The sequence below is a fragment of the Algiphilus sp. genome (assembly GCF_023145115.1).
Lineage (GTDB): Bacteria > Pseudomonadota > Gammaproteobacteria > Nevskiales > Nevskiaceae > Algiphilus.
Window position 1 is genome coordinate 1 of the sequence record NZ_JAGLEJ010000051.1, and the last position, 56292, is coordinate 56292.

General features: G+C 71.4%; 55 protein-coding genes. 26 read left to right on the forward strand and 29 right to left on the reverse strand.

What is annotated here, in order from left to right:
- Positions 1-631 precede the first annotated feature (631 nt).
- Positions 632-937, reverse strand: coding sequence for a hypothetical protein (locus KAH28_RS16255; RefSeq protein ID WP_290578438.1), 306 nt, complete (start codon positions 935-937; stop codon positions 632-634).
- A gap of 456 nt (positions 938-1393) precedes the next feature.
- Here KAH28_RS16255 and KAH28_RS16260 point away from each other — a divergent pair, with 456 nt between their 5' ends.
- Positions 1394-2329, forward strand: a complete 936-nt coding sequence (locus KAH28_RS16260) for an ROK family protein (RefSeq protein ID WP_290578440.1) — start codon at positions 1394-1396, stop codon at positions 2327-2329.
- Complete coding sequence (locus KAH28_RS16265; protein WP_290578442.1) at positions 2326-2853, forward strand: AAA family ATPase; 528 nt, start codon at positions 2326-2328, stop codon at positions 2851-2853. Before KAH28_RS16260 ends, KAH28_RS16265 begins: the two co-directional genes overlap by 4 nt.
- A 13-nt stretch (positions 2854-2866) precedes the next feature.
- On the opposite strand, the gene KAH28_RS16270 is transcribed toward KAH28_RS16265, so the two are convergent.
- The 4 genes from KAH28_RS16270 to KAH28_RS16285 form a co-directional block, all read right to left on the reverse strand.
- A complete protein-coding gene (locus KAH28_RS16270; RefSeq protein ID WP_290578443.1) occupies positions 2867-3346 on the reverse strand; it encodes a hypothetical protein in 480 nt (159 codons plus the stop codon).
- A 13-nt stretch (positions 3347-3359) separates the two neighbouring features.
- Positions 3360-3737, reverse strand: a complete 378-nt coding sequence (locus KAH28_RS16275; protein WP_290578444.1) for a hypothetical protein — start codon at positions 3735-3737, stop codon at positions 3360-3362.
- A gap of 65 nt (positions 3738-3802) precedes the next feature.
- Positions 3803-4333, reverse strand: a complete 531-nt coding sequence (ppa, locus tag KAH28_RS16280; protein WP_290578445.1) for an inorganic diphosphatase — start codon at positions 4331-4333, stop codon at positions 3803-3805.
- A 71-nt stretch (positions 4334-4404) separates the two neighbouring features.
- On the reverse strand, positions 4405-5673 hold the full coding sequence (locus tag KAH28_RS16285; protein ID WP_290578446.1) for a 6-phosphofructokinase: 1269 nt from the start codon (positions 5671-5673) through the stop codon (positions 4405-4407).
- 331 nt (positions 5674-6004) lie between these two features.
- On the opposite strand from KAH28_RS16285, the gene KAH28_RS16290 reads away from it, so the two are divergent.
- Complete coding sequence (locus tag KAH28_RS16290; RefSeq protein WP_290578447.1) at positions 6005-6562, forward strand: adenylate kinase; 558 nt, start codon at positions 6005-6007, stop codon at positions 6560-6562.
- 42 nt (positions 6563-6604) lie between these two features.
- Here KAH28_RS16290 and rnd read toward each other — a convergent pair whose 3' ends face one another.
- Entirely contained in the window at positions 6605-7705 is a 1101-nt protein-coding gene (gene rnd, locus KAH28_RS16295; RefSeq protein ID WP_290578449.1) for a ribonuclease D, read from the reverse strand.
- A 157-nt stretch (positions 7706-7862) separates the two neighbouring features.
- On the opposite strand from rnd, the gene KAH28_RS16300 reads away from it, so the two are divergent.
- The 3 genes from KAH28_RS16300 (at position 7863) to pmbA (ending at position 11295) form a co-directional block, all read left to right on the forward strand.
- Positions 7863-8402: a hypothetical protein gene (locus KAH28_RS16300; RefSeq protein ID WP_290578450.1), complete on the forward strand. Its 540-nt coding sequence runs from the start codon at positions 7863-7865 to the stop codon at positions 8400-8402.
- 11 nt (positions 8403-8413) lie between these two features.
- Positions 8414-9751: a UDP-N-acetylmuramate:L-alanyl-gamma-D-glutamyl-meso-diaminopimelate ligase gene (gene mpl / locus KAH28_RS16305; RefSeq protein ID WP_290578451.1), complete on the forward strand. Its 1338-nt coding sequence runs from the start codon at positions 8414-8416 to the stop codon at positions 9749-9751.
- 176 nt (positions 9752-9927) lie between these two features.
- Positions 9928-11295: a metalloprotease PmbA gene (gene pmbA / locus KAH28_RS16310; RefSeq protein WP_290578453.1), complete on the forward strand. Its 1368-nt coding sequence runs from the start codon at positions 9928-9930 to the stop codon at positions 11293-11295.
- 28 nt (positions 11296-11323) lie between these two features.
- On the opposite strand, the gene KAH28_RS16315 is transcribed toward pmbA, so the two are convergent.
- Positions 11324-11998: a cyclic nucleotide-binding domain-containing protein gene (locus KAH28_RS16315; protein WP_290578455.1), complete on the reverse strand. Its 675-nt coding sequence runs from the start codon at positions 11996-11998 to the stop codon at positions 11324-11326.
- Between the two features lie 84 nt (positions 11999-12082).
- A complete protein-coding gene (locus KAH28_RS16320) occupies positions 12083-12766 on the reverse strand; it encodes a hypothetical protein (protein WP_290578457.1) in 684 nt (227 codons plus the stop codon).
- 176 nt (positions 12767-12942) lie between these two features.
- Here KAH28_RS16320 and KAH28_RS16325 point away from each other — a divergent pair, with 176 nt between their 5' ends.
- Positions 12943-14106, forward strand: a complete 1164-nt coding sequence (locus KAH28_RS16325; RefSeq protein WP_290578459.1) for a hypothetical protein — start codon at positions 12943-12945, stop codon at positions 14104-14106.
- 58 nt (positions 14107-14164) lie between these two features.
- Here the strand turns inward: KAH28_RS16325 and KAH28_RS16330 are convergent, their stop codons facing one another.
- Complete coding sequence (locus tag KAH28_RS16330; protein ID WP_290578461.1) at positions 14165-15352, reverse strand: acetyl-CoA C-acyltransferase; 1188 nt, start codon at positions 15350-15352, stop codon at positions 14165-14167.
- A 109-nt stretch (positions 15353-15461) separates the two neighbouring features.
- Between KAH28_RS16330 and KAH28_RS16335 the strand changes: the two genes are divergently transcribed.
- Positions 15462-16517 (forward strand): Glu/Leu/Phe/Val dehydrogenase dimerization domain-containing protein, encoded by a 1056-nt coding sequence (locus KAH28_RS16335; protein ID WP_290578463.1) that lies wholly within the window; start codon positions 15462-15464, stop codon positions 16515-16517.
- A gap of 25 nt (positions 16518-16542) precedes the next feature.
- Positions 16543-18549 carry a DUF389 domain-containing protein gene (locus tag KAH28_RS16340; protein ID WP_290578465.1) on the forward strand — a complete coding sequence of 669 codons (2007 nt, stop codon included), beginning with the start codon at positions 16543-16545 and terminating at the stop codon, positions 18547-18549.
- 134 nt (positions 18550-18683) lie between these two features.
- Here KAH28_RS16340 and KAH28_RS16345 read toward each other — a convergent pair whose 3' ends face one another.
- The 16 genes from KAH28_RS16345 to gshA all read right to left on the reverse strand — a co-directional run bounded on the left by KAH28_RS16345 (position 18684) and on the right by gshA (position 33071).
- On the reverse strand, positions 18684-19244 hold the full coding sequence (locus tag KAH28_RS16345) for an ACP phosphodiesterase (protein ID WP_290578467.1): 561 nt from the start codon (positions 19242-19244) through the stop codon (positions 18684-18686).
- Between the two features lie 10 nt (positions 19245-19254).
- Positions 19255-19872: a fumarylacetoacetate hydrolase family protein gene (locus KAH28_RS16350; protein ID WP_290578469.1), complete on the reverse strand. Its 618-nt coding sequence runs from the start codon at positions 19870-19872 to the stop codon at positions 19255-19257.
- On the reverse strand, positions 19869-20492 hold the full coding sequence (locus KAH28_RS16355) for a DUF502 domain-containing protein (protein ID WP_290578471.1): 624 nt from the start codon (positions 20490-20492) through the stop codon (positions 19869-19871). The genes KAH28_RS16350 and KAH28_RS16355 overlap by 4 nt, the downstream gene beginning before the upstream one ends.
- Before the next feature lie 124 nt (positions 20493-20616).
- Positions 20617-22266 carry a phosphoenolpyruvate carboxykinase (ATP) gene (locus KAH28_RS16360; RefSeq protein WP_290578473.1) on the reverse strand — a complete coding sequence of 550 codons (1650 nt, stop codon included), beginning with the start codon at positions 22264-22266 and terminating at the stop codon, positions 20617-20619.
- 143 nt (positions 22267-22409) lie between these two features.
- Complete coding sequence (locus KAH28_RS16365) at positions 22410-24410, reverse strand: methyl-accepting chemotaxis protein (RefSeq protein WP_290578475.1); 2001 nt, start codon at positions 24408-24410, stop codon at positions 22410-22412.
- A 9-nt stretch (positions 24411-24419) separates the two neighbouring features.
- Entirely contained in the window at positions 24420-24785 is a 366-nt protein-coding gene (locus KAH28_RS16370; protein WP_290578477.1) for a response regulator, read from the reverse strand.
- 37 nt (positions 24786-24822) lie between these two features.
- Positions 24823-26127: a dihydroorotase gene (locus KAH28_RS16375; protein WP_290578479.1), complete on the reverse strand. Its 1305-nt coding sequence runs from the start codon at positions 26125-26127 to the stop codon at positions 24823-24825.
- A complete protein-coding gene (locus KAH28_RS16380; RefSeq protein WP_290578481.1) occupies positions 26124-27089 on the reverse strand; it encodes an aspartate carbamoyltransferase catalytic subunit in 966 nt (321 codons plus the stop codon). Before KAH28_RS16380 ends, KAH28_RS16375 begins: the two co-directional genes overlap by 4 nt.
- Positions 27086-27607: a bifunctional pyr operon transcriptional regulator/uracil phosphoribosyltransferase PyrR gene (pyrR, locus tag KAH28_RS16385; protein WP_290578483.1), complete on the reverse strand. Its 522-nt coding sequence runs from the start codon at positions 27605-27607 to the stop codon at positions 27086-27088. Before pyrR ends, KAH28_RS16380 begins: the two co-directional genes overlap by 4 nt.
- The gene (gene ruvX / locus KAH28_RS16390; protein ID WP_290578485.1) at positions 27556-27978 is read right to left on the reverse strand and encodes a Holliday junction resolvase RuvX; all 423 of its coding nucleotides are present in this window, start codon (positions 27976-27978) and stop codon (positions 27556-27558) included. The genes pyrR and ruvX overlap by 52 nt, the downstream gene beginning before the upstream one ends.
- Positions 27979-28246: 268 nt before the next feature.
- Positions 28247-28831 carry a YqgE/AlgH family protein gene (locus KAH28_RS16395; protein ID WP_290578487.1) on the reverse strand — a complete coding sequence of 195 codons (585 nt, stop codon included), beginning with the start codon at positions 28829-28831 and terminating at the stop codon, positions 28247-28249.
- Between the two features lie 43 nt (positions 28832-28874).
- Positions 28875-29423, reverse strand: a complete 549-nt coding sequence (locus tag KAH28_RS16400; protein ID WP_290578489.1) for a Gx transporter family protein — start codon at positions 29421-29423, stop codon at positions 28875-28877.
- Positions 29407-29766, reverse strand: a complete 360-nt coding sequence (locus KAH28_RS16405) for a NusG domain II-containing protein (protein WP_290578491.1) — start codon at positions 29764-29766, stop codon at positions 29407-29409. The genes KAH28_RS16400 and KAH28_RS16405 overlap by 17 nt, the downstream gene beginning before the upstream one ends.
- Entirely contained in the window at positions 29763-30818 is a 1056-nt protein-coding gene (locus tag KAH28_RS16410; protein ID WP_290578493.1) for an FAD:protein FMN transferase, read from the reverse strand. The genes KAH28_RS16405 and KAH28_RS16410 overlap by 4 nt, the downstream gene beginning before the upstream one ends.
- Before the next feature lies 1 nt (position 30819).
- A complete protein-coding gene (gshB, locus tag KAH28_RS16415) occupies positions 30820-31779 on the reverse strand; it encodes a glutathione synthase (protein ID WP_290578494.1) in 960 nt (319 codons plus the stop codon).
- A complete protein-coding gene (gene gshA / locus KAH28_RS16420; RefSeq protein WP_290578495.1) occupies positions 31776-33071 on the reverse strand; it encodes a glutamate--cysteine ligase in 1296 nt (431 codons plus the stop codon). The genes gshB and gshA overlap by 4 nt, the downstream gene beginning before the upstream one ends.
- A 139-nt stretch (positions 33072-33210) precedes the next feature.
- Here gshA and KAH28_RS16425 point away from each other — a divergent pair, with 139 nt between their 5' ends.
- From KAH28_RS16425 to KAH28_RS16505, 17 genes are all read left to right on the forward strand, one after another.
- Positions 33211-33576, forward strand: coding sequence for a response regulator (locus tag KAH28_RS16425; RefSeq protein ID WP_290578554.1), 366 nt, complete (start codon positions 33211-33213; stop codon positions 33574-33576).
- Positions 33573-34118: a chemotaxis protein CheW gene (locus KAH28_RS16430; RefSeq protein WP_290578496.1), complete on the forward strand. Its 546-nt coding sequence runs from the start codon at positions 33573-33575 to the stop codon at positions 34116-34118. The genes KAH28_RS16425 and KAH28_RS16430 overlap by 4 nt, the downstream gene beginning before the upstream one ends.
- Before the next feature lie 2 nt (positions 34119-34120).
- Positions 34121-40543, forward strand: a complete 6423-nt coding sequence (locus KAH28_RS16435) for an Hpt domain-containing protein (protein WP_290578498.1) — start codon at positions 34121-34123, stop codon at positions 40541-40543.
- A complete protein-coding gene (locus tag KAH28_RS16440) occupies positions 40540-41025 on the forward strand; it encodes a chemotaxis protein CheW (RefSeq protein ID WP_290578500.1) in 486 nt (161 codons plus the stop codon). Before KAH28_RS16435 ends, KAH28_RS16440 begins: the two co-directional genes overlap by 4 nt.
- A gap of 10 nt (positions 41026-41035) precedes the next feature.
- Entirely contained in the window at positions 41036-41305 is a 270-nt protein-coding gene (locus KAH28_RS16445; RefSeq protein ID WP_290578502.1) for a DUF4404 family protein, read from the forward strand.
- Between the two features lie 54 nt (positions 41306-41359).
- Entirely contained in the window at positions 41360-41683 is a 324-nt protein-coding gene (locus KAH28_RS16450) for an antibiotic biosynthesis monooxygenase family protein (protein ID WP_290578504.1), read from the forward strand.
- 105 nt (positions 41684-41788) lie between these two features.
- Complete coding sequence (locus KAH28_RS16455) at positions 41789-42724, forward strand: glycosyltransferase family 2 protein (protein ID WP_290578506.1); 936 nt, start codon at positions 41789-41791, stop codon at positions 42722-42724.
- Positions 42725-42798: 74 nt separating this feature from the next.
- Positions 42799-43938: a hypothetical protein gene (locus tag KAH28_RS16460; RefSeq protein ID WP_290578508.1), complete on the forward strand. Its 1140-nt coding sequence runs from the start codon at positions 42799-42801 to the stop codon at positions 43936-43938.
- Between the two features lie 109 nt (positions 43939-44047).
- A complete protein-coding gene (locus tag KAH28_RS16465) occupies positions 44048-44749 on the forward strand; it encodes an ion transporter (protein WP_290578510.1) in 702 nt (233 codons plus the stop codon).
- 69 nt (positions 44750-44818) lie between these two features.
- The gene (locus KAH28_RS16470; RefSeq protein WP_290578512.1) at positions 44819-45025 is read left to right on the forward strand and encodes a DUF1289 domain-containing protein; all 207 of its coding nucleotides are present in this window, start codon (positions 44819-44821) and stop codon (positions 45023-45025) included.
- An 81-nt stretch (positions 45026-45106) separates the two neighbouring features.
- Positions 45107-46093: a DUF6492 family protein gene (locus KAH28_RS16475; RefSeq protein WP_290578514.1), complete on the forward strand. Its 987-nt coding sequence runs from the start codon at positions 45107-45109 to the stop codon at positions 46091-46093.
- A gap of 109 nt (positions 46094-46202) precedes the next feature.
- The gene (locus KAH28_RS16480; RefSeq protein ID WP_366918221.1) at positions 46203-47081 is read left to right on the forward strand and encodes a dienelactone hydrolase family protein; all 879 of its coding nucleotides are present in this window, start codon (positions 46203-46205) and stop codon (positions 47079-47081) included.
- A gap of 85 nt (positions 47082-47166) precedes the next feature.
- Positions 47167-47718 carry a macro domain-containing protein gene (locus KAH28_RS16485; RefSeq protein ID WP_290578518.1) on the forward strand — a complete coding sequence of 184 codons (552 nt, stop codon included), beginning with the start codon at positions 47167-47169 and terminating at the stop codon, positions 47716-47718.
- A 13-nt stretch (positions 47719-47731) separates the two neighbouring features.
- Complete coding sequence (locus tag KAH28_RS16490) at positions 47732-49162, forward strand: nicotinate phosphoribosyltransferase (protein WP_290578520.1); 1431 nt, start codon at positions 47732-47734, stop codon at positions 49160-49162.
- A complete protein-coding gene (locus tag KAH28_RS16495; RefSeq protein ID WP_290578522.1) occupies positions 49159-49728 on the forward strand; it encodes an isochorismatase family protein in 570 nt (189 codons plus the stop codon). The genes KAH28_RS16490 and KAH28_RS16495 overlap by 4 nt, the downstream gene beginning before the upstream one ends.
- 34 nt (positions 49729-49762) lie before the next feature.
- On the forward strand, positions 49763-50689 hold the full coding sequence (locus KAH28_RS16500) for a glycerophosphodiester phosphodiesterase family protein (protein ID WP_290578524.1): 927 nt from the start codon (positions 49763-49765) through the stop codon (positions 50687-50689).
- 109 nt (positions 50690-50798) lie between these two features.
- Positions 50799-51677 (forward strand): lysophospholipid acyltransferase family protein, encoded by an 879-nt coding sequence (locus tag KAH28_RS16505; RefSeq protein WP_290578526.1) that lies wholly within the window; start codon positions 50799-50801, stop codon positions 51675-51677.
- Here KAH28_RS16505 and KAH28_RS16510 read toward each other — a convergent pair.
- The 4 genes from KAH28_RS16510 to KAH28_RS16525 all read right to left on the reverse strand — a co-directional run bounded on the left by KAH28_RS16510 (position 51674) and on the right by KAH28_RS16525 (position 56233).
- Positions 51674-53272, reverse strand: coding sequence for a PepSY-associated TM helix domain-containing protein (locus KAH28_RS16510; protein ID WP_290578528.1), 1599 nt, complete (start codon positions 53270-53272; stop codon positions 51674-51676). The genes KAH28_RS16505 and KAH28_RS16510 overlap by 4 nt on opposite strands.
- Entirely contained in the window at positions 53269-53553 is a 285-nt protein-coding gene (locus tag KAH28_RS16515) for a hypothetical protein (protein WP_290578530.1), read from the reverse strand. The genes KAH28_RS16510 and KAH28_RS16515 overlap by 4 nt, the downstream gene beginning before the upstream one ends.
- On the reverse strand, positions 53550-53831 hold the full coding sequence (locus KAH28_RS16520; protein WP_290578532.1) for a hypothetical protein: 282 nt from the start codon (positions 53829-53831) through the stop codon (positions 53550-53552). Before KAH28_RS16520 ends, KAH28_RS16515 begins: the two co-directional genes overlap by 4 nt.
- 71 nt (positions 53832-53902) lie before the next feature.
- Positions 53903-56233 carry a TonB-dependent receptor gene (locus tag KAH28_RS16525; protein ID WP_290578533.1) on the reverse strand — a complete coding sequence of 777 codons (2331 nt, stop codon included), beginning with the start codon at positions 56231-56233 and terminating at the stop codon, positions 53903-53905.
- Between the last annotated feature and the right edge of the window lie 59 nt (positions 56234-56292).

The following is a 56292-nucleotide window of genomic DNA, read 5'->3' on the forward strand; positions in this document are numbered from 1 at the left end:
CCCGCGCACGCGGGGATGAACCGGAGACGTAGTCGACGCAGACCTAGCGTGCGGCGCGTTCCCCGCGCACGCGGGGATGAACCGGCACCACGGGGAGCAGCCGAGTTACACGTTCGGTGTTCCCCGCGTACGCGGGGATGAACCGGTGGTCATCACCGAGGGCGAGCTGGACGCCATGTGTTCCCCGCGCACGCGGGGATGAACCGGTCGAGGGGAATCCCTACGAACCGCTGTCCGAGTGTTCCCCGCGCACGCGGGGATGAACCGGTCTACGACTGGTATAAGTCCACCGATCTGGAGTGTTCCCCGCGCACGCGCGGATGAACCGTCCGGTGGCTTCATCCAGCACCCGATGCCCCTGTGTTCCCCGCGCACGCGCGGATGAACCGGACGCCCAGCAATCCGGTACGCCGCACGATCCGTGTTCCCCGCGCACGCGCGGATGAACCGGTCTATTACTACAACATCGAGGGCGTGACCCTGTGTTCCCCGCTCAAGCGAGGATGAGTCACCTGCGGGCGCAAAGCCGCCGTTGCAGGCGATCCGTGCCTGGTGCGCGCGCAGGGCCGAACCCAGCCTGGGTGGTGTTAATGCTGTACGACGGTTGAGTGGTCGCTGGGCCCTCATGCCATCAATGCCACCACTTCTCGTCCGGAGCGACGCCCGAAGCGCGTTCTTCGGCCTCTATTCGTTCGATGGTGTTGTCGACGGCATCGAAATCTTCCTGAAGCTGGCGCATCTCTGTCGATAGTGCCGGGTCAGAGAAAATTCCCGCGGCCACGCTTAGTGCCTCATCCGTAAACCGCTCGTTCTCGTGCTTGTCCGGCAACGTCCCAGTGATGCGCAGCTTGCCCGCTGAGCGAGGAACGTTCTTGCATTGCCAACTGAATCGCTTGGTCAGTCCAGTTACCGTTCGGATCAAGTAGCGGATCTGCATGCTCAGCGCCTGATCGATAGGGATCCATGGAAGGGCCAAAGCAACCGGCCACATGCGGTATGACCGTACGGAAGCAATGTTCGGTCGCCAGGCACTCGCAGAGCGGGGCGGCACCTGGACCGCCCCATGGGCGCTGCGCGATGGGCTCCCCTGACCACCGACGGAGCCTTTGGGCCCCAGGTCTGCCCTCAGCTATTGCCGGGAGGCTTTGCCGCAGCACCTTGCGATCAGCATAGCGCGACGGGCGTGTGCTCGCGAGGTTTTGGCAGGCTGCATGCATCCGGCTACGATGGCGTTTCGATGCCCGAGGGTCGCCGTAAAGAGCCTCCGACGGCTGCAGCGGTTTAGGCCGCGAGCGAAAGCAGGGGATACTGGAGGTCCCTGCCCGGGCATCGACCATTCCGGCCGGCGTTCTACGCGTTGTGCCTATCCTTGGGATTTCAGGGGGGCTGTTCGTTGCCAGGGGCAAGCTATCGCATCGGTGTCGATCTCGGCGGCACCAAGACGGAGGTCGCGCTGCTCGATGGCAGCGGTGCCTTCGTGGCGCGGCGCCGGGAGCCGACGCCGAAGGGTGACTACGAGGCGACGGTGGCGCAGGTGGTGGCGATGGTCGCGGCGGTCGAGCGCGAGAGCGGGCTGTCCGGTACGCCGGTCGGTGCGGGCACGCCGGGGGCGGTATCCAGCGCCAGCGGGGTGATGAAGAACTCGAACTCGCTGTGCCTCAACGACCGCAATCTGCTCGCGGACCTGGAGGCCGGGCTCGGGCCGCGCGTGCGGGTGGCCAACGACGCCGACTGCTTTGCGCTGTCGGAGGCCGTCGATGGCGCCGGTGCCGGCGCCGGCATCGTGTTCGGCGTCATCCTCGGGACCGGTGTCGGTGGCGGGGTGGTCGTCAACGGGCGGTTGCTCGACGGGCCCAATGCGATTGCCGGCGAGTGGGGGCACAACCCGCTGCCGTGGCCGCGGCCGGAGTGGGACGAGGTGCCGGGTCCGAAGGGATGGGACGGCCGTTACGGCTCGATCGAGACCTGGTGCTGCGGGCCGGGCATGGTGCTGGATCACGCCCGTCGCGGCGGCGGCGATGCGGCAAGCGCGCAGGCGATCTGCGACGCGGCCGAGGCCGGCGACCAGCAGGCGATGGCCACGCTGGCGCGCTGGGAGGACCGGCTGGCGCGCGCGCTGTCGACCATCATCAATGTCATCGACCCGCACGTCATCGTGCTCGGCGGTGGCCTGTCGAAGGTGGATCGTGTCTATCGGCACGTGCCGGCGCTGTGGGACGAGTGGGTGTTCTCGGACCGGGTCGACACCCGGCTGGTGCCGGCGCGCTACGGCGACAGCTCGGGCGTGCGCGGTGCCGCCTGGCTGTGGCCGCCGGACCGGACGCCGTGACCGCACGCCCGCCGCCCTTCGCGGTGGTGGCGCTGATGGGGCTGCCGGGCAGCGGCAAGTCGACGCTGGCGGCGCGGCTGAGCACGGCCAGCGGGCTGGCGATTCTGGACCGCGACGCCATCCGGGCGGGCATGTTTCCGCAGCACGTGGCCGGTGTCGACGAGAAGCCGGCGGCGACGGCGGCGCTGTGGCTGGCGCTGCGCGCCATGCTCGAGGCGGGGCAGGGCGCGATCCTGGACGGCATGACCTTCGCGTCCGATCGGCATCGCGCCACCGCGGCCGGCATGGCGGAGGCCTTCGGCGCCTCATTCCTCCCGGTCGAGGTGCGGGTCAGCCTGCGCGTCGCCACGCAGCGGGTGCGGGCGCAGGTGCACAGCTCCAAGGAGCGCACGCCGAAGCTGGTGCGGCAGGTGGCGTCGCGCTTCCAGCCGGTGCCGCCGGGCACGCTGGTGATCGACGGGCGGGAGCCGGTGGAGGCCCAGGTGGCCCGGGTGTGCGCGGCGTTCGACGAGCGCTGCGGCTAGTCAGCGCAGTTGGTCAGGCGGGCAGCCGGTCGCTCCAGCGCAGGAAGCGGCGCAGGACCTTGACCATCAGGAAGATGCCGACGACGGCGCTGAGCGCGGCGTGGGCCGCGAACCACGCGAATCCCGAGGCGAGGTTGAAGGCGAAGGCCGGCGAGTCGGCCTGGTCCTTCAGCCAGAGCTCGAGCCACTGCAGGATGGCCTCGATGTCGCGCGAGCCCAGCAGCGCGGCGAGCTCGGATTCGGGGTCGAGGGCCGAGTAGCCCCAGCCGATGGGCAGTGCGTAGAGCAGGCCGAGCAGGACCAGCATCCAGACGTGGCAGCCGAACAGCGCGCGCTCGTGCGAGCGCGGCAGCTCGGCCCGCATGGTGGCGCCACGCACGCCGTGCCAGAGCAGCGGCAGCGGCAGCACCGGGAGCACCAGCCAGCCCAGGTTGAGGAAGACCGCTGCGGCCAGGCCGCCGGCGCTCAGATAGCCGAGGGTGACGCCCAGCAACGGGCCGGCCCGTCTAGTTGGGCAGCGGCAGCGGGCGGCGCTCGGAATAGGCGAGGAAGCCGCGCACCAGTCGGTAGATCCACCACACCGCGAGGATGAAGTAGCCGAGGATGCCGATGAAGATGAAGGTCAGCACCCCGCAGATGATCGACCACAGCAGGCCCCACCAGAAGGTGCGCAGCATCCAGCGGTGGTGGCTGCGGATGAACGCGCTCTCGGTGTCGTTGACCTTGAGGTGGTTCATGATGACGCCGACGATGGCCGTCACCCCGGTGAAGATCGCGCAGGCGTGCAGGATGTAGGCGACCAGCACGACGTTGCGCTCTCCCTCCGTGCCCTCGTCGGGCACGGCGGCGTCGGACTTCCCGCTTTCCTCGATGATCTCGCTCATGGCGGCTGCTCCTGCGTAAGCCGGGGCCGGGGGAGGGCGCAGCGCCGGGCCGCGCGAGATCCCGATCAGCCCTTGTAGGCGTCGATGGACTTGGTGATCTCGCCACGCGCCGCCGCAGCGTCGCGCCAGCCGGCGATCTTGACCCACTTGCCTTCCTCGAGATCCTTGTAGCGCTCGAAGAAGTGGCGGATCTCGTTCTGGAGGCGCTCGGGCACGTCGGCCAGATCCTTCATGTCCGCATAGTACTTGGTGGAGACCTTGTCGGTCGGCACCGCCAGCACCTTGGCGTCCATGCCGGATTCGTCCTCGGTGTCGAGCACGGCGACGGCGCGGCACTTGATGGCGCATCCCGGCACGATCGGGTGCGGGGTCAGCACGAGCACGTCGACCGGATCGCCGTCGTCGTAGAGCGTGCCGGGCACATAGCCGTAGTTGGCCGGATAGTGCATCGCCACGTTCATGAAGCGGTCGACGATCAGCAGGCCGGTGTCCTTGTCCACCTCGTACTTCACCGGGCCGGCGTGCGCGGCGATCTCGATGACGACGAGGAATTCATCCGGGGCCTTGCTGCCGGGGCCGAGGTCCTTGAAGCTCATGCGGTGGTGCTCCCTTTGTTGTCGGGTTGGTGCGCGCGACGCGGGGCCGGCGCCTGGGACGGGACGCCCGGCTACGCCGCCTCGAAGCGGCGGCCGGTGCGGGGTTCCGCCAGCGTCGGGCGGAAGCGGAAGTACTGCGGCAGGCCGTCGGCGTAGTCCGGGTAGGCCTCGCCCTGGATCAGCGGCAGCATGTAGCGCCGGCAGGCCTCGGTGATGTGGAAGCCGTCCTCGCTGATGAATTCCCGCGGCATCATGCGCTCGTTGTTGGCGACATCCTCGAGCGGCGCCTCGCCGATGGACCAGCGATACGGCGAATCGGACTCGCGCTCGATGGATACCATGATGCCGCTGCTGCCGGTCACCGCCTTCTCCACCGCGGCGCGGCCGACCGCGTAGCTCTGCGCGAGGTCGGTGCCGGAGGCGATGTGGCGCGCCGAGCGCATCAGGTAGTCGGCGACCGCGTAGTGGTGCTTGTAGCCCAGCTCGCTCCGGACGAGATCGGCCAGCCGCGCTGCCACGCCGCCGAGCTGCTTGTGGCCGAATGCGTCGGTGCCGCCGGCCTCCGCGAACAGCGTGCCGTCCGGGTTGGTGATGCCCTCGGACGCGACGATGGTGCACCAGCCCACCTTCTCGACGGTCTCGCGCACGCGCGCGAGGAAGCGTTCCGGGTCGAAGGCGACCTCGGGGAACAGCAGGATCTGCGGTCCGTCGCCCTCGTGCCGGGCGGCGAGACCGCCGGCGGCGGCGGTCCAGCCGGCGTGCCGGCCCATGACCTCGAGGATGAAGACCTTGGTGGAGCTGCGCGCCATGGAGGCGATGTCCAGGCTGGCCTCGGCGATGGACACCGCGGTGTACTTGGCCACCGAACCGAAACCGGGGCAGGTGTCGGTCAGCGGCAGGTCGTTGTCCATGGTCTTGGGCACGTGCACGGCGCGGATCGGGTAGCCCATGCGCTCGCCCAGCTGGCTGATCTTGAGACAGGTGTCGGCCGAGTCGCCGCCGCCGTTGTAGAAGAAGTAGCCGATGTCGAAGGCCTTGAAGACCTCGATGAGCCGCTCGTACTCGGCGAGGTTCTTGTCGAAGCCCTTGAGCTTGTAGCGGCAGGAGCCGAACACGCCGGCCGGCGTGTGCTTGAGGGCGGCCACGTCGGCGTCGCTCATCGCGGAGGTATCGATCAGCTCCTCGTGCAGCGCGCCCAGGATGCCGTTGGCGCCGGCATAGACCGTGTCGATGTGCTCGCGGTGCTCGCGCGCGGCCTCGATGACGCCGGCGGCGGAAGCATTGATGACGGCGGTGACCCCGCCGGATTGCGCATAGAAAGCGTTGCGTGGCTCAGCCATGGGGCGGTCTGCGGGCGTCTTCGGGGTGGCGGAAGGCCCGCTATGGTACAAAAAAGGCGCGTTCTTCGACGCAGCGCAACATTGACCTGCGCGTGGCGCGGCATTACCGTTGCGGCGCAACATCGGCCGGCCGGGTCCGGCGTGCCGGTCCGGGTCGAGCGCCATCGGGGGAGTCCCCGCGCCGCCGTTTCGCGCGATCTCCGCGGCCCGGAACGCCGCTCGAAGGGCCCGGAGTCACCCGTTCACCTCGCTGTCCGTATCTGGGCGGCCCGTACGGGCCGGTCCGGCCACGACAACTCTGCACAACGAATCCTCGAGAGACGCTTTTCCTATGAGCAAACGCATTGTTCTGCTGGGCGCGCCCGGCTCCGGTAAAGGCACGCAGGGTGCGCTGCTGATGGAGCGTCACGGCATCCCGCAGGTGTCCACCGGTGATCTGCTGCGCGCCGCCGTGGCCGCGGGCAGCGAGCTCGGCCAGAAGGCCAAGGCGGCCATGGACGCCGGCGAACTGGTGGCCGACGAGGTCGTCATCGGCATGATCCGCGAGCGCCTCAACGAGCCCGATGCGGCCAACGGCTACATCCTCGACGGCTTCCCGCGCAGCCGGCCCCAGGCCGAGGCGCTGGACGAGCTGCTGGTCCAGCTCGGCAAGCCGCTCGACCGCGTCGTGCATCTGGAAGTGGACGAGGAGGAGATCGTCTCCCGCCTGCTCGAGCGCGGGCGCGCCGACGACACCGAGGACACCATCCGCAATCGCATGAAGGTGTTCCGCGACCAGACCCATCCGCTGCTCAAGTACTACGAGGAGCGCGATCTGCTGGTCACGGTCAAGGGTGTCGGCGACGTCGAGGACATCTACCGCCGCATCGAGGCCGCCGTCGTCGGCTGATCGCCCGGCGGCCCGCTGTCCGCGGCGGGCTGCCATGCAACGCTAGGCGCTGTCCAGCGCGGCGATCAGCGCATCGCCGATCTGCTCGCGTCGCCACCCCGCCATCGCGGGGTTCCCCTCGGCGCCGGCGCCGAATCGCGCGAGCTGCTCCAGCGACGCGCGTGCCGCCAGCAGGCTGGGCGGCACGCCCAGCGTCTCTGCGCGGGCGCGCACGGTGTGGCTGAGCTGCTTGACCAGGCCGCGGTGCGCGCCGTCGGGCCGGAAATCCTCGACCAGCGGCGCCCGGCCGGTGGGCGCCTCGGCGATCAGGCGCAGCCAGGTCCGCGCATTGCGCTCGATGCTCTTCGGGGGAATGTCGGCGGCGCAGGCGCGCAGCGCCTCCACCGAATCCGGCCGTGCCGAGGCGATGGCGAGCAGCGCATCGTCGGCCAGCAGCCAGCGGCGCGGGCGATCCGACGCCACCGCGCGCTCCTCGCGCCAGCGCGCCAGCTGCGCGGCGGCCTGCTGCGCGTCGGCGTCCAGCCGGCCCAGGCCGCGCAGGCGCTGCCAGGCATGCTCGGGATCGGGGCGATAGCGGGCCGGATCGCAGACCGCATCGCAGTCCTCGCGGTGCCAGTCCTCGCGGCCCGCCGTCGCCAGCGCGTCACGCAGTGCCGGGAACAGGCGCGCGAGCTGGCGCACGTCGTCGGCGGCGTAGTCGAGCTGCGCCGGCTTGAGCGGGCGGGCCGACCAGTCGGTGCGCGACTGTGACTTGTCCAGCGTCACGCCCAGCCGATCCTCGACCAGAGCCGCATAGCTGATCTGGTCACCCAGGCCCAGCATGGCGGCGGCGATCTGGGTGTCGAACAGCGGGCGCGGGCAGTCGCCGGCGTGCTGCACGAAGAGTTCCATGTCCTGCGAGGCCGAGTGCAGCACCTTGAGGCGGGCGGGGTCGCGCAGGAAGGTCCACAGCGGCGCCAGATCCACGGCGAGCGCGTCGATCAGCGCCACGGTGTCGGCATCGCCGATCTGGACCAGGCAGAGCTGCGCGAAATAGGTGCGCTCGCGCACGAACTCGGTATCCACAACCACCCAGGCGTTGGGCGCGAGGCGGGCGAGCAGGTCGGATAGCGCGGCGTCGTCGGCAATAAGCTGCGGCTGCATGCCGGGTAGAATAGCGGTCGGGCGCATCCGGAGGACAATGCCGGTGTGCCGGCGGTGCTGCATCCGCTCGCTCGGAGCGGGACGGCGCCGCGTTCCGGTAGTCGCTTGCAGCTTCCATTTCCACCTGAAAGGCCCGGCCGCTTCCATGTTGCTCCCGGTGATCATCACGTCCTGGCGCATCTGCATCTTCCGCGCCGGGCCGCAGGACCTGCCCGCGGTGCCCCAGTCGGTGGCGCACGCCATCATGCTGGCGCTGATCGTTCAGGCCGTACAGTTCCAGCTGTCGCTGCCGCTGCTGCCGGCGATCGCGCAGTCGATCGTGGCGGTGGTCGTGATATGGGCCTTCACGGCCGGCGTGCTGACCATGCGCAGCCAGCCCGAGCGCGTACCGCAGACGGCGAGCGCGCTGCTGGCAACCAACGCCATCTTCTCGCTGCTGCTGGTGCCGTTCCTGATCCCCATGCTGCCCGCCATGGAGCAGCTGGCCCGCGATCCGGAGGCCGACGTCAACGTTCCCGCGCTGTCGCTGGTCGGCACCCTCGGCCTGTCGGCGTGGAGCATCGCGGTATCGGTGTGGATCTTCCGCAACGCGCTGGACTCGCGCAACGCGCTCGCCATCCTGTGCGCGCTCGGGCTGGCCGCGGCGGTCTACATCATCGCCGGGGGCGTCGGCATCATGCTGTCCCCGCAGGCCTGACGGCCGCGCGCGTGCACGTTCACATCCTCGGCATCTGCGGCACCTTCATGGCCGGCATCGCCGCCATCGCGCGCGAGGCCGGCCATCGCGTCACCGGTTCCGACGCCGCGGCGTGGCCGCCCATGTCGACGCAGCTCGAGCAGCTCGGCATCACCGTCATGCCGGGCTACGACGTGGCGCATCTCGACCCCATGCCGGACGCCGTCATCGTCGGCAACGTCATGACGCGCGGGCACGACATCGTCGAGTACCTGCTCGCCGAGGATCTGCCGCTGGTCTCCGGGCCGCAGTGGCTGGCCGAGCACGTGCTGCGCGGGCGCCACGTGCTGGCGGTGGCCGGCACCCACGGCAAGACGACTACCACCGCCATGCTGACCCACATCCTGCGCGCTGTCGGCGAGGCGCCGGGCTGGCTGGTGGGCGGCCTGGCGCCGGATCTGGGCGTGTCGGCGGCGCTGGGCAGCGGCCGCCCCTTCGTCATCGAGGCCGACGAGTACGACACCGCCTTCTTCGACAAGCGCTCCAAGTTCGTGCACTACCGGCCGCGCACCCTGGTGCTCAACAACCTCGAGTTCGACCACGCCGACATCTTCGACGACCTGCGCGCCATCGAGCGCCAGTTCCAGCATCTGCTGCGCACGGTGCCGGCCAACGGGCACATCGTCGTCAACGGCGATGACGCCAACCTGGCGCGCGTGCTCGACGCCGGCTGCTGGACCCCCACCGAGGCCTTCGGTACCGACCAGCCGTGGCGCATCGACGACGACGGGCAGGTCTGGCACGCGGCGCGCTGCATCGGGCCGCTGTCGCTGCACCAGCCCGGCGCGCACAACCGCAGCAACGCGCTCGCGGCGATGGCAGCGGCGACCGATGTCGGCGTCGATCCGGATGCCGCGCTCGCCGCGCTCGCCGATTTCCGCGGCGTGCGCCGGCGCATGGAGCTGCGCGGCCGGGCCGGCGGGGTAGCGGTGTACGACGACTTCGCGCACCACCCCACCGCCGTGCAGGCGACGCTGGCCGCGGCCGCGGGGCTCGACGCCGGCCGCGTGATCGCGGTGCTGGAGCCGCGCTCCAACACCATGCGGATGGGAGCGCACGCCGGTGCGCTGGCGGGCGCGCTGTCGGGCGCCGATCACGGCTTCGTGCACGTGCGGCCGGATTTCGACTGGGACGCTGCCGAGGTGCTGGCTCCGCTCGGCAAGCGCGCCACCGTGACCCACGATCTCGACGATCTGGTCGCCCGCGTGGTCGCCTTCGCGCAACCCGGCGATGCGCTGATCGTCATGAGCAACGGCGATTTCGGCGGCGTGCACCAGCGTCTGCTAGATGCGCTGGCGAGTGGCGCGTAGCGACGCGGACAGGGGGCGGGGACGGGAACGGGGACAGTATACTAATTCCCGCCGGTTGTCGGCCATTCTGCTTCAAGTCTTCGGGAATTAGTATACTGTCCCCGATGCTGGCAGCGGTTCCCTCTCCACTGCATGCACGCGGAGCGGTACCCGGGTGGCGCGCTAGACTGTCGCGCATGAGCCAGCAACCCGCTTCCCGAAATCCCGACGCCGAGCGCGCGGCCGATACCGCCACCGCCGAGGCCATGGTCGCGCGCGCGCTCGACGCCGCCCGGGCCGCGGGTGCCGACAGCGCCGAGGCGGGCGCCAGCCTGTCGCGCGCGCTCACCGTGTCGGTGCGCAATGCCGAGGTCGAGTCGCTCGAGTTCCAGCGCGACCGCGATCTCTCGCTGACGGTCTACTGCGGGGCACGCAGCGGCAGCGCCACCACCTCGGACTGGTCCGACGACGGTATCCGCGGCGCCGCCGAGGCGGCGGTGGCCATCGCCCGCGCCAGCGGCGAGGATTCCTGCAACGGCCTGCCGGACGCCGACCGGCTCGCCACCGCGTTCCCGGATCTCGACCTGTTCCATCCATGGATGGCCGATGCCGACGATGCGGTCGATCTGGCGCGGCGCTGCGAGGCGGCCGCGCTGGCCGCCGACGAGCGCATCGGCCAGAGCGAGGGCGCCACCCTGGACACCGGCCGGGGTGTCGCGGTACTCGGCAATACGCTCGGATTCATGGGGGTGTCGGCGGGCACGCGGCACAGCCTGTCGTGCGCGGTGATCGCGCGTGCCGGTGACGAGATGCAGCGCGATTTCTGGTACACCGCCGGCCGCGTGCCGGGCGCGCTGATCACGCCGGAGGCGGTGGGCCGCCGTGCCGGCGAGCGCGCTGCCGCCCGACTGGGCGCGGCCAGGGTCGCCACCCGCCGCTGCCCGGTGCTGTTCCCGCCCGAGCTGGCGCGCGGACTCTGGGGCGCGCTCGCCGGCGCAGCCTCGGGCGGCGTCCTGTACCGGCGCGCCAGCTTCCTGCTCGATCGCGCCGGCACCACCGTGGCCGCCCCGCACGTCCACATAGAGCAGCAGCCCCACATCCCGCAGGCCGTGGGCAGCGCCGCCTTCGACGAGGAGGGCGTCGCGACCCGGCCGCGCGCGCTGGTCGAGGCCGGCGTGCTGCAGGGCTACCTGCTGTCGAGCTACAGCGCCCGCCGGCTCGGGCTCGAGACCACGGGCAATGCCGGCGGTGCGTTCAATCTGGCGGTGCGCCCGACCTTCGACGGCGGTCTGGAGGCCCTGGCGCGCGAGATGGGCGAAGGGTTGCTGGTCACCGAGCTCATGGGGCAGGGCGTCAATACCGTCACCGGCGACTACTCGCGCGGCGCCGCCGGCTATCTGGTGCGCGGCGGCGCGATAGCCGAGCCCGTCGACGAGATCACCATCGCCGGGAATCTGCTCGACATGCTCGGCGACGTGCAGGCCATCGGCTCCGACGTCGACGTCACCAGCGGCGTGCGCAGCGGCAGCGTGCTCGTCGGCGCGATGACGGTGGCCGGCGCCTGATCGCGCCGCACCGGGCGCGCCGCGCCGGTCAGGCGTTCGTGCCCGCGGTGTCCTTGGTGGCGCCGAGCACGAGGATGTTCCGGCCCTGCGTCTGCACCATGCCGTCCTCCTCCAGCGTCTTCAGCACTCGGCCGGCCATCTCGCGCGAGCAGCCCACCAGCCGCGCCAGCTCCATGCGGCTGGTGCGCACGATGGTGCCGCGCGCGTGCGGCACCGCGTCCTGCTCGCTGACCAGCTCGAGGAGCACGTGCGCCATGCGGCCGGCGACATCCAGGAAGGCCAGATCGCCGAGACGGCGGGTGGTGTCGCGCAGTCGTGCGGCGAGCTGGCCGGCGAGGTCGAAGACCACGTCGAGGTTCTCCTGCGCGAAGTTGCGGAAGGCCTGGTAGTCGACCTCCGCCACCAGCGTCGGCCGGCGCGTGCGCACGATGGCCGTGCGCAGCTGCTGGTCCGGGAACAGGCACATCTCGCCGAAGTAGTCGCCCGGCCCGAGATAGGCGAGCACGATCTCGCGCCCGTTCTCGTCCTCGATGGAGATCGCGACCGATCCGTCGAGCACCAGGAAGAGCGAGGTGGGCTCCTCGCCGGAATGGATGATGGTGTGCTTGGGGGGAAAGCTGCGCTTCTGCGCCATGCCCACGAAGGCCTGCACCGCCGGTCGGTCGAGCATGCTGTTCGCGTCGTCCACTGCGTCGATCACCATTGACAACGGGGTCCGTCCGGATGGAACGGGGCCGCTAGCATACCCCTCCCGACGCCGATGCTGCCGAAGCTGCCATCGGCCGCGCTAGCGTCCGGCCGAGTGCAGTGCGACCGTGAATCCGGTGGCCCGGAAGGCGATGGCCGTGAGCGGGTAGCAGGCCACCATCAGGAGCGCGTACCACCACTCCAGCGCGTTGAGCCGGGCATCGGGGTCGGCGGTGAAGAATTGCAGCGGCAGCGAGGCGAGCCCGAGACCGAGCAGCAGCGCCAGCACCACCAGGAAGGCGCGACGCAGCGCGGCCGGCAGCACGCCGGCCGAGGTCGCGAGCGAGATGAGCAGCATCTGGGCCAGCACCGTCATCGAGAAGTAGAGATTGATGCCGTAGCGGCGCAGCAGCCCCGGCACGTCGCCGTCCTCGCCCAGATAGGTGGCGTACAGCGTGTAGAACAGCGCGCCGACCAGCCCGCAGCCCAGCAGCGCCCAGCGGCGCCGCCACGCCGCACGGTGCACCGCTGCCGCCCAGGCGAAGCACAGGCCCCAGAAGCCGGCCAGCAGCCAGCCATAGGGCTGCATCGTGAAGCGGAACCAGTAGATGACGGGGTCCTGGCGCGCCGCCCGGCTGATCGACGTGCAGCCGTCCCAGTACGGATTGCACGGCTCGATCAGTCCGAGCGCGGTCGACATCAGCCAGGCGGCGTGCAGACAGATCACCGGCCACGCGGCGGCGGCAACGGCGACGATGACGGGCAGTCGCGAGATCGCGGGCATGGCGATTTCCCGGGGAACGCGGCGATGCCAAGGGTACCGCTGCCTCCGCCGCCGTGCCGACCATCCCCCAGATGCGGGATTGGGCCGCGGAGGCGGGACCGCTACAACGGGGCGCAGTGCGCGCGATGCCGCGCGTGATCCGCCATGCGACAACCGATGTTCAGGGGGAATCCGAGTTGAACAAGCTACCGATCATTGCGGCCTGTGCCGTGCTCTTCCTCGCCGGCTGCGACGGTCTCCAGGATCGGGGCAACCCGTTCGCCGACGAGGACACCGGCACCACCAATCCCGATCCCAACCCGATGCCCGAGCCGGAACCGGAACCGGAACCGCAGCCGGAACCCGAGCCGGAGCCCGAGCCGGAACCGGAGCCAGAGCCCGAGCCGGAACCGGAGCCGGAGCCGGAGCCGGAGCCCGAGCCCGAGCCCGAGCCCGAGCCGGCGCCTTCCGAGGACGAAATCGCCGTGCCCGACACCGTCACGCAGGACGATCTCAGCGAGCCCGACGCGGCCGGTGCCGCCATCGCGCGCATCGCGGCGCTCAGCAAGGGATTCATCAGCGCCCAGGCCGTCAGCGGCAACGACGGCAGCCAGACGCAGTCACTGCGGACCAAGGTCGAGACCGCGATTCCGTGCGAGAGCGGCTCGGGCACTGCCGATTCGAACCTGTCGGGCGACTTCTCGTCCAGCACGGTCACGCTGCGCTACCAGAACTGCCAGCTCGGCGATGTCATCTTCAACGGCACGCAGGTGACGACCACCGACTTCGGCAGCTTCGACCCGACCAGCGGCCAGGTGCCCGATCGCACCACCGGCGAAGTGCAGTCGGGTGAGGGCGGTGCGCCCTTCATCATCGATCTGCTCACGCCGGCCGACGACAAGCGCCGATTCCTGCTGCTCGGCGATGTCACCTACGACATCACCATCGGCGACAACACCAGCACCTTCGAATCGGCCGACTTCAGCTACCGCCAGAAGACCACCATCATCAATACCTCGGATCCGGCACGCCCGCGCGTGGACAGCGAGGTCGGCAATGCCGGCACGCCCTACACGCTGTCGGCCGAGTCGATCGATGCCGACCGCTTGTCGGTGGTGCAGCAGGGGCCGTTCCGCACCAGCGGCGACTGCGGCAGCGGAACCGGCACGGTCAGCACGTCCAGCCCCCTCGTTCTCAACCAGGAGAGCGGGCTCATCGAGGGTGGTCAGCTGATGATCCAGACCAATGATGGCCAGAACGTCACCGCGACCTACAACGGCGACGGCAGCGTGACCATCGATGGCCCGGGGGGGAGCCGTACCTACCAGCCGGAAGAGCTGGAAGACATCTGCGACATCTGAGCTTCTGCGTGTCAGTGCATGCGCCCGGACCGTCGGTCCGGGCGCTTTTTTGTGCCCGTCAGACGCGCTCGACGGCCATCGCCACGGCCTCGCCGCCGCCGATGCACAGGCTGGCGATGCCGCGCTTCTCGCCGCGCTGATGCATCGCGCCGAGCAGGGTCACCAGGATGCGGGCGCCGGAGGCGCCGATGGGGTGGCCCAGCGCGCAGGCGCCGCCGTTGACGTTGACGCGCTCGTGCTCGAGGCCGTGCGCTTCCATCGCCGCCATGGTGACGCACGCAAAGGCTTCGTTGATCTCCCACAGCCCGACGTCGGCGGCCTTCCAGCCGGTGGCATCGAGCAGCTTGGTGATGGCATGCACCGGCGCCACCGTGAACTCGGCGGGCAGGCGCGCGTGCCCCGCGTGCCCGGCGATGCGCGCCAGCGGCTGCAGGCCGCGGCGCTCGGCTTCCGAGGCGCGCATGAGCACCAGTGCGGCGGCGCCGTCGGAGATCGAGCTCGCCGTCGCCGCGGTCACGGTGCCGTCCTTCTTGAAGGCGGGCTTCAGCTGCGGGATCTTGTCGGGACGCCCCTTGAAGGGCTGCTCGTCCTTGTCGACGGTCTGGCTGCCGCCCCTGGCCGGCACCTCGACGGGCACGACTTCCTCCGCGAAGCTGCCGTCCTCGTTGGCGCGCTTGGCGCGCGCCAGCGACTCGATGGCGAAGGCGTCCTGGGCCTCGCGCGACAGGCTGTAGGTGTCGACGCAGCGCTCGGCGAAGACGCCCATCGGCATGTCCGCCTCGTAGGCATCGTTGAGCCCGTCCAGGGCCATGTGGTCGTAGATGCGGTCGTTGCCGTAGCGGTAGCCGGCGCGCGCCTTGGCGAGCAGATAGGGCGCGTTCGACATGCTCTCGAAGCCGCCCGCCAGCATGACGCGGGCGCTGCCCGCGGTCAGCAGATCGTGCGCCAGCATGACCGCCTTGAGGCCGGAGCCGCACATCTTGCTGATCTGGGTGGCGCCGACGCTGTCGGGCAGCGCCGCGCCGCGCACCGCCTGGCGCGCCGGGGCCTGCCCCTGGCCGGCGATCAGGCAGCAGCCGAGGATGGCCTCGTCGATATCCTCGCCGGCCACGCCGGCGCGCTCGACCGCCGCGCGCACCGCGGCGGTGCCCAGCTGGTGGCCGGCCAGACCGGCGAAATCGCCCAGCATGCCGCCGATCGGGGTGCGGGCCATGGAGACGATGACGATGGGATCCTGGCTGCTCATGCGGTGTCCTCGCGTGGATGCGTGAAGAAATGAACGGTGATTATCGCTTAGCTGTGTCGGGGGCGCTGCCGTCTACAATGGAGCCCTGTCGCCGGGAGGGAGGCACCGCGTGACCCTGCAGCTGTTCGCGCACGAGGAATTCGACGCCCACGAACGGGTGGTGTTCGGCTTCGACGCCGAAACCGGGCTGCGCGCCCTCATCGCCATCCACAGCACGCGCCTGGGGCCGTCGCTGGGTGGTTGCCGCATGTACCCGTACGCCGACGAGACCGCGGCCCTGACCGATGTGCTGCGCCTGTCGCGCGGCATGAGCTACAAGGCGGCGCTGGCCCGGCTGCCCCAGGGCGGCGGCAAGAGCGTGATCATCGGCGATCCGCGCGCCGACAAGTCCAGTGCGCTGATGCGCGCCATGGGGCGGCAGGTCGAGGCGCTCGGCGGCGCCTACATCGTGGCCGAGGATTCGGGCATCACGGTGGCCGATGTGCGCGCGATGGCCGAAGCCACCGGGCACGTCAGCGGGCTGGCGGCGCCCGGCGCACCCGGCGACGGCGATCCGTCGCCGGCCACCGCCGAGGGCGTCTACCTGGCCATGCAGTGCTGCGCCGAGCGCGTGCTGGGTGCCGACAGCCTGCTCGGCGTGGGCGTGGCCATACAGGGTGCGGGCAAGGTGGGCACGCTGCTGGCCGGGCATCTGGCACGCGCCGGCGCCCGCCTGTGGATCAGCGACGTGCACGGACCCAGCGCCGAGGCCTGCGCGCAGGCCACCGGCGCCGAGGTCGTGCCGCCCGACGCCATCTACGACGCGCCCGCCGAGATATTCGCCCCCTGCGCGATGGGGGCCGTGCTCAACGCCGGGACCATTCCGCGCCTGCAGTCGCGGGTGGTCGTGGGCGCCGCCAACAACCAGCTTGCACGTCCGGAGGACGATCACCGCCTGCTCGATGCCGGCGTGCTCTACGCACCGGACTACGTGGTCAACGCCGGCGGCATCATCGATATCCACTATCACCGGAGCGGCGACTACGATCCCGGAGCCGTGCGCGCGCATCTCGCCACCATCCCCGAGACGCTGGCGCGCATCCTCGATACTGCGCGCGCCGAGGACCGGCCCACCGGTGAGGTCGCGGACGCGCTGGCGCGCGCCGTGATCGCCGGCGAGCGCTGACCGACACCGGTCCCGGGGGCACCGCATGGCCGAACCGTCCGAATCCGCACGCGGCGCGTCACCCACCGACGACGACGACGCCCCGGTGCTGGTCGATACCGCGCTGCTCATCATCCAGGGCGAGGGGGGCGACGCCGCCGTCGAGGCCGAGTGCGAGCGCGCCCGCGCCTTCGCCGCCGAGCACGGCATCGCGCTGCAGGAAGTGGCGGCGCGCGCCTTCTTCGACAGCGAGCCGCCCGAGGATGCTCCTCGCCACTGGATCGTCATCGGCGAGGATCGCGTGCTCATGCGGGCGATGGATGCCGCCGAGGGACGCGAGGTCGGGCTCGGACTGCTGCCGGCCGGCAAGCTGACCCGCACGCGCGGATTCTACGATCTGCCCGCGGACGGTGACGCGCGCCTGGCGCTGGCGTTCCGCGCGCCCGAGCTGGCACTCGATGTCCTGCGCTGCAACGGCGAGCTGGTGCTCGGCCAGGCGGCGGTCGGCGACGTGCCGTTCCTGGACCGGCGCGGTCAGGCCCTGGTCCACGTCCAGGAGCGCCTGTGGCAGCGCTGGGCGATGGCGGCCAGCCTGTTCTGGACGGCGTGCCGGCGCCTGTTCGTGATCACGCCGTCGGTCATCCGCATGCACCTCGGTCGCGAGGAGAAGCCGCGGCGCACGGCCATCACCGGCATCGTGCTGCTGGAGAACGATGTCGATTCGGCGGCCGGCCGCATGCTGGGCGAGGCGTTGTCGGCGCGCGACGGCCGCGTCACCGCGCTGGTGCTGGCGCCGACCTCGGTGGTGCGCTATCTCGGGTTCCTGCTGCGCGCGGCGGTCGGGCGCAGCGGTCCGCCGCTGCCGCGCGCGCTGAGCTACGTGCGCACCGAGGGTCTGGTGATCGAGTCCGACGTCGAGCTCGATTACCGCGTCGACGGCATGCGCCACCGCGCCAGCCGCATCGAGGTCACGGTCAATCCGCAGGCGCTGCGCATGAACGTGGGCGCGCGCTTCGACGGCATGGCGGGCATCGACGAGAACGGCAAGGACACGCTCAAGCTCGGCGACCTGCCGGAGAACGAATCGCGCCTGGCGCTCATCCGCAAGCGCCTGCCGCTGTTCACGCACGCGCTGGAGGAGGACTTCAAGGATCTCTTCCTGCTGCTCAAGGACAGCGCCCGCATCGGGCCGGACTACCTCACGCTGAGCGTGCTGTCGGCGCTGATCGGCACGCTCGGCCTGCTGCTCGACAGCGCCGCGGTGATCATCGGCGCCATGGTGCTGGCGCCGCTGATGGCGCCCATCATCTGTTTGTCGATGGCCGCCCTGCGGCGCGATTTCGGCCTGCTGCGCCAGTCCGCGACCGCCATCGGCGTGGGCGTGGGGCTGTCGCTGGCGGTCTCGGCGCTGGTGGCGCTGCTCGTGCCCATGCGCATGCTCACGCCCGAGATCGCGGCGCGTCTGGCGCCGAGCCTGATCGATCTCGGCGTGGCGGTGTTCTCCGGCGTCGCCGGCGCCTACGCCTACGCCCGCGAGAGCATCATGAAGAGCCTGCCCGGCGTCGCCATCGCGGTGGCGCTGGTGCCGCCGCTGGCGGTGGCCGGTATCGGCGTGGGCTGGTGGGACGGCGGCATCGTGCTGGGCGCGGGGCTGCTCTTCCTCACCAACCTGGTGGGCATCGCCCTGGCCGGCGCCGCCACCTTCATGGTGCTCGGCTACGGACCGGTCAAGCGCACCACGCACGGGCTGCTCTATCCGGCGGCGGCGGCGGTGCTGGTGGCGATCCCGCTGGCGTTGTCCTATGCCCGCATGCATTTCGTCTGGCAGGCCGAGCGGCAGCTCGCCCACAGTGTCTACCGCATCGACGGACAGACGCTCGAACTGGCGCGTCCCATGGTCAGCGTCGATGGCGGGCTGGTGCGCATCCGCGCCGACGTCTACGTCGACGGCGCCGCCACCGACGCCGATTTCGCGGCCCTGCGCGACCGCATCGCGCGCGAACTGGACCGCGACGTGGAGCTCGACATCACGGTGCGCGCACGCTATCGCTGAGGCGAGAGATCGGGGCCAAAGGCCGGGGACAGTGTATTTATTTCATGGCTTCCGCGGCAGAGAAGGGCAGTGTTCTTCATGGAAATAAATACACTGTCCCCGAGTCGTCCCCGGTTCGCGGCTGGCGCGTGCGCTCAGGCGCGCAGGCAGTCGCGCAGCACCTCGGCCAGTCCCGGCGCCAGCTCCGCGCCGTGCGCGCGCCAGTTGCCGCAGGCGGCGAGCAGGGCGTCGGGGTGCCGGGCGCGCTGGGCGATCCTGTTGATCGCGCGGTCGATGCCTTCCGGTTCCGCGACGCCGCGCAGGATCTCCGCGAAGCGGGTCGCGGTCGGGGCCGGTACGCCGGCGGCATCGAAGGCGTCGGTGCGCGCCGCGACCGCAGCCGCCGCATGCGCGCAGAAGTCGGAGAAGGGGCGGTCGTGCCAGGCCGCCCAGTGCGTCGCCAGCCAGTGGTCGGCGTAGAGGTCCAGCGTGATGCCGCCGTAGCGCCGTTCGCGACGGTCGATGCGGGCCAGCGCGGCCGCGGTGTGCTGGTGGCGGTCGAAGGTGCTGTCGATGCGGCGGTGCAGGCGTACCGACTCGGCGACGTCGGGGGGCAGGTGGGAGAGATCGCGTCCGCGCACGGCATCGCCGAGCACCGCGCCGGCCGCATCGGCACCACGCGCCTCGGCGATGTAGAGATGGGCGAGGAAATTCATCGCCGCGCGCTCAGACGCAGTGCCACTCCGCCCGGCCCAGACCGTCGCCCTCCAGGGCGATGACGTCGCCGGCCACCAGCGGGCCGACGCCGGCGGGCGTGCCGGTGAAGACGATGTCGCCGGGCAGCAGAGTCCACGTCTCCGACAGGATGCGCAGGATGCGCGCCACCGGGAACAGCATGTGGCCGGTGTCGCCCTCCTGGCGCAGCTCGCCGTTGACCGTGCAGCTGAAGCGCAGCGCCTGCAGGTCGCCGTCGGGGCGGGGCTGCCACGGGCCGAGCGGCGCCGAGCCGTCGAAGGCCTTGCACGCCTCCCAGGGCGCACCGCGCTCGCGCAGGGTGGTCTGCAGGTCGCGCAGGGTCAGGTCGATGCCCAGGCCGACGGCGTCGATGTGGCGGTGCGCCGAGCCCTCGTCGATGTCGCGCCCGGCGGTGCCGATGCGCACCGTCATCTCGGCCTCGAAGTGGACGGCACCGCGTCCCCGCGGCAGCACGAGCGGCGCATCGGCGGCCACCAGGCTGCTGGCCGGCTTCATGAACACCACGCATTCGCCGTCTTCGGCGTGCCCGAGCTCGCGCACGTGCGCCGCGTAGTTGCGGCCGATGCAGAAGATGCGCGGAGCGCTCACGATGCCGGGTCCCGGGCGGCGCCCTCGGCGGCCGGGCGCGACATGCCCGCCGTCACCACGAAGCGCATGCCCTCCTCGAGCTTCATGTCCACGGGCTTGAGGCAGCCGCGCGGGATGAGCGCCATGTAGCCGCCGATCTGGTAGCTCAGCGGCAGATAGACCGCGACCTCCTCGTCGTCGACCTCGATGCCGAGCTGCGAGAAGTCCTCGAGCGTGACGAAGCCGAACAGTCGCATCGGCACGCCCGGCCAGGCCACCGTCACCATCTTGGAGAAGCGGGCCTCCTCGTCCTGCTTCGAGAACAGGCTCATGAGGTCCCGCACCGAGCCGTACAGCGTCTTGATGATGGGGATGCGGTTGAGGCGCCGCTCGAAGGCGGTCACCAGCGACTGGAAGACGATGAAGCGGGTCGCCATGCCGGCGGCGAATATCACGATGACGCCGATGGTCAGCCCCATGCCGCGGGTGTAGACCCCGTCCGGCAGCAGGAACTTGAGCGCGCCGCCCAGCACCGATTCGGCCGCGACCACCAGCCAGACCAGCACGGCCAGGGTGACGATGATGGGCAGCGATACGGCGAGGCCGCGGAGGAAGGTGGTCAGCAGGTTGCGAGCGGTCACGTGGCGCTCCTTGCGGGGGCGGCGGAAACTGATGCAGACCTTAGACCAAGTGCTTGACGGGGGCCTGAACGACGAAGCCCGGCGCGAGGCCGGGCTTCGTCGTTCAGCGCGATGCGGGCGCGGATCAGATCCGGGCCTCGATGCCGAAGCTCCCGAAGCCCTTCTTCTCGAAGTTGTCGCGGAACATGTCGCGCAGCTTGACCGCGGCGGCGTCGTAGGCGGCCTTGTCGCTCCACGTCTGGCGCGGGTTCAGCATCTCGCTGGGGACGCCCGGGCACTCGGTGGGCATGCGCAGCTTGAGCACGTCGTGCGTCTCGGTGGGCACGTCGTCGAGCTTGCCTTCGAGCGCCGCGTTGAGCAGTGCGCGCGTCAGCTTGATCGAGATGCGCTCGCCGGTGCCGTAGGGGCCGCCGGTCCAGCCGGTGTTGAGCAGGATGCAGCGGGCGCGGTGCTGCTTCATCTTGTCCGCGAGCAGGCCGGCGTAGACGTTCGGCTTCTGCGCCATGAACGGGCCGCCGAAGCAGGCCGAGAAGGTCGGCTGCGGCTCGGTGACGCCCACCTCGGTACCGGCGACGCGCGACGTGAAGCCGGACACGAAGTGGTACATGACGTCCTCCGGCTCGAGGATCGCGATCGGCGGCAGCACGCCGAAGGCATCCGCGGTCAGCAGCACGATGGTCTGCGGATGCGGCCCCTGGCCGTTGGGCATGACGTTGGGGTTCGCCGACAGCGGGTACGAGAAGCGCGTGTTCTCGGCGATGGAGCGATCGGTCAGGTCGAGCTCGTCGGGATGGCACTCGGCCATCGACTTGCCGGGCAGCGGCGGGACGTTCTCGATGATCGTGCCGGGCTTGGACAGCGCCGCCGCGATGACCGGCTCGGCCTCCTTGTCGAGGTCGATGAGCTTGGCGTAGCAGCCGTCCTCGAGGTTGCACAGGCCGTTGTCCGACCAGATGGTCTCGTCGTCGCCGATCAGGCGGCGCTCGGGATCGGCCGACAGCGTCGTCTTGCCGGTGCCGGACAGGCCGAAGAGGATGGCGGCGTCGTCCTTCGGGCCGACGTTGGCCGAGCAGTGCATCGACAGGCGTCCCTGCTTGGGCAGCAGGTAGTTGCCGACGGTGAAGATGGTCTTCTTGTTGACGCCGCAGTAGTCGGCGCGGCCGGCGACCAGGCAGATGCGGTTGCGGGTGTCGATGATGACGGCCGCTTCCGAGCGGCTGCCGTCGCGCTCCGGCACGCACTCGAAGCTCGGCACGTTGAGCATGGTCCAGCGGCGATCGTCGACGTCGGCGACGTCCAGATCCTTCGGGAACATGTTGTGCACGAACATGGCGTGCGTCGCGTACTCGCCGACGAAGCGGTACGGCACCGCGAAGTCGGAATCCGACCCCATGAACACGTTCTTGACGTAGAGCGTGGCCTGCTTCTCGTTGAGATGCTGGACGACGCGCTTGAGCAGGCCCTCGTAGTCCTCGGGCTTGTAGCGGTTCAGGTCCGCCTTGAACCAGATCTCGTCGTCGACCTCGGGCCAGGCCACGGCGTAGGTGTCCTTGGTGCGGCGGCCCGTGCAGTCGGGATCGGTGTAGTAGACCAGCGGGCCGTCGACGCCCAGGCTGGTGGCATAGGCCTTCTGCGCATCCGACGGGCCGTCGTGCGCGACGCGACCCCGGTCGTTGGCGATGGCCTCATGGAAAAGCTCTTCCTTGGAGAGATCAACCTTGTAGCTGACACTGTCCAGGCCGAGGAGGGTATTGAGATCAGCCACAAGACTCATCAAGACAATACTCCGGTCCGGTTGCGAGTGAGCGGGGCATTATACGGACTTGGCCGGAATGGTCCGGCGCGCGTCCCGCGCACCCGCCGACGACCCGCCGGATGCACCCGGAAGGCGCCGCCGGCGGGTGGTCGGCCGCATCCCTATTCGGTGCCGCGCTGTTCCTCGGGCAGGTTGAAGCCGGCGACCGACTCGCGGAGCGTGGCGGACAGGGCGGTGAGCTTGCCCACGTCCTGGGCCGTCTGCCGTGACGACCCAGCGGTCTGCACGGCGACCTCGCGGATCGTCTGCATGGTGCCGGCGACCTCGGTGCCCTCGCGGGCGCGGGTGCGCACCGAGGTGGTGATCTCGTCGATGAGCCGGGCGAGCTCGGTGGAGGCGCGCTCGATCTGCGTCAGCGCCTGACCCGCTTCCTCCGCAGTGCTGGCGCCCGAGACCACGTTCGAGGTCGATCGCTCCATCGAGACGATGGCCTCGTTGGTGTCGGCCTGAATGGTCTTGACCAGGTTCTCGATCTGGCGCGTGGCGTTGCCGGCGCGCTCGGCCAGGCGCTGGACCTCGTCCGCGACCACCGCGAAGCCGCGCCCGGCCTCGCCCGCCATAGCGGCCTGGATGGAGGCATTGAGCGCCAGCGTGTTGGTCTGCTCGGCGATGTCGTTGATGAGCTCGGTGATGTTGCCGATCTCCTGGGACGACTCGCCGAGGCGCTTCATGCGCTTCGAGGTGTCCTGGATCTGCTCGCGCAGCGTGTTCATGCCGTCGATGGTGCGGTCCACCGTCTCGGCGCCGGTGTGCGCCACGCGCACCGATTCCTGGGCCTGGCTGGACGCGGTGCCGGCGCGCTCGGCGGTCTCCTCGAGCGACTTCGACACCTGCGTGATGGTCTGCGTCGCCTGATCGGTCTGCTGCGCCTGGCGCTCGGAGGAGCGGCTCATCTCCTCGACCGAGCTCTGGGTCTGGGCGGCCGCGTCGGCGATCTGCGCCGACGCGGCGTTGATCTGGCCGACCAGTCCGCGCATGTTCTCGACCGTGAAGTTGATCGAGTCGGCGATCGCGCCGGTGAAGTCCTCGGTCACCGTCACGCCCACCGTGAGGTCGCCGTCGGCGAGATTGGTGATCTCGTCGAGCAGGGTCAGAATGGCGTCCTGCTGACGGCGGTCGCGCTCGTTGGCGATGCGTGCCTCGCGGCGCAGCTGATAGATGAACAGGCCGATGAACGCGATCAGCGCCAGTACCGCGCCGGCACCCATCAGATAGCTGGGCAGGGCGGTCACGCGCGTGGCGCGCATGTCCCGGAGCAGCAGGTTCTCGATGCCGCCGGCGGCGGTCTCGATGCTGGTCGCGCTGCTGTAGAAGTCGATGTTGGCGTCGTTGAAGCCGTCGAGCTGCGGTGCCGCCTCGATCAGCGCCTCGGCGTTGGCGCGCAGTGGCTCCATGGCCTCGGCGATGACGGCGAGCTCGTCGCGCAGGTCGCCGGGCAGCCGGTTCTGCAGGTCGCCCAGGATCGCCTCGGTGCGCGCGACGGTGTCGGCCAGGATCTCGGCCTCCTCGGTGGCGCGGGCGTTGATCTGGATCATGCGGTTGGCGATGGTGCGCAGCTGCTCCAGCCGCGCCCGCAGCAGCGCGGTATCCGCCAGCGTGTTGCCGCGGGTGCCGTCGACGAGCGCGTCGGCCGGCGCACGCAGATCGGCGATGGTGGCGTCGATGGTGGCGGCGTTGACCTTGGTGCGCTGCGCGGTCGGCAGGCCGGCGATGATCGCCTCGATGACCGGAACGACGCGCTCCCAGGCGCGGTGCAGATCGGCGATGGCGGGATCGTAGTTCTCCGGCAGCGCCGGGATGTCGCGCGCCGGCGCGCCTTCCAGCAGGGTCGCGCGCAGGTCCTCGTAGTTATCCTGCATCGCGAACATCGCCGAGCGGTCGGGCTCGAGGCCCTGCGACGATTCGCGCGCGCTCTGCGTGATGGTCTCGTAGAAGGTGCGCACGTCGAAGGCCAGCGTTTCCAGGGCCGCGTTGCGGTCCTGCTGCTGCTGCACGTACAGGAAGTTGAACACCGCGCCCGCGATCAGCACGGCGGCGAGGACGAGCAGCCCGATCTGGAGGCGCGGCATCACCCGCGCGAGGGCTTGTTCGGTGGCGGCCATGATCGCCTCCTAGCCGGCGAGGACGCTGCGGATCTTGGCGAGCAGGTCCGCTTGCTTGATCGGCTTGACGATGTATTCCTTGGCGCCCTGCCGCATGGCCCAGAGGCGGTCGGTGTCCTGGCTCTTGCTGCTGATGACGATGACCGGGATGGCCGAGGTGGCGCTGTCGCGCGACAGCGCGCGCGTCGCCTGGAAGCCGTTCATGCCGGGCATCACCACATCCATCAGCACGCAGTCCGGATGCTCGCTCTTGACGCGCTCGATGGCGTCCTTGCCCTCGGTGCACTCGGTGACTTCGTGGCCGTCACTCTCGAGCATCTTCCGCAGCGCCGCGAGATCGGTGGGCGAATCGTCCACCACCAGGATGCGAGCCATGGATCAGTCCCCCTTCTCCCCTATCAAGACGCCGAGACTAACGGCGCATGCGATGACCGTCCAGCGCCTCGTGGGCGAGAACGCCGCCTGCCACGCTCAGCACCACGCTGCCCCCGGTGGCCCGGCCGCCGAGCGGAGTATTGCGGCCGCGGCTGCGGAAGGACTGCGGATCCACCGGCGGGCGTGCCTCGGGGTCGATCAGCACGCAGTCCGCGCGTGCGCCCTCGGCGAGACCCTGCGCGGCCAGGCCGAGGCAGGCCAGCGGCGCGTCGTGGCAGGCGCGTACCAGCGCCGGCAGGTCGCAGACGCCGTCGGCGACCAGCTGCAGCGCCACCCCCCAGGCGATGTCGAGGCCCGATGCGCCGGGCGCGGCGAGATCGAAGGCCTCGTTCTTGGCATCGGCCTCGTGGGGCTGGTGGTCGCAGCACAGCGCCGGCAGGCTGCCGTCCGCCAGCGCGGCGCGCAGCGCGTCGCGATCCGACGGCGCCCGCAGCGGCGGATCGAGGCGGGCGCGGGTGTCGAATCCGTTCAGCGCTTCATCGGTGAGCAGCAGCTGGTGCAGCGCCACGTCCGCGCTCACCGGCAGGCCCTCGCGGCGCGCGTCGGCGATCATGCGGGCGCCGCGCGCGCTGGACAGGCGTCCGAAGTGCACGGCCGCGCCGGTGTCCTCGATCAGTGCCAGCCACTGGCCGATGGCGCAGGTCTCGGCCGCCACCGGTACCGGCGGCAGCCCCATGCGGGTGGCGACGGCGCCCTCGTGGGCGCAGCCGTCGGCGGCCAGGGCGGCGTCCACCGGCTGCACGTGCAGGCGCAGGCCGAAGGAGGCGGCGTATTCGAGCACGCGGCGCATCACGGCGGCATCGCGCAGCGGCGCGCCGATCTGGCCGATGCCGCTGACCCCGGCGGCGGCCAGCGCGCGCATCTCGGCGAGCTCGGCGCCGGCGAGGCCGGCGGTCGCCGCGCCCAGCAGATGCACCGCCACCGGCGAGCCCGAGCTCGCCACGCGCGTGCGGATCCAGTCGACCACCGACGGCCGGTCGATCACCGGGTCGGTGTCCGGCGGCACGCACAGCGTGGTGATGCCGCCGGCCGCGGCTGCCGCGAGCTCGGAGGCGATATCGGCCTTGCGCGTGGCACCGGGCTCGCGCAGGCGGGCCGCCAGCTCGATCCAGCCGGGCAGCAGCAACAGGCCGCCGGCGTCGATGTCGTGATCCCACTCGCCCGCGGGCGGTTCGGGCGCGGCGTGGACGATGCGGCCGTCGCGGATGCCGAGGCTGAGGCGCTGGTATTCGCCGGCGCCGTCGGCCGCGCGTGCGTCGCGGATGCGGATGGCTCGGCTCATTCGGTTTCTCCGCGACCGATGATCATCGCCATCACGGCCATGCGGATGGCGATGCCGTGCTCGACCTGCTGCAGGATCAGCGACTGCGGGGCGTAGGCGATGTCGCCGGAGAGCTCGACGCCGCGGTTGATGGGTCCGGGGTGCATGATCAGGGCATCCGGTCCCAGTGCCCGCAGGCGTTCCTCGGTCAGCCCGTAGGCGCGATGGAACTCGCCGGGCGAGGCGAGCAGGGTGCCGCGCATGCGCTCGCGCTGCAGGCGCAGCAGCATGACCACGTCGACGCCGTCGAGGCCGCGATCCATGTCGGTGAAGGGCGTCACGCCCAGCTCCTCGATGCCCGCCGGCATGAGGGTGCGCGGGGCGATCACGCGGATGTCGCGGCAGCCCAGGGTGCGCAGTGCGTGGATGTCCGAGCGCGCCACGCGCGAGTGCAGCAGGTCGCCGACGATGGCGACGCGCAGGCCGCTGAAGTCGGGACGGTGCAGGCGCAGCGTGTACATGTCGAGCAGCGCCTGGGTGGGATGGGCGTGGCGTCCGTCGCCGGCGTTGAGGATCGACACCCCGGGCGCGGCGTGGCGCGCGAAGAAGTGCGCCGCGCCGCTGGATCCGTGGCGGATGACGAACATGTCGACCTGCATCGCCTCCAGCGTGCGCTGCATGTCGAACAGCGTCTCGCCCTTGGAGGTCGACGAGGTCTGCGCGTCGATGTTGAGCACATCGGCCGACAGCCGCTTGGCGGCCAGCTCGAAGGTCGTGCGCGTGCGCGTCGATGCCTCGAAGAAGAGATTGAGGACGGTGCGGCCGCGCAGCAGCGGCACCTTCTTGACCGGTGCGCCGGCCACCGGCACGAACTGCGCGGCGGTGTCGAGGATCTCGGTGAGCAGCGCCGCGGGCAGCCCCTCGGTGGTGAGGAGATGCCGCAGGCGGCCGCGGTCGTCGAGCTGCAGCGCTGCCGGCGTCATGCCGCGCGCTCCTCGACGCGGATGCGCAGCGGATCGTCGAGCACCGCGACGTGGGTGTCGGCGGCGACGTCGAGGACCTCGCCGATGACGTCCGGGCGGATGGGGAGCTGTCGGCCGGGGCGCGTGGCGAGCGCCACCAGCAGCACCGAGGCGGGGCGCCCGCGCTCGAACAGCACCTCCATCGCGGCGCGCGCGGTGCGGCCGGTCTGCAGCACATCGTCGACCAGCACCACGCAGGTGTCCTCCAGCGAAAGCGGCAGCTTCGACGGACGCGCCGTGCGCAGGCCGCGGCGCGCGTAATCGTCGCGGTGGAAGCTGACATCCACCGAGCCGCTCTCCAGGTGCGCCGGCAGCAGCGGCGCCAGCGCTCGGGCCACCGCCACGCCGCCGCGCTCGATGCCCACCAGCGCGCACGGCGTCGCGGCCGGCGGCAGCAGGAGGGTCAGCGCGCCCGCCATGCGGGCGATCAGCTCGGCGGTTGCGGCGGCGTCGCGGTCGTGTCTGCCTGGCTCAGCCATTGTTCGAGGATGATGCGTGCGGCCTCGGCGTCGTTGCCCGCGGGCGTGCGCCCGTCGCGCGCCCGCAGCGCGCTGTCGGCAGCCAGCGAGGAATAGCGTTCGTCGCAAGTGTATACGGGCAGGCGGCTGCGCTGTGCGAGCGCGCGTGCGAAGCGGCGCGTGCGCGCGGTGAGCGGCTGCTCCCCGCCGTCCTCGGCCAGCGGCAGCCCGACCACCAGCGCCGCCGGCGCCCACTCCGCGATCAGGCCGTCGATGGCCGCCCAGTCGCGCGGCGCCACCGTGGTCAGCGCGCGCGCGGTGCCGGTGACGGCGTCGCCGACCGCGACGCCCACGCGCCCGGTGCCGAAGTCGAAGCCGAGATATGTGGCCATCGGATGTCCGGTTCTGTTAGCGGTTTGGTGCGGGGGAATGGCGCGCGCACAAGGGGGCGCGAATAAAGGAGACGAATAAAGGTGACAGTATACTTATTTCCTGCGGTAAGACTTCGCCAGTGAAACCTCTTTACAGGAAATAAGTATACTGTCCCCCGCCGTCGGTGGTGGTGGTTGCCGGCCGTCGTTCTCCTCGCTTCCGTCGGTCCGCTCCCGTCGGCGTCCGCGGCTATCCACCGTCCCTGATCCTGCCGAGCGGTATCCGGCGTCAGGCGTGCCCTGCGGCCGAGGTCAGCTGCGTGAAGTCGACGCCCAGCAGTCGCGTCGCGGCCTGCCAGCGGTCCGAGCTCGGGGTGTCGAAGAGGATCTGCTGATCGACCGGCGTGTTGAGCCAGGCGTTGTGCAGGATCTCGCTCTCCAGCTGGCCGGCGTCCCAGCCGGCGTAGCCGAGCAGCACGATGTAGTGGCTCGGTCCGCTTCCGGCGGCGAGGGCATCGAGGATGTCGCGCGACGTGGTCAGATGCAGGGTATCGCTGATGGTCAGCGTGGCATCCCAGTTGCCGGCCTCGGTGTGCACGACGAAGCCGCGCTCCGGCTGCACCGGGCCGCCCCAGAACACCGGGGGACCCGCCTCGCTGAAGTGGCTGGTGTCCAGTCCGAGGTGGGAGAGCATGTCGGCGAGCTTGAGATCGGTGGGCCGGTTGACCACCAGCCCGAGCGCGCCCTCGTCGTTGTGCTCGCAGAGCAGCGTCACGGTCTGGCCGAACTGCTCGTCGGAGAGGCTGGGCATGGCCACCAGGAACTGGTTGCGCAGATAGCCCTGGCCGTCACCCGCCTTGTCCGCTGCTTCCATGATCGCCTCCGTGTTGGTGATGCTCCGGGCGCCGTGTGCAGTATCAGGCGGCGTCGCCCTCGCGCTCAAGCCGCTCCATGGCGGTCAGCACGCGCAGCGCCACCAGGCCCGATACCAGCCCGAATCCCAGCGCCGCCGCCAGCAGCACCGGCAGCAGTACCAGAAGACCGTCGTGCGGCAGGAAGAGTTTCCATGCCGCCACGAACTGGCCGCTCATGTGGGCCACCGCGGCGCATACCGACAGGCCCAGTGGTGACAGCCGCAGGGGCGGGACGGCCCGTCCCAGTGTCCATCCCAGCGCCAGCGCGACCAGCGCGCACAGGGCGCCGGTGGCCGACAGCCAGAAGGTCGGGGTGAGGAAGCTGCCCACCAGCAGGGAGCCGACCAGCACGCGCAGGCCCGCCACCCACGCCGCGCACGCCAGCCCGTGGCGCCACAGCGCGATCAGGGTGACGACGTTGGCCAGCCCGGGCTTGATGCCCGGCACCGGACTGGGGAAGCCGGCCTCCAGCACGTGGATGGCGATGGCCACCGCGGCCAGTCCGGCGATGCGCCGGTCGAGGACGTCGGCCGCGTCAGCCGGCGATGCCATCGAACTCGCGGCTGCCGCCCAGCATCTGCAGCGACAGCCCGTTGGGCACGCAGGCGGCGACCGCGCCGCTGCGCTGCTGCCAGCCCATGTGGATGCAGACCTTGCGCCGGCACGGGCTGTGCGTGAAGCGGGCGCGGCCGTCGCGGATCTCGATGCGGGCGGTGCCGATGCGGCCCTCCACCGCGATCTCGCGATGCTGCGCCAGCGGATGCGTCGCGATGCGCTCGCCGCCGCGGTAGACCGCCACCGCGCTGGCCGGCTCGCGGGTCAGCCATTGCTGCATGCCGACGTAGCCCACCAGCGCTGCCAGCAGCACGATGACCACCGCGTCGGCACGCGTCATTCGGCGTCCCGGCGGGCGACGTCGGCGATCAGGCGGAAGCGGTCGGCGGCGGCCGGCGTCATCGCCAGGCTGCCGTCGTCGTACACCACCATCGCCACCGCGATGCCGAGCCGGTCCGCCATGGCCCGCCAGTCCGCGCCGGCGACGAAGAGCGCCGTGCTGGCGGCGTCGGCCGCGACGCCTTCCGGCGCCACCACGGTGACCGACTGCAGGCCGCGCGCCGGCGCCCCGGTGGCGGGCGAGATGATGTGGTGGTAGCGGGTCCCGTCGTGCTCGAAATGGCGCTCGTAGTCGCCGCTGGTGAATACCGCTTCGTCGCCGACGTCCAGGGCCGCGAGCAGTGACTGCGCCATGCCCGGTCGCGGATGGCGCACCGCGACGCGCCACTTGCGGTCGCCGCGCTCACCGCGCACCACCAGATCGCCGCCGGCATTCACGATGTGATGATCGAAGCCGGCCTCGACCAGGATGGCGCTGGCCTGTTCGACCGCTTCGCCCTTGGCGATGGCGCCGAAGTTCCAGCGCACCGCCGGGGCGGGGCCGTAGGCGATGCCGTCGTAGACGGGAGCCGCACCGATCGCCTCGACCCGTGCCGCGCGCTCGGCTTCGGCCGGCGGCCGGGTGCGGAAATCCTCGGCGTCGTCGAAGCCCCACAGCGTGATCAGCGTGCCGATGCGCGCGTCGAAGGCGCCGTCGCTGTCGCGGCGCCACTGCTCGGCAGCGCGGAACAGCGGCTGCATGTCGGCCGGCACGGTGATCGACTCGCCGGCGGCGAGACGCTGGTTGAGCCCGCCCAGCGCACCGTCGCCGTTCGGGTCCCATTGCCGGGCGTAGGCGTGCAGGTGCTGCTCGGCCGCGCCGATGGCGCCGCGCGCGGCCTCGCGCTGTCCGGGCTCGTCGAGCCATACCGAGACCGTGAACCAGGTGCCCATGGCCGGGAACTGCTGCTCCACCAGCCGCTGCTCCTCGCCGCCGGGCACCGGCGGGCGGAACAGCAGGAAGATCAGCGCGGCGAGCGCGATCCCGCCGAAGATCAGCCGACGGATCAGCACGCTACAGCCCGTCGGTCATTGCCGCGATGGCGCGCGCGGCGATGTCCTGCCCGGTCTCGCGCTGGATCTCGCGCAGGCAGGTGGGGCTGGTGATGTTGATCTCGGTGAGCGCCTCGCCGATGACGTCGAGCCCCGCGAAGACGATGCCGCGCGCGCGCAACTCGGGGCCGACGGCCTCCGCGATGCGGCGATCGGTGGCCGACAGCGGTTGCACCACGCCGCGGCCGCCGGCGGCGAGGTTGCCGCGCGTCTCGCCCTCGGCGGGGATGCGCGCAAGCACGTGGTCGATCGGCTCACCGTCGATCATCAGGATGCGCTTGTCGCCGCTGGCGATGGCGGGCAGGTAGCGCTGCGCCATGATCGTGCGGCGCCCGCCGTCGCCGAGCGCGTCGATCACCGCGTTGAGGTTGCGGCCGTCGGCGCCGATGACGAAGACGCCGTGTCCGCCCATGCCGTCCAGCGGCTTGAGCACGATCTCGCCGTGCTCGGCGTGGAAGGCGCGCAGGGCCTCCGGGTCGCGCGCGATCAGCGTGGGTGCGATGAGATTGGGGAACCAGGTGATGAAACCCTTCTCGTTGCAGTCGCGCAGCGAGCGCGGTGCGTTGACGACGCGGCTGCCCGCCGCCTGGGCGCGCTCCAGCCAGTAGGTGGCGTAGATGTACTCCTGGTCGAAGGGCGGGTCCTTGCGCATCAGGATGAGCGGGAAGTCCGCCAGCGCCAAGTCCTCGGTCGGCGCCAGCGTGAACCAGTCGCGCTCGTCGTCGCGCACGGTGACCGGCGCCGCATCGATGCGCGGCTCGGCGCCGTGCACGCGCAGCGCACCGGTGTCGGCGCAGTGGAGCGTCCAGCCGGCTTCCTGCGCGGCCAGCATGAGCGCCAGCGTGGTGTCCTTCTTCGGCTTGATGCCCGCGATCGGGTCCATGACCACCAGCAGGCGGCGTGCCGCCGGCGGTGTGCTCATGCGGCGGCCTCGTGGGCGGTGCTCCGGATCTCGCGCGCGGCCGCGAGCATGGCGAGCCGCGCCACCACGCCGTAGGCGTAGAAGCGGTTGGGCGTGTCGTCGGGCGGACAGGTGCTGTCCGGCGCCACGCCGGGGTCGGCGAAGGCCAGCTGATGGAAGCGCGCGCCCGGCGCGTTGAGGTTCTCGTCGTTGCCGCGGCCCTCGTGGACGCGGTAGAAGCCGCCGACCACGTGGTGGTCGATCATGTAGACCACCGGCTCGGCCACCGCGGCGGGCTCGCCGATGGTCTCGAAGGTGTAGACGCCTTCCTGGATGATGGCGCCGGTGACCTCGCCGCCGCCCTTGGCGGATGCCATCTTCTTGCGCATGTTGCGGTTGAGCTGGCGCAGCTCGTCGGGGTGCTTGGCGGTCATCACGCCCATGCCGTAGGTCCCGGCGTCGGCCTTCACCACCACGAAGGGATCGTTGGTGATGCCGTACTCGGCGTACTTCGCGCGGATCTCCTCCAGCAGCCCCTCGACGTTGGCCGCGAGGCAGTCCTCGCCCTCGCGCTTGAGGAAGTTGACGTTGCCGCAGTTGCGGAAGCCGGGCGTGATCAGCCACGGGTCGATGCCGATGTGCTCGGCGAACTCGCGCGTGACCTCGCGGTAGTGCGCGAAGTGCTGCGACTTGAGCCGCTGCGCCCAGCTCACCTCGGCGGGCGGCAGCAGCGGCTGCACGACGTTGCGCAGGATGTCGGGCACGCCGCCGGAGAGGTCGTTGTTGAGCACCACCGCGCAGGGCGAGAAGCGGCCGATGTGCAGGCGGTCGCCGCTGCGCTCCAGCGGTTCCAGGGTGAGGCTGGCGCCGGAGTCCAGCTCCAGTGTCATCGGCTCGGCGATCTCGGGCGAGATCGAGCCCACCCGGATCTCGAAGCCGGCGCGCTCGAGGAGTCCCTTCAGGCGCGCCACCGACTCCATGTAATAGCGGTTGCGGGTGTGGTTCTCGGGCACCAGCACCAGCTTGGCGGCGGTGGGGCAGGTGCGTTCGACCGCGGTCTGCAGCGCCTGCAGGCAGAGGCTGTCGAAATTGGGGTTGAGGTTGTTGAAGCCGGCCGGGAACAGGTTGGTGTCCACCGGCGCCAGCTTGAAGCCGGCGTTGCGCAGATCCACCGAGCAGTAGAACGGCGCCGTGGTCTGCGCCCATTCGCGCCGCAACCAGGCCTCGATGGACTGCTGGGCGTCCAGGAAGCGGGACTCCAGGGCGAGCACCGGCCCGGAGGCGACGGCGATATTCGGGACGGCCTGCGTCATGAGGGCGTTCGGCGGCAAACGGGCACGCATGGTAGCGCAGCGCGGTATGCGCCCGCGGTCGTTTGTGCTACAACCGGGGCCGCATCGAACAGCCGTCAACACGAATCTCGGGGGGGAATGGCCGGTGACCGGAAAGATCATGGTGATCGACGACAGCCAGACGATCCGGCGCACGGCGGAAACGCTGCTGTCGCGGGCTGGCTACACGGTGATCACCGCCAAGGACGGGTTCGAGGCGCTCGCCAAGATCGCCGATCACGCGCCCGATCTGATCTTCATCGACATCATGATGCCGCGGCTCGACGGCTACCAGTCCTGCGCCCTCATCAAGGGCAATCCGCGCTTCGCGTCGACGCCCGTGATCATGCTGTCGTCCAAGGATGGTCTCTTCGACCGCGCGCGCGGGCGCATCGTCGGGTCCGACCACTACCTGACCAAGCCGTTCACCAAGGACGAGTTGATGGCGGCGGTGCAGGCGCATCTCGCGGACGAGGCCGCGCCGTGACCGAAACGCTGCGTTCGCTCCGCGACCAGCCCTACGCACTGCTCGCCGAGCTCGACCGCACGCTGCGCGCCGCCCGCTTCGAGGCCGCCGAGGGGCAGTTCTGGACCGGGCTCGCCTTCCGGCTCGGCGAGGACGGCTTCGTGGTGCCGGGCGACGACGTGCGCGAAGTGCTCACGCCGATGCCGGTCACGCGCGTGCCGGGTGCGGCCGAGTGGCTGCTCGGCGTGGCCAACGTGCGCGGCGACCTGCTGCCGGTCTGCGATCTGCGCACGCTCGCCGGCTATCCGCGCGGCGAGACCGACCGCGACTCGCGCGTGGTGGTCTTCCATCACGCGCAGGCGCCGCTCGGCTTCCTGGTCGACGGCGTCTACGGCCACCGCCAGTTCGTGCCCGGCGACCAGAAGCATGCGCTCGCCGACAGCGCCCCGGCACCCCTGCGCGACTGGCTGCTCGGCGCCTTCGTGCGCGAGGGCAGCTCGTGGCGCGTGCTCAGCCTTCACCGGCTCGCCGCTTCGGCGCAGCTCACGCACGTGGCGGCCTGATCATGGTGTACGCGCGCCCGAATCTGGTGGCCGGGATGCACTGGCTCCGGCCCGAGTTCGCGCACAACCTGCAGCGCGCGCGCGACCTCGTCGAGCAGTACGTCGAGGAGCGCGCCAGCGCCGCCTCGCTGCGCGAGGCGGTCAGCGCCCTGCAGGAAGTGGGCAGCTCGGCGCAGATCGTGCAGTGCGCCGGCGTCGCCATCGCCGCGGCCGAGATCGCCGATGCCGTCGACGCGCTGAGCCACGAGTCGGTCGAGGACGTGCCGGCGCTGGGGGCGGCCGTCATGGGCGCGCTCATGCAGCTCGACGACTACGCCGATGCCGTGGTCAGCGGGCTGCCCGACCATGCCCTGGTCCTGCATCCCGCGCTCAACGAACTGCACGTCGTGCGCGGCCAGCCGCTGCTCAGCGAGTCCGAGATCTTCGCGCGCCAGGTCGCGATGCTCGGCCCGCAGATGGCATTCGGCGGGCCGGAGCAGGGCGCGCCGCCGGCGCGGCCGCTCGCGCGCAAGTACGAGACCGTCTACCAGCAGGCGCTGGCCACCTGGCTGCGCGACGAGGCGCGCGAGGGCGTGGCGCGGGTCGGCAAGCTCAGCGAGGCCTTCGCCCGCGGTACCGACGACGCCGACCAGCACATGCTCTGGCGCTGCATGGCGGCCACGGCCGAGACCGTGCTCACCGGCGGTCTCGACGGTTCGCTCGATCTCAAGCGCCTGCTCGGGCGCTCGGCGCATGCGGTGCGCGCGCTGGCGGCCGGTGATGCCTTCCCCGAGGCGCGGCAGCTGGCGGGAGCGCTGCTGCTGCATCTGGGTCGCGCCGACAAGGTCGGTCCGCGCACGCAGCGGCTCCGCGAACGGCTCGAGCTCGACAAGCACCTGCCGGATGACGCCGTCCTCGGCCGCATGCGGAACCGCCTGCGCGGCACCAACAGCGCGCTCATCGCGCAGCTGTCGCAGGAGCTCCGCGCCGATCTGGGCAAGGTCAAGGATCACATCGACCTGCGCGTACGCGCCGGCGCCGGCGACATGGAGGAGGCGCGCGCGCTGCTCGACCAGATGGCGCACACGCTGTCGATGCTGGGGCTGCCGGCGCTGGCACGCGTGGCGCGCAACCAGATATCGCTGCTCTCGACGCTGCTGTCCGAGGAGGCCGACGCCGGGCACGAAGGCTGGATCGACATCGCCAGCGCGCTGCTGCGCATCGAGGTCAGCCTCGACGAGGCGCTCTATCGCAACATCAACGCGGTCTCCGCCGAGGTCGACGGCGTGCCGCTGGGCGAGGAGATTCCCAACGCCGCCGATCTGCAGGGTGGCCAGCAGGCGCTGGTACGCGAGTCGCAGGTCAACATCTCGCGCGTCAAGACCGCTGTCGATGCCTGGATGCGCAACGGCAATGCCGAGGCGCTGGCGGATGCCGAGCAGCAGCTCCAGGAGGTCGCCGCCGCCCTCGCCGTGATCAGCGAGACGCGCTTCGCCGAGCTGGTGTCGGGACTTGCCGCACTGGCACGCGAGCAGGGGCTTGCCGCGCTCTGCGACAGCACCCGCGCGGCGGAGCGCTTCGCCGATGCCATCGCGGTGATCGACTTCTATCTGGAGAGCCTGCTCGAGCGGCGCGCACCCAGCGCGCATCTCGCCGACGCGCTGGGCACGCTGCTCGACGGCTTCGGTTCGGCCGGCGATGCCGGCGCCGAGTCGGACGGCACCGACGCTGCGCCCGCTCCGGACACGGTCGCGGACGAGGCGACCGCCGCCGAGCCGGTGGACCCCGACATCCGCGAGGTCTTCCTCGAGGAAGCCGAGGAGGTGCGCGCCACCATCGAGAGCGCCTACGCGCGCTGGCAGCGCGACCCGGAAGACACCGAGGCCATGCTCGAGGTCCGCCGCGGCTTCCACACGCTCAAGGGCAGCGGCCGCATGGTCGGGGCCACCGATCTGGGCGAGTTCGCGTGGGCCTGCGAACAGCTGCTCAATGCCTGCCGCGACGGCGGACTGGCGGTCACGCCCGCCATCGTCGGCTTCATAGGCGAGGCGGTGGCCTTCGTGCCCGAAATGGTGGCCGCCTTCGCCGACCCCGGACGCAGCCTCGACCGCGAGCGGCTCGCGGCGCTGTCCGAGAGCGCCGACCGTCTCTTGCACGGCGGCACCACCGGTGCCGAGCGCGAGGATCTGCTGCAGACCTTCCTGGAGGATGCCGTCGCCCAGGTCGGCATGGCCGGCCGCTGGCTGGAGCGACAGCCCGGGGGCGGCCAGAGCGCGGACCCGGACGTCATCCGCGCCTTCCATACGCTGCGCGGCTCGGCGGCCGCGGTCGGTGCCGAGCGCTTCAGCGCGCTCGCCGGCGGCATCGAGCACTATCTCAACACGCTGCGGCGCGGCGACCGGCGTCTGGAGGCCGATGACCACGCCCTCATCGCCGAGATCGTCGAGGCGCTGCGCGAGCGCGTCGCCGCGCGCGAGCCCGAACCCGATCCGGCGCGTTTCGACGTCTGGATGGCGGGGCTGCGCGAGCGGCACGAACGGCTGCCCGCATCCGAACGCGAGGACGCCGAGGCGCACGCCATCGGCGAGGCCTTCTGCATCGAGGCGCTGGAATGGCTGCAGGCGATCGACGAGCAGGTCCGCGCCTGGCGCGCCGATCCGGCGGGGCGCCACTACGCGCCGGTCATCCGTGATCACTTCCGCAACCTCGGCGGTACCGCGGCCAATGCCGGCTGCGAGCCGCTTGCGGCGCCGGCGCGCGCGCTGGTGACGTGCCTCGAGACCGCCATCGCCGACGACACGCCGCCCTCCGACAGCGCGCTGGCATCGCTGGAGCGCTTCGTCGAGGCCCTGTTCCAGCGGCTCGACGCCTACCGCGAGCATGGCGCGCCGTCCGTCGACGACGATCTCGTCGCGCGCGTGGAAGCGCTCGACTGGCACGGCGATGCGCCCGCTCCGGCCGCGGATGCGGCGGCTGCCTTCCTGCCCGATCACCGTTCCGAGCCCGCGCCCGCGGAGGGCGAGGCCCCGTCCGCGCCGCCGATGTCCGGGCCCGATGCGCCGGAAGCGCCGGCCCCCGAGCCGGAACCGCCGGCAGCGCCCATCGCACCGGCGGCGAGCGCGGCGACCGAGGACGACGATGCCGCGGAGCTGCGCGAGCTCTTCATCGGCGAGGCACAGGAGCTGCTCGAGGCCATCGACAGCGACCTCGATCGCCTGGAACGCCAGCCCGGCGCCGAGGAGCCGCTGCGCGAGCTCGCGCGCTCGCTGCACACCTTCAAGGGCAGCGCGCGCATGGCCGGCTACGACGACATGGGCGAGGTCGCCCATCGCTGCGAGACGCTGGTCTCGGCGATCGAGGACGGCGCCGTGGCGGCCGACACCGCCGCGCTGTCGCGTCTGCACAATGCTGCCGACGGGCTCTACCGCGCCGTCGAGCAGCTCCGCGCCGGGCGCGAGCCGGACGTGCGGACGCTGCTCGAGGAGCTGGACGACGATGCCGCGGATGCGCCCGAGGCGCCGCCGGCCGACCCGCTGTCCGGGGCCGATGCCGCGACCGCCACCGAGCCCGAGGGCAGCCTCGAGGGCATCGGCGATGCCGTGCGCGCGCATCCTCCCATGGACGATGCCGGCGAGTGGCCGGCCGAGGACACCGGCGACGACGAGCTGCCGGCGGGCGCGGCGCCGTTCCCCGACACCGCGCGCGACTGGCGGAACCCCGACGACGAGCGTCTGCCGGCGTGGACCGACGCCCCTGCCGACGACGCCGCCGCGCGCGTCTTCACGCTGGACGATGGCGGAGCGGCTGGCGCCGTACCGCCCGCCGAGCCGGAAGGCAGCCTGGAGCAGATCGGCGACACGGTGAGCCACCACCCGCCGATGGAGCCGACCGACCCGCTCATCGACGACAGCGACGATTTCGCCGCGCCCGGCGACGAAGCCGACGCCGGCCGGCTGGTCGACGCCGGCGCCGACTGGCGCGAGCCGGACGACGACCGTCTGCCGCCGTGGGTCCCCGCGGGCGCCGGCGCGCCGGCGGCTGCCGAGCCCGACGGCGCGGACGCCGAGCTGCTGTCCGGTTTCCACGAGGAAGCGCGCGACCTCCTCGAGACCATCGAGGGCGCGCTGGAGCGCTGGTCGCGGGATGCCGAGGCCGGGGTGCCGGCCGCCGATGCCGGCGCGGTCACCGACTTCCGCCGTGCGCTGCACACCCTCAAGGGCAGCGCGCGCATGGTCGATGCCACCAGCATGGCCGCCGTGGCCCACGAGATGGAATCGATGGCCGACGACCTCGTCGCCGGCCATCTCGATGCCGACAGCAGCACCTTCATGCAGCTGCAGACGCGCCTCGAGCAGCTCCAGCATCTGCACGCCGGAACGCGGCCGGGCAATGCCGCGCCACCGGCGGCCGACGACGACAGTGCCTACTACGACAGCACCTACATCGACGAGCTGACCGGCGGCGCCGAAGCCGCCGCGTCCGCGGCGCAGCCCGTCGACGAGCCGCCGGTGCCCGCCACCGCACCGGCGCCCGAGACGCAGTGGGATCCGCGCGTGCTCTGGCGCCCGCCGGAGGAGGACGAGGGGCTGCTCGGCCTGCGCCGCGAGTTCGCCCGCGTCCCGGTTCCGCAGCTGGAGGGGCTGCTCAATCAGGGCGGCGAGATCTCGGTGCTGCGCGCCCGTCTCGACGAGCAGAACGCCGGCGTCGGGAATCAGCTCGACGAGCTCGGCGAGACGGTCAACCGCCTGCGCGACCAGCTCCGCCAGCTCAACGCCGAGACCGAGGCCCAGATCGAGGCGCGCGGACTGGTCGGCGGCGAGGCCGAGCCCGACCGCTACGGCCAGGATTTCGATCCGCTGGAGATGGACCGCTACTCGCGCATGCAGGAGCTGTCGCGCGCACTGGCCGAGACCGTCGGCGACATCAACGTGCTGCAGGACGCCATGCGCGCCGGCAGCGGCGAGACCGAGGCCCTGCTGCTGCAGCAGCAGCGCATCACCAGCGATCTGCAGCAGGGCCTGATGGGCACGCTGATGGTGCCCTTCGCGCGCCAGACGCAGCGTCTGCAGCGCGTGGTGCGTCAGACCGCCCAGGAATCGGGCAAGCAGGTACGCGCCCGCTTCGAGGGCGAGGACATCGAGGTCGATCGCAACGTGCTGGAGCGCATGACCGCGCCGCTCGAGCACGCGCTGCGCAACGCCGTGGTCCACGGCATCGAGGACGCCGCCACGCGCGACGGGCGTGGCAAGCCCGAGCTCGGCACCATCGACGTCCATCTGGCCCGCGAGGGACAGCAGCTGCGACTCACCGTCTCCGACGACGGCGGCGGCCTCGATCTCGATGCCATACGCCGCACCGCGATCGAGCGCGGCCTGATGACCGCGAACGCCGAGCTCTCGCAGGCCCAGCTGGCGCTGTTCATCCTCGAACCGGGCTTCTCCACCGCGCGCGAGCTGACCCAGACCGCCGGTCGCGGCGTCGGCATGGACGTGCTCGCGGCCGAGGTCCGGCAGCTCGGCGGTTCGCTGGAGATCGATTCGCAGCCCGGGGCCGGCACCCGCTTCGTCATCCGCCTGCCGATCTCGCTGGGCCTGGCACAGGCGCTGATGTTCGAGGCCGGCGGCGAGACCTTCGCGGTGCCCATCACCGGCATCGAGGGCATCGGCCGGGTGCCGCGCGCGCAGGCCGCGCCGGCCGACGGCAGCGAAGGGCGCATGCAGTACGGCGACACCGAGTACCGCGTCGCCTTCGCGGCCGACTACATCGGCCTGCCGCGCGCCGCCGCATCCGACGCGCGCGCGCTGCCGGCCGTGCTCCTGCGCCTGCCCGAAGGCGTCGACGAGGGGTCGCGCAACCTGGCGCTGGTGGTCGACCACGTCATCGGCAACCGCGAGGTCGTGTCCAAGACCATCGGCCCCGTGCTGGCCGCCGTGCCGGGCATGAGCGGGGCCACCATCCTCCCGGACGGGCGCATCGTGCTGCTGCTCGACCTGATCGCGCTGGTGCAGGACCGCGTGCGTCGCCAGCGCATCCGCGAGGCCCCGCCGGTGACCAGCGAGACGCGCGGTGCGCGCCCGCAGGTCATGGTGGTGGACGATTCCATCACCATGCGGCGCGTGGCCGAGCGCCTGCTCGAGCGCAACGGCTTCGAGGTCGTGCTGGCGCGCGACGGCGTCGATGCCATGGGCCAGCTCGCGACCCTGCGCCCCGATGTCGTGCTGCTCGATATCGAGATGCCGCGTGCCGACGGCTTCGAGGTGGCCAGCTACATGCGCAACACGACCGGTCTGGCGGCGACGCCGATCATCATGATCACGTCGCGTTCGGGCGACAAGCACCGTGCGCGCGCCGCCGAGCTCGGCGTGCAGCGCTATCTCATCAAGCCGTATCAGGAAGCCGAGCTGCTCGAAGAGATCCGCGCCGTGCGCGAGGAGGTGCGGGCATGAGCACGGCGAGCGGCGATCTGCCCAGGAGCGTCTTCGGCATGCTGCTCGCCCAGGAGGGCGGCGACCACATCCTGCTGCCCAACGTCGCGGTCATCGAGGTCGGCAACGTGTTCGATGCCGAGCCCGGGTCCGGATCGGCGCCCTGGTGGCGCGGCACCGTCCGGCACGAGGGCGTCGCGGTTCCCGCGGTGGACTTCGAAGTGCTCAACGGCGGCACGGCGGGCGGTGCGCGGCGTGCGCGCGCGGTGTTCGTGCAGACCTTCGGCCGGCTCCTGGAGCAGCCGGTGATCGCGCTGCTCTGCCGTGGGCATCCCCACCTGGTCGATGTCGAGCCCAACGCGCTGGTGCCCGCCGCGCTGACCGGGACCGACCGGGACGATCTCGTGCTGTGCCGCGCCCGGCTCGGCAACACGCTGGTGCTGGTCCCGGATCTGGATACGCTGGAGGCGGAACTGGCACACGCCGGCGCCGCCGCGCGCTAGGATTGCGGCCATGAGTCTAGAAAACGCCGAGGCCCTGCTTCGCGAGCTGCGCGCCGAGCTCGAGCGCGAGGGCGATGCCATGGACGATGCGACGCGCGAACGCCTGCGCGCGCTCGATGCCGACATCCAGGCGCTCCTCGCCCAGCAGGAGGACGCGCCCGACAGCGACTCCATCATCTCGCGCGCGACCGAGGCCGAGGCCGAGTTCGCGGCACGGCATCCGGTGGCGGGCGGTTTCCTGCGTCAGCTCGTCGACACGCTGTCCCGGATGGGCATCTGACGCGACGCTCGGGCACGGCATTCATCGACGCCGCGGGGCGCCCGAGGAGGCCACGTGAAGTTCATCTTCGAAGTCCGGGTCAAGCCCGGCACCACCGTCGAGGAATACGCCGACGCCTGGGTCGAGGCAAGCCGCATCATCCAGCGGACGCCCGGCGCGCGCGGTACCTATCTGCACCGCAAGATCGGGGAGCCCGATACCGTGCTCGCCATCGCGCACTGGGACTCGAAGGCGGCGCGCGACGCCAAGGACGACCGCCGCGACGCCACCGTGCGCGAGATCCTCGACCGGCATGCGCGCACCTGCGAGATCACCGTCATCGGCGAGTTCGAGGAACCCGAGTGGCAGGTCGAGCCGGAAGCAGCGCGCTCGTCATGAAACGGTAAGCCCGGACCGGTACAACGCGCCCGGGCGAGCACCGAACCCGGCATCGATCGGGCGGTCGCCGCCCGCAATGCCTTCCTCCGCTGCCCGCGTCGACCCATGACTTCTCTGCCCGCGGCCCTGCCGGCCGCCGCCGCCCGCGCATACCGGCGCAGCCGCGACCGGCTGCAGGGCAGCTTCTTCCGGCTGGCGGCAGGCGGTGCGATGCCGGCGCGCTGGTTCTCGCCCCCGCCGCCCGCGGCACGCGCCGCGCGCAGCGGCGTGCTGCACGTGGAGATCGTCAGTCACTGCTGGCGCTACAGCCGCCTGCTGGCGTGCCAGCTGCGCTCGCTGCAGCAGCATCCGCCGCGCGACGTGCGGGTGACCATGACGGTGGTCCACGCGCGGGAGGACGCGGAAACGGTGGCGCTGCTGGAAGCCACCCGGGCAATCGCCGTGCCCAACGTCCGCTGGCGCTGGATGGCGCTGCCGCCCGCGGAGCTGTTCCGGCGCGCCATCGGGCGCAACCGTGCCGGCCGCGCCACCGCGGCCGACTGGGTGTGGTTCACCGACTGCGACGTGGTCTTCGGACCCGGGTGTCTCGACGGCCTCGCCCGCGCGCTGCAGGGATGCGATGCCGTGCTGGTGCACCCGCGCGAGGAACTGGGCACGCCGGTCCTGGACGCCGATGATCTGGGCGGTGTCCACGACGGCCGGGCGCTGGTCGATCCGGTCGCCATGGATTGCACGCCGCGGCGCCTGACCCGTGCCACCGGCCCCATGCAGATCGTGCACGGCGACGTGGCGCGCGCCCGCGGCTACTGCGCCGATATCGCGCTCTACCAGCGACCGGCGGCGCAGTGGTGCAAGGCGCACGAGGATCGCGCCTTCCGCTGGCTGCTGGGCACGCCGGGGCTGGGGGTCGCGGTGCCCGCGGTCTATCGCGTGCGGCATGCGCACAAGGGACGCGATGCCGGGCGCCGCTCGCCGCTGCGGGCGATGCTGCGCCGCTGGCGGACCCGCCGCCAGGATCGGCCGGGCACGGCGCGCGCCTGAGCCCGGGGCGTCGCGTCACCGGCGCGTAACGGGCGCGTTGCCGCGATGTCATGGCCGGCCGCCATCATCGGGCCATGCGCGTTCAACTCTTCTACAACAGCCCCAAGGCGCGGCGCTACTTCCGCACGCTGCGCGAGGGGCTCGCCGATGCCGACGTGGCGCTGGCGCCGGTCGGCCTGGCGCAGGGGGCCGGCATCGGCGCATCCGAGGCGGCGTGGATCGCCGCCTACAGCATCGCCCGCAAGCGAGCCCGCCCGCACCTCCGCGCCGAGCAGGTGGCGATGCACGAGCGCATCCTGCTGCGCTTCGCGCGCTGGCACTACGCGGCCGTGTCGCAGCGCATGCGGGATCATCGCCCGGACGTGGTCGGTGTCTGGGGCGGACAGAGCGTGGATGCGCGCGCCGTGCGCGCTGCAGCGGCACGGCAGGGGATTCCCTGCGTCCTGTTCGAGACCGGCCTGCTGCCCGATACCACCACCGCGGACGCCGCCGGGGTCAATGCCGAGAACGCGGTGCCCCGCGACCCGGCCTTCTACGCGCGCTATCGGAACCCGGCCGATCTGCCCACCACCTGCGTGCCGCGCAGGCAGCCCACCGGCTCGCCCGAGCCGCTGCCCGAGCGCTATGTGTTCGTGCCCTTCCAGGTGGCCCTGGACAGCCAGGTGCTGCTGTACTCGCCGTGGATCCGCGACATGCGCCAGCTCTACTGGCTCCTGGATGGTGCGCTGCGCGAGGTGCCCGAGCCGCTGCACCTGGTCATCAAGCCGCATCCGAGCTGCGACCGGCCCTACGCCGATCTGCGCCGTCACGCCGCCGCGCATCCGCGTCTGCACATCGTCGAGCATCACACCAGCGAGGCGCTCATCCGCGGCGCCGAGGGTGTCGTGACGCTCAACAGCAGCGTCGGCATCGAGGGGCTGCTGCTCGATAGGCCGGTGCTCTGTCTGGGCGATGCCTGCTACGCGGTTCGCGGGGTCGCCGCGCACGCCCGGCGCCCGGGCGAGCTGCAGGCATGGCTGCGCGACCGCGCCGCGGGCACGCCCGATGCCGCGCCACTGCGTCGCCCCTTCCTCGACTGGCTGGCCAACGAGTACGTGCTGCCGGGCAGCCATCGCGCGCCCGCTCCCGGGCACATGTCGCGCTTGCGCGCGAAGCTGGAAGCGGCGGTGGCGTCCGCGCAACGCATGCCTGGCGACGCGCGCATAGCCGCCTAGCAGCGATCCGGGCCCGTGCGGCGCGTGCGGCGGCGGCCGTCGTCCTCGCATGTGCCGCGCGCGTCTTCGCAGTAGAGTGACCGGCGGAACCAAACGGCCGGGTCCGGAAATGGAGACGCGAGGGGTCGCAGCATGGCTGCGGCGGGCACTGCACGAACACGATACGCCGCTGGGTCGCCGGTTCGACTCGGTGCTGCAGGTGGTCATCCTGATCTCCCTGGCGGGCGTGACGCTGGCATCGCTGCGCGGCATGCCGCCGCTGGCCTACACCGCGCTCGCAGCGGTCGAGGTCGTCACCATGGCGCTGTTCACGATCGAATACGTGCTCCGGGTCGCGACCGCCGGGAACCGGCGTGCCTACATCTTCAGCTTCTGGGGCATCGTCGATTTCCTCGCCATCTTTCCCTACTACTTCCTCAACGATTCGCAGTGGGTGCGCGCGCTGCGCTTCCTGCGCATCTTCCGGCTGCTGCGGCACAACCGTGCGGTGGCGCGCTTCGCGCAGGCATTCCGGGAATCGAAGAGCGAGCTGGTGGTGTTCGGCACCACCGCGCTCATCATGCTGTTCGTGGCCGCGGCGGGCATCTACCAGTTCGAGCACGAGGCGCAGCCCGAGGCCTTCGGTTCCATCCCCGAGAGCCTGTGGTGGGCGATCGTCACGCTGACCACGGTGGGCTACGGCGATGTCTACCCGGTCACCCCGATGGGGCGCGTCTTCACCGGGTTCGTGATGATCGTCGGCCTGGGCGTGGTGGCCGGTTTCACGGGGGTCATCGCCAGCGCCCTGACACGGGCGCGGGACAAGTCGTGAGGGTGCAGCCGAAGCGGAACCATCCGCGCGGTGCGTTGCCTCATGCGGAAACGAACAGGAATCATTCGCATGACAACGCTGCTCGACCGCAGCCCCTGCGTGGGGGTGTGCGACTACAACAAGCGCGCCGTCTGCAAGGCGTGCCGGCGGACCCGCGACGAGGTCAGGCAATGGAAGCGTCTGGCGCCGGAGGCGCGCCACGACATCAATCTGCGCGCGCTGGCCAACGGCGGCAAGAAGGTGCGGCGGAAGCTGCTCAAGCCGTTCCGCGAATGAGACCGTCGGCGACGGCCGGTTGCGCGCCACGGCGCGATGATGCCGCGGCGCGCGCCGGGCACGGAACGGGCTGCTAGGCGGATGCCCGCCGCCGTGCCGCCGCTGCGCCTGCTGACCGTCACCTGGTCGGGCGATCTCCCGCATTTCCGATTGCAGCAGGCGTCCCTGCGGCACAGCGCGCTTGCCGATTGCCCGCATCAGGTGGTGGTGCAGACCGAGGATGCCGCGCTGTTCGCCGACGCCGGTCGCCGGGCGGTGCAGTGGCACACCACCGCGGATGTGCTGCCCGGGGACGTCGACCGGCGCCGCCGGCACGCGCGTGCGGTCGGCGAGCGCGCCGGCCGCGCGCGCACGCGCATGCTGGGCAGCCTGGCCGCGCGCACCGGCAGCTGGCCGCGCTGGGTGCGCTACACCGGCTGGCATACCCAGCAGCTCGCCAAGCTGGCGGCGGCGGCGGCGAGCGAGATCGACACCGTGGTGGTGCTCGACTCCGATCTGCTCGCCCTGCCGGGCGCGGGTATCGCGGATTTCATCGACCCGGACGGTCGCATCGTGTGCTTCGAGCGCTGGGCGCCGGCCGAGGGCGTGCGCGGCAAGCAGGCGAACTGGAACACACAGGCGCGCGCGCTGTTCGGCGATGCGCCCGCCGGCCGTCGGGACGTCAGCTTCGATACGCCCTTCGTGCTGCACGCGCCCACCGTGCGCGCCATGCTCGCGGCGCTGGAACGGCAGTCGGGGCGGTCGTGGTGGGACACCCTCCTGTCGCTGCCGCCGCGCCGCTGGTCCGAGTTCGCGATCTATCGGCGCTATCTGCGCAACGCGGTCGACCCGGCGGGCGTGGCATGGCGTCCGGACGGCTTGCTGCGCCACATCGCCGATGCATCGGACACCGACCGTCTGTGCGACCGGGTGCGCGGCCTGATGCAGGATCCGGAGGTGCACTACGTCACCATCCACTCGCAGAGTTCGGGGCGCGGTCGCTGGGGAACCGAGCACTACGCGTCACCGATTGCGTCGCTGCTGCGCGAGGGCGCGACGGCCGCGCCTTCGACGCCGGACGGCGGTTGACGCAGCGCCCACCGGCAGCCGGCATGATGATGGTCGCGCCCGCGTCCTTCACGCGCGGAACCCTCGGCGCCGGGGTCCGGTGCCCGCAACGGAGTCCATCATGGATGCAATGCAGTACGGGCTGCGCCCGCTCGATTTCGGCAATCCCCGGCCGCGGCAGGATGGTCTCTCGCGGCGCGGATTCCTGACCTCCTCGGTCGCCGGCGGGTTCGCGCTGGCCGCCGGCCCGGCGGCCGCCACCACCATCACCACCGACACCGAGGGGCTGGTGGCGGGCGAGGTGATGATTCCGGTCGACGACGGCGAGATTCCGGCTTATCGGGCCATGCCGGCGGAAGGCGAGGGCTTCCCGCTGCTGCTCGTGGTCCAGGAGATCTTCGGCGTGCACGAGCACATCCGCGACGTCTGCCGCCGCTACGCCAAGCGCGGCTACTGCGCCATCGCGCCGGCGATGTTCGTGCGCCAGGGCGACGTCTCGAAGATGGCGGACATCGACACCATCCTCTCCGAGGTGGTCGCCAGGGTGCCGGACGCCCAGGTCATGCGCGATCTCGACGCCACCGTGGCCCATGCCGGCGGACTCGCGTCGGTCGACGCCACCCGCCTGGGCATCATCGGATTCTGCTGGGGCGGCCGCACGGTCTGGCTCTACGCGCATCACAACCCGTCGGTGAAGGCGGGCGTGGCGTACTACGGGCTGGTCGACGGCATGCAGAGCGCCATCAAGCCACGCGACCCGGTCGACATTGCCGCCGCGCTGAGCGTACCGGTGCTCGGCCTCTATGCCGGCGCCGATGCCTACATCCAGCGCGACGCCCTCCGCGCCATGCGGACCGAGCTGCTGAAGTCGGATTCGGGCTCGCACATCGTCGTGTTCCCCGGCGTCGACCACGGCTTCAACGCCGACTACCGGCCGACCTACGACGAGGCTGCGGCCGACTACGCGCGCAAGCTGGCCGGCGACTGGCTGCGCGAGCGCGGTGTCTGAGTGCATGCCCCGCAGCGGTTTGCGTGCACGCCGGTGCGTCCTCAAGATTGCGGACGGGTCCCGATGACCGCAGGAGGGTAGCGTCATGGTGTCCGCCGTCACGAGCGCCGACATCGAATGCCGGCGCGGCGATATCACGCGTCAGTCCGACATCGATGCCGTCGTCAACGCGGCCAACGCCGAGCTGCATCCGGGCGGTGGCGTTGCCGGTGCCATTCACCGGGCCGCCGGTCCCGAGCTGGATGCGGCCTGCCGACCCTACGCGCCGATCCGACCGGGCGAGGCGGTGATGACCGGTGCCTTCGCCCTGCCCAATCGTCATGTCATCCACTGTCTGGGCCCGGTGTACGGCCGCGACGAGCCCGCCGACCAGCTGCTGGCGGCCTGCTATCGCAATGCCATCGGGCTGGCGCAGCACGCGGAGCTGGCATCCATCGCCTTCCCGGCGATCTCGGCGGGGGCCTTCGGATACCCGCTGGACGAGGCGGCGACGGTGGCCGTGCGCAGCGTCCATCAGGTGCTGGCGGCGGCGCCCGGCTCGCTCCGGCGGGTGCGCTTCGTGCTCTTCGGCGCGGACGATCTCGCGGCGTTCGAGCAGGCGCTCGGCCGACTCGCGGACCGCACTGCGCGGCCCTGACGTCGTCGTCATCATGACCGACACCCCGACCGCCGACGAGCGGATCACCGATCCGCGCCCGACCGCTGCGGCCGGTGGTGACGCGCTGTTCACGGATCTGTACGAACTCAGCATGCTGCAGGCGTACTTCGCCGAAGGCATGGACCGGGAGGCGGTATTCAGCCTCTACGTGCGGACGCTGCCGGCGCGGCGCAACTACCTGATCGCCTGCGGGCTGGAGAGCGTGCTCGAGCAGCTCGAGAACCTGCGCTTCAGCGCTGCCGACATCGCGTATCTCGAAGGCCTGGACATCTTCACGGCCGATTTCCTGGACTGGCTGCGCGATTTCCGGTTCACCGGATCGGTGCGCGCGGTGGCCGAGGGCACCCCGATGTTCGGCGAGGAGCCCATCCTGGAGGTCACCGCGCCGCTGCCCGAGGCCCAGCTGGTGGAGACGCTGGTCATGAACCAGATCCATCTGCAGACCGTGCTGGCGAGCAAGGCGCGCCGCGTGGTCGACGCGGCCGACGGGCGCAGCGTGCTCGACTTCGGCGCCCGGCGCATGCACGGGCTCGACGCCGCGGTGCAGGGCGCGCGGGCCTTCCACATCGCCGGCGTGGCCGGTACCTCCAATGTGCGCGCCGGCGCGCGCTACGGGATTCCGGTGGCCGGCACCATGGCGCACAGCTACGTGCAGGCGCATGCGGACGAGACCGAGGCCTTCGCCGCCTTCCTGCGCGTCTTCCCGGATACCGTGCTGCTGGTCGACACCTACGACACCCTCGCCGCGGTCGACCGGATCATTGCGCTCGCCCGCGAGCGGGACGGGGACATCGGACTGCGCGCGGTGCGTCTCGACTCGGGCGATCTGGTGGCGCTGTCGCGGGCGGTGCGGCGCAGGCTGGACGACGCCGGGCTGCAGCGGGTGCAGATCCTCGCCAGCGGCGGTCTGGAGGAGGATGGCATCGCGCAGCTGATCGCCGACGGTGCCGCCCTCGACGGCTTCGGCGTCGGCACCGCGATGGCGGTCTCCGAGGACGCCCCCAGTCTCGATCTGGTCTACAAGCTCTGCGCCTACGGTGGCGAGGGCCGCATGAAGCTGTCCACCGGCAAGGCGGTGCTGCCGGGCCCGAAGCAGGTCTTCCGCAGCGGCGACGCCGACGGCGATCACCGCGACGTCATCGCGCGCGCCGACGAGACGCTTCCCGGGCGGCCGCTGCTGGAGACGGTCATGCGCGACGGTCATCGCGTCCGCCCGGCGCCCGCGCTCGCCGACATCCGCTCGCACGTCGCCACCCAGCTCGCGCGCCTGCCGGCCACGCTGCGTGCCCCGCAGCCCGCGGAGACGCCCTATCCAGTGGCGGTCAGCGAAGCGCTTGACGCTTACCGGGCGGCGGTGTCGGGAACGATCACCGGCGCCGCGGGGGTCGAAGGACGGACGCTGCCGCAAGGAGGGCCGTCATGAAGGACATCGCCGATCATCTGCAGCCGCGCGACGCGCTCATCGTCGTCGACGTGCAGAACGACTTCTGCCCGGGCGGCGCGCTGCCCATCACCGGTGGCGACGCCGTGGTGCCGGTGCTGAACGCGTGGATGGCGGCCGCCGCGGCGCGCGGCGTGCCGGTGTTCGCGTCGCGCGACTGGCACCCGGCCGGGCACATCAGCTTCGCGGAGCGGGGCGGCCCGTGGCCGGCGCACTGCCTGCAGGACAGTGCGGGTGCGGCCTTTCATCCCGATCTGGCGCTGCCGCCGGACACGGTCATCGTCACCAAGGGCACCCGCTTCGATCAGGACCAGAATTCGGCTTTCGAGGCCACCGGCCTGGCCATCGAGCTGCGCGCGCGCGACCTGCGCCGCCTCTGGGTGGGCGGGCTGGCCGAGGACGTCTGCGTGTGCGCCACCGTGCTCGACGCGCGCAGGGCCGGCTTCGAGGTCCGGCTGATCGAAGCGGCGACGCGACCGGTGACCGCCGAGGGCGGCATCGCCGCGCGCGCCGAGATGGCAGCCGCGGGCGCGGCGATGGCGGCGTGAGCGCGGCCGCGCCGTCTGCCGGCGGCATGCCGCGATGAGCCCCGACCGCCGCCGGTTCCTGCGCGCGGCCGCCGCGCTGCCGCTGGCCGCGCTCGCCGGCACCGCTGCCGCCGGCGCCGCGCCGCCCGCCCACCGCAAGCACTTCGATTCGCCCGCCGCGCTGGCCGCCTATACCCGCCGTTCGCGCCTGAGTCAGCCGCTGCTGATGGCGCATCGCGCCGGCTACAAGCCGCATGTGCCGGGCTATCCGGAATGCCACTTGGTATCGGCGCGGAAGGTGATGGCGACCGGGCCGGCGATGATCGAGGTCGACATCCGGCGCACCCGCGACGGCGTCATGGTGCCGCTGCACGACGTCACCCTCGACCGCGAGACTACCGGTTCCGGTCCGGTGCGCGACATTGCGTTCGCCGACTTTCGCCGGCTGCGCATGCGCGACGGCACCGGCGCAGCCACCGATCTCGCTCCCGACAGCCTGGAGGCCTTTCTCGACTGGTCGGCGGAAGGCGCGCTGCTGTGGCTGGACACCAAGGATGTCGATCCCGCCGAGCTGGTGGCCCTGATCCGGGACCGCGACGCTGCATCGCGGGTGATCGTCTCGGCGTACGGCCGCGCGACGCTGGAGGCCTATCAGGCCGAAACCCGGGAACTGGTGCATTTCGTCCCGCTGATCCCCGAGCAGGGGCTGGCCACGCTGGCCGACGTCAATGCGGCCGGCCTGGACGACGAGCGCATGATCGGCTTTGCGGGCTACTACCTGCCCGACATCGCGGCCTCCGAAGCCATGCGCGAGCGCGACATCCCGGCCTTGCTCGACCTCGGTCGCGGCGACGGCCGCCTGCGACCCGACCAGCTCGATCCCTTCCTCTATCGACGCGCGGTCGCGGCCGGCTTCCCGATGCTCAATACCGACCACTATGCATCGGTGCTCGGCTTTCTCGACATACGCGAGTGGGCGTGACCGCCGTGCGGCGCCGCCGGGAGCGCTTGCCGCCTTCGCCGGGGTGGTTCAGGATGCGCCCCTTCGCCGGATGGCGCGCCACGCGCCGCGCGGCCACGGGAGTTGCCGCATGCGTGTGCTGATGTTCGTGCTGGCCTGGTTGCCGCTGCCGTTGCTGCAGGGGTTGGGCGCAATGGCGGCATGGCTGGTCCGGGTGACCAACGGCAATCGCTGGCGCGTGGCGCTCCACAATCTCGAACGCTGCATGCCCGAGCTGGGCGACGACGAGCGCCGCCGCATCGCCCGTGCGTCGCTGCGTACCGAGCTGACGACCTATCTCGAGACCGCCCGCTACTGGCTGGGACCGGGACGGGCGGTCCGGCGCTCGGTCCGCGAGTGGCGCAACATCGGCGTGCTGGAGGACGCCTTCGCGCAGGGGCGCGGTGTCATTCTGCTGACGCTGCACATGGGTGCCTTCGAGGCGGTGGCGATCCCGATGTCCGCGCGCTACCCGTTCTACGGGCTCTACAAGCCGCAGAAGGGCGCGATCAACGCGCTCTCGCTGAAGGGGCGCTGCCGCTTCGGCGGCCGCATGAAGAAGGCCGAGGCCGGCGTGCGCCGCGCGGCGGTGCCGCTCCTGGCCGACGGCTTCGGCGTCTACTACATGCCCGACCACGATCCGCCCGAGGGGCGCGGCATCTTCGAGCCCTTCATGGGGATCCCGGCGCACACGCCGACCCTGATCGCCCGCATGGTGGCGGAGAGCGGGGCGCCGGTGGTGTTCATGTGGGGCGAGCGCCTGCCCCGGGCGCGCGGCTACATAGCGCACTATCTCGCCGCGCCGGAAGGCATCGACAGTCCCGACATCGCGACCGCGACCCGCGCGATGAACGCGGGTCTCGAAGCCTGCGTGCGCCAGTGCCCGGAGCAGTACTGGTGGAGCTACAAGCGCTTCCGCCGGCAGCCCGAGGGCAGTCCGCGCTTCTACGCCGCCGTGCGCCGCCGCTAGGCGCTCTCCGCGCCGGCCGTCGACGCATCCGCGGATGCCGGCGGGCGCCCGGCGGTCCCGTGCCACACGCTGTTCGGGTTGCCGTCGCGCGCCCGGCGATGCGTCGCGCGCGCCAGCAGCGCGAAGGCTGCGGCACCGGCCAGCGCCACCAGGTCGATGCCGGCCACCGCCCACTGACCATCGTGGATCGCGGACCAGGGGTGGTCCCCGGTCACGCCCCAGTTGACGATCGGAATGGCGGCGGTCAGGGCGCTGGTGGCGAGCAGCAGCTCGACGGCGCCGCGTGCGGGTGGGCGCAGCAGCGCCCACGCCACGCTGCCCAGGAAGAGCAGGTAGTACACGCGCATCTCCCAGGCGGCGCGGTCGGCAAGTGCTTCCGGCAGCAGCTTGTTGGCCAGGAACAGTCCCGATACGCCCAGGCAGCAGCCGACGCAGACCCCGACCGTGACGCCGGCCATGACGCGATGCAGGCGCGGCTGCTCGCGCTGCCGTCGCCGCCGGCGCGACTCGATCCACAGCAGGTTGCCGGAGTAGAACAGGAAGGCGCCGCCGAGGCCGAGGAGGAAATAGAGCCACTGCACCACCGGCCCGCCGAAGTTGCCGAAATGCAGCGAGGTGATGACGCTGGAGGCGATCGGCGTCGCCGGCCGGCTGCCCGGCGCCCAGGTCTCGGCGATGCCGAGATCGTCGTGGCGGATGGCCACCGCCACCCGGTTGGCGAGGCGCCCGTCGATCACGCCGTGGACCACGGTCAGGCCGCGGGCGTCGCGCGACCGGTGGTGCTGGAAGAGGAAGGGCGTCATGCCCGGTATCGCCTCGCGGGCCCGCGCCATGAGGGTGGCGCTGTCGGGTGCGGTCAGCGGCTCGCCGGCGGGGGGCGGTGCCTCGACGATCTCGAAGGCGGACTGGAAGCGCTCGGCCACGCGCTCGTCGAGGGCGATGTAGGCGAGCCCCGCCACGAAGACCGTCAGCACGCACAGCAGGGCACCGGTGAACGCGAAGATGACGTGGAACGGCAGCGAGAGGACCCCGATGACGTTGTGCGCGTCCTGCCAGTAGCGCTTGATGTTGCGCCCGGGCCGCAGCGCGAACAGGTTCTCCACCAGCGTCGGCAGGTGGATGACGATCCCCGAGACCAGTGCGAGCGCATAGATCGCCGACACCAGCCCCATCAGCCACATGCCGATGCCCTGCGGCAGGCCCAGCGTGAAATGGATGTGGTTGATGTGCTCGGCCAGCTCCGACGCCAGCGGAGCACCTTCGGTCAGCGCGCCGTCCGGTCCCAGGCTGGCGTGATGGCGCCCTTCCTCCGCGCGCCAGAACGCGGCCGCCCGCGGGCCGTCGAATCCGGGCAGCACGACGGTGAGCTCTTCGGCGGCGCCCGGATGGGCGTCGACCACCGCGCGTCGCAGCGCGTCGACCCGATCGGGCCCCTGCACGGCCTCGGCACGCGTGGCCGGCTGCTCCCAGCTGTGCAGCGCGCCGTGGAATACCGTCAGGGCGCCGGCGTAGAACGCGATGAACAGCGCCAGACCGGTGACCAGGCCGGTCCAGGTGTGCAGCGTGGTGAATGCGCGCAGGGTGTCGGCCTTCATGCGGCCACCTCCAGCACGGCCGCGAAGCCGGTCAGCTTCAGCGTCCACAGCACGCCGTAGCCGATCAGGTTCGCACCGCCCAGCCACAGCCAGGCCCGCAGGGCGCCGGAGCAGGCCACCGCGCCGGCGGTCGCGGCCACCCACACCGGCAGCATGGCGAGCACCGCCCAGGTGGCGTTGGTGTCGGGCGTCCAGGGCCCCAGCAGCGTGATCAGGCCGCCGACCGCGCAGGCCAGCAGGAAGCCGAGCACGACGCCGGCGGTCAGTCGTCCCGCGATCATTGCGACCTCCTTGTCCAGAGCGCGAGATAGGGAAGCGCCGCGGCGGCGAGCATGGCGGCCGTCAGCCAGGCGGTGAGCCCGGCGGCCGGACCCAGGGCGCCGGTCCACATCACCGCGCCCAGCAGCAGCAGCGCGCCGCCGGCAACGGCCAGTGCGCGGGTCGGCAGGGCGCGCTCGCGCCACCACCAGCGATGGGGCGACGCCAGGTAGCACGCTGTCATGCCGAGCAGCGTCGGGATCGCCGCGAACACCTGCGCGAAGGTCGGGAAGGTGATCATCGCGTGCTCCCTGGAAGCGGTGTCGATGGGGCGATAGTGGTGACGCGGCGCGGATGGGCGGTCATGGCGTTTCAGTAGCGGAGTTCGAGCGCGATGCCGAGAATGCGCGGCGGGCCGTGGGCGATCAGCGTGCCGGGTATCTCGACGCCCGGCCCCGGCTCGAGCCGGAAGCGATAGGTTGCGTGGTCGTCGTCGAGCGCATTGCGCACGAAGACCGCCACCGAACCGAAGCGGAAAGCGTAGCCGGCGCGCGCGTCGATGAGGGTATAGGCATCCGAAGTCTCGCGCGGATCGTTCTCGGGCGTGACGAAGTAGTCGCCGGTGTAGGCCACGCTTCCCGACGCGAACCAGCCGGCGGCGCCGCGCCAGGCGGTACCGAGACCGGCGGTGAATTCCGGCGCGCGCACGAAGCGGTTGCCGGCGTAGTCGCCGTTGATCGTTTCGTAGTGGTCGAAGCGGGTGTGCGCATAGCCTAGGCTGGCGTCGATGTGCCAGCCGCGCGCGAGGCGTGCGGTGAGCGACAGCTCGCCGCCCCAGAGCGTCGAGGTGGCCGCGTTCTCGGTATAGCTGACGGCGCCGTCCGCGGTCAGGATCTCGACCTGCTGGTCGCGCCAGTCGACGTAGTAGACATTGAGCGCGTAGCGCAGGCGCTCGTCCCAGGCGCGGCCGCGGAGGCCGACCTCGTAGTTGCGCGTGAACTCGGGCTCGAAGGGCACCAGCTCGCCGGTGGTGAACAGGATGTCGACGCCGCCGGCGCGGTAGGCCTCGGTGTAGGTGGCGAAGGCGGTGAGCCGGTCGGTGAGCGCGTAGCGCAGCCCCAGCTTCGGCAGCCAGGCGTCGTAGTCGCTCGCTGCATGCTGACGACCGCTCGTTCCCGGCACGATCGGCGTGAGCGACAGCAGCGGGCCGACGTCGAGCGGGGGCAGGGTATCGAGCAGCGCATCCAGCGCCGGCCCCAGCACCGGAAGGCCCGCGACCTGCCCGGGCAGCGAGAGGCTGGCGTCGACGCGATCGGTGCTGTACTCGGACGTGGTCTCGCGTCGCTCGGTGTCGTAGCGCAGGCCGAAGGTGGCGGTCAGGCGCTCGCTGATCGCCCAGTCGACTTCGCCGAAGACGGCAAGATTCTCGGCGCGGTCGGCGACGAAGCTGGTCGAGTCGTAGTGCAGTCGCAGGATGCTGTCGGCCAGCGGCAGCGGGGCAAAGTCGGAGAGCCGGATGCGGCCCTCGCGCACAGCGATGTCGCGGTCGTCGTCGAAGCGTCCGGCGTACACGCCGACGATGCCGCGGAGTGCGCCGAGCGCCTCGAAGTTGACGCGCAGCTCCTGCGACACGGTGCGGCCGCGGAAGTCCGTGTCGGTGACGCTCTCGCCCGCGGCGCTGCGATCGAAATCGCGGCGGCTCACATCCCGGGTATCGAGATAGGCGGTGGTGCTGTGCACCGTCACGTCCGGCGCGATGTCGTAGCGCGCGCGCAGCGAGTAGAGCCGCGCAATGCGGTCCGAAGCGCCCGGCGTGTTGTCCTGGGCGGTGCGCGGCGCGGCATCGGTGGTCTCGTACTCGACGCTGCTGCCGTCGTTCCCGTTATCGGCCTCGCCGATCATCGCCGTCGCCACCACCTCGAGCGCGGGCAGCGCGCGCGGGCGGTAGGCCAGCTTGGCACGGCCGAGACGGCTGCCGGTGGCGCCCCATTCCGGATCGTCGAGCGTGGTGTTGGTGACGAATCCGTCCGACTGCCGGTGGTCGCCGGCCACGCGGAACGAGAGGCCGCCACCGAGGGGGCCGCCGCCGGCGATCGCGAGCTGGCGCGTACCCAGTTCCGCGAACCGCGCGCGGGCGCGCGCCTCCCAGAACTCGGTGGGATCGCGCGTGGTGGTGATGACCGCGCCGGCCAGCGCGTTGCGTCCCTGCGCGGTGGACTGCGGGCCGCGCAGCACCTCCACGCGCTCGATGTCCCAGGCCTGGTTGAGCGCGGTGAACTGGCCGATGCGGTCGACGGCGACACCGTCGATGAACTGGGTGATCACCGGCTGGCCGTAGGTGAAGCCCTCCGGCCCGGTGTTGCCGACGCCCCGGATGCTGAAGGTGCCATCCTGGCTGGCCGTGACGTTGCCCAGCCGGCGGAAGAGGTCGCTCACCGAAGCGTCGTTGTAGGCCTCCAGTGATGCGCCGTCGATCACCGCTGCCGAAGCGGTGGTCTGCTCGAGGCTGCGCGCAATCTTCTCGCCGGTGACCACGATCTCGTCCAGCGCGAGCGTCTCGGGCGCGCGTTCGAGCGGTGGCGCGGGCTCGTCGTCCAGCCGGATGACGGCGATGTCTGCGGCGTCACGCGGTTCGGCGCGAGCCGACAGTGTCGCGATGAGCGCGAGCGCGGCGCAGGCACCGTGGATGCATCGTCGGTACACCAACTCCCCCCGGAGATGGCGGTACGACCCACGGCGTGGGGTCGCCCGGCCAATAGAAC

Bases quoted from the DNA above. Each gene is read 5' to 3' on its own strand.
- KAH28_RS16330 (WP_290578461.1), bottom strand. From the start codon at position 15,352: ATGAGCAGCCAGGATCCCATCGTCATCGTCTCCATGGCCCGCACCCCG.
- KAH28_RS16345 (WP_290578467.1), bottom strand. From the start codon at position 19,244: ATGAATTTCCTCGCCCATCTCTACATCGCCGAGGCGCGTGGTGCCGAT.
- KAH28_RS16400 (WP_290578489.1), bottom strand. From the start codon at position 29,423: ATGGCATCGCCGGCTGACGCGGCCGACGTCCTCGACCGGCGCATCGCC.
- KAH28_RS16395 (WP_290578487.1), bottom strand. From the start codon at position 28,831: ATGGAAGCAGCGGACAAGGCGGGTGACGGCCAGGGCTATCTGCGCAAC.
- KAH28_RS16490 (WP_290578520.1), top strand. From the start codon at position 47,732: ATGACCGACACCCCGACCGCCGACGAGCGGATCACCGATCCGCGCCCG.
- KAH28_RS16370 (WP_290578477.1), bottom strand. From the start codon at position 24,785: ATGGCTCGCATCCTGGTGGTGGACGATTCGCCCACCGATCTCGCGGCG.
- KAH28_RS16365 (WP_290578475.1), bottom strand. From the start codon at position 24,410: ATGGCCGCCACCGAACAAGCCCTCGCGCGGGTGATGCCGCGCCTCCAG.
- KAH28_RS16515 (WP_290578530.1), bottom strand. From the start codon at position 53,553: ATGATCGCGGGACGACTGACCGCCGGCGTCGTGCTCGGCTTCCTGCTG.
- pyrR (WP_290578483.1), bottom strand. From the start codon at position 27,607: ATGGCTGAGCCAGGCAGACACGACCGCGACGCCGCCGCAACCGCCGAG.
- KAH28_RS16405 (WP_290578491.1), bottom strand. From the start codon at position 29,766: ATGACGCGTGCCGACGCGGTGGTCATCGTGCTGCTGGCAGCGCTGGTG.
- KAH28_RS16275 (WP_290578444.1), bottom strand. From the start codon at position 3,737: ATGAGCGAGATCATCGAGGAAAGCGGGAAGTCCGACGCCGCCGTGCCC.
- gshB (WP_290578494.1), bottom strand. From the start codon at position 31,779: ATGAGCACACCGCCGGCGGCACGCCGCCTGCTGGTGGTCATGGACCCG.
- KAH28_RS16470 (WP_290578512.1), top strand. From the start codon at position 44,819: ATGACAACGCTGCTCGACCGCAGCCCCTGCGTGGGGGTGTGCGACTAC.
- KAH28_RS16360 (WP_290578473.1), bottom strand. From the start codon at position 22,266: ATGAGTCTTGTGGCTGATCTCAATACCCTCCTCGGCCTGGACAGTGTC.
- ruvX (WP_290578485.1), bottom strand. From the start codon at position 27,978: ATGGCCACATATCTCGGCTTCGACTTCGGCACCGGGCGCGTGGGCGTC.
- KAH28_RS16465 (WP_290578510.1), top strand. From the start codon at position 44,048: ATGGAGACGCGAGGGGTCGCAGCATGGCTGCGGCGGGCACTGCACGAA.
- KAH28_RS16425 (WP_290578554.1), top strand. From the start codon at position 33,211: ATGGTGATCGACGACAGCCAGACGATCCGGCGCACGGCGGAAACGCTG.
- KAH28_RS16500 (WP_290578524.1), top strand. From the start codon at position 49,763: ATGAGCCCCGACCGCCGCCGGTTCCTGCGCGCGGCCGCCGCGCTGCCG.
- pmbA (WP_290578453.1), top strand. From the start codon at position 9,928: ATGAGCCAGCAACCCGCTTCCCGAAATCCCGACGCCGAGCGCGCGGCC.
- KAH28_RS16505 (WP_290578526.1), top strand. From the start codon at position 50,799: ATGCGTGTGCTGATGTTCGTGCTGGCCTGGTTGCCGCTGCCGTTGCTG.
- KAH28_RS16435 (WP_290578498.1), top strand. From the start codon at position 34,121: ATGGTGTACGCGCGCCCGAATCTGGTGGCCGGGATGCACTGGCTCCGG.
- KAH28_RS16440 (WP_290578500.1), top strand. From the start codon at position 40,540: ATGAGCACGGCGAGCGGCGATCTGCCCAGGAGCGTCTTCGGCATGCTG.
- KAH28_RS16285 (WP_290578446.1), bottom strand. From the start codon at position 5,673: ATGGCTGAGCCACGCAACGCTTTCTATGCGCAATCCGGCGGGGTCACC.
- KAH28_RS16480 (WP_366918221.1), top strand. From the start codon at position 46,203: ATGCAGTACGGGCTGCGCCCGCTCGATTTCGGCAATCCCCGGCCGCGG.
- KAH28_RS16520 (WP_290578532.1), bottom strand. From the start codon at position 53,831: ATGATCACCTTCCCGACCTTCGCGCAGGTGTTCGCGGCGATCCCGACG.
- KAH28_RS16460 (WP_290578508.1), top strand. From the start codon at position 42,799: ATGCGCGTTCAACTCTTCTACAACAGCCCCAAGGCGCGGCGCTACTTC.
- KAH28_RS16455 (WP_290578506.1), top strand. From the start codon at position 41,789: ATGACTTCTCTGCCCGCGGCCCTGCCGGCCGCCGCCGCCCGCGCATAC.
- KAH28_RS16485 (WP_290578518.1), top strand. From the start codon at position 47,167: ATGGTGTCCGCCGTCACGAGCGCCGACATCGAATGCCGGCGCGGCGAT.
- KAH28_RS16380 (WP_290578481.1), bottom strand. From the start codon at position 27,089: ATGACGCCGGCAGCGCTGCAGCTCGACGACCGCGGCCGCCTGCGGCAT.
- KAH28_RS16475 (WP_290578514.1), top strand. From the start codon at position 45,107: ATGCCCGCCGCCGTGCCGCCGCTGCGCCTGCTGACCGTCACCTGGTCG.
- KAH28_RS16445 (WP_290578502.1), top strand. From the start codon at position 41,036: ATGAGTCTAGAAAACGCCGAGGCCCTGCTTCGCGAGCTGCGCGCCGAG.
- ppa (WP_290578445.1), bottom strand. From the start codon at position 4,333: ATGAGCTTCAAGGACCTCGGCCCCGGCAGCAAGGCCCCGGATGAATTC.
- KAH28_RS16495 (WP_290578522.1), top strand. From the start codon at position 49,159: ATGAAGGACATCGCCGATCATCTGCAGCCGCGCGACGCGCTCATCGTC.
- KAH28_RS16510 (WP_290578528.1), bottom strand. From the start codon at position 53,272: ATGAAGGCCGACACCCTGCGCGCATTCACCACGCTGCACACCTGGACC.
- KAH28_RS16375 (WP_290578479.1), bottom strand. From the start codon at position 26,127: ATGAGCCGAGCCATCCGCATCCGCGACGCACGCGCGGCCGACGGCGCC.
- KAH28_RS16255 (WP_290578438.1), bottom strand. From the start codon at position 937: ATGCAGATCCGCTACTTGATCCGAACGGTAACTGGACTGACCAAGCGA.
- rnd (WP_290578449.1), bottom strand. From the start codon at position 7,705: ATGCAGCCGCAGCTTATTGCCGACGACGCCGCGCTATCCGACCTGCTC.
- gshA (WP_290578495.1), bottom strand. From the start codon at position 33,071: ATGACGCAGGCCGTCCCGAATATCGCCGTCGCCTCCGGGCCGGTGCTC.
- KAH28_RS16315 (WP_290578455.1), bottom strand. From the start codon at position 11,998: ATGGTGATCGACGCAGTGGACGACGCGAACAGCATGCTCGACCGACCG.
- KAH28_RS16290 (WP_290578447.1), top strand. From the start codon at position 6,005: ATGAGCAAACGCATTGTTCTGCTGGGCGCGCCCGGCTCCGGTAAAGGC.
- KAH28_RS16340 (WP_290578465.1), top strand. From the start codon at position 16,543: ATGGCCGAACCGTCCGAATCCGCACGCGGCGCGTCACCCACCGACGAC.
- KAH28_RS16320 (WP_290578457.1), bottom strand. From the start codon at position 12,766: ATGCCCGCGATCTCGCGACTGCCCGTCATCGTCGCCGTTGCCGCCGCC.